Below are 44,832 nucleotides of genomic sequence, written 5' to 3' on the forward strand. Positions count from 1 at the left end.
AGCCGACCCCCGCCGCCGCCCCGATCTCCGCCGCCCCTGCCCGTGCGCCCGAGCCGGCGCGCCCCGCCGCGCGCTCGTCCAGCCTGTCCACCCTGTCGGCCGGCGTGAAGTACGAAGGCAACATCTCTGGAGCGGGCGAGCTTCAGGTCGACGGCTCGCTGAAGGGCGATATCCGCGTCGTGCGCGTGGTGATCGGCGAAGGCGGCGCGGTCGAGGGCACGGTCCACGCCGACATTCTTGAGGTGCGCGGCCGCGTCTCGGGCGCCATCGTCGCCAAGCAGGTCAAGCTGTTCGCCACCTCGCGCGTCGAGGGCGACATCACTCAGGAACAACTGTCGATCGAGCAAGGCGCCTGGTTCCAGGGCCGCTGCACCCAGGCCAAGCGCGACACGCCCGGCGCCAACATGCTGGAATCCCCTCCCCCGGCCGAAAAGCCCGCACCCGCAAAGACGGACGCCAAGGTCGAGGCCAAGCCCGCCGCCTGATCGGCGCCGGCAGCCATAACGAGAAAGGGCGGCCCGCGAAGGCCGCCCTTTTTTATGCGTCGATCCGGCGGGCCGTTCAGCCCTCGCGGGTCTCGCCCACGCGGGCCGCGAGGGCAGCCCCCATGAACGGATCCAGATCGCCGTCCAGAACGCCCTGGGTGTCCGAGGTCTCTACCTCCGTCCGCAAGTCCTTCACCATCTGATACGGCTGCAGGACATAGGAGCGGATCTGGTGGCCCCAGCCGATATCGGTCTTGGCGTCGGCCAAAGCCTGAGCCGCAGCCTCACGCTTCTGAAGCTCGAGCTCGTACAGACGCGCGCGCAGCATCTTCCAGGCCTGTTCGCGGTTCTGGTGTTGCGAACGTCCCGCCTGACAGGCGACCACGGTGTTGGTGGGAACGTGAGTCAGACGCACCGCCGAGTCGGTCTTGTTAATGTGCTGACCGCCGGCGCCCGAAGCGCGATAGGTGTCGGTGCGCACATCGGCCGGGTTGATGTCGATCTCGATCGTATCGTCCACGACCGGCGACACCCCGATGGAGGCGAAGCTGGTGTGGCGCTTGGCCGCCGCATCATAAGGGCTGATACGGACCAGGCGGTGAACGCCCGATTCCGACTTCAACCAGCCATAGGCGTTCGGCCCAGCGATCTGCAGGGTCGCGGACTTGATGCCCGCCTGTTCGCCCTGCTCTTCGGCCTCGATCGTGACCTCATAACCGTGGGCGCGGGCCCAGCGGCTGTACATCCGCATCAGCATCCCGGCCCAGTCGTTGGACTCAGTGCCGCCGGCGCCGGAGTTGATTTCCAGATAGGCGTCGTTGCCGTCGGCCTCGCCGGACAGCAGGGCTTCGAGTTCAGCGCGGGCGGCGCGTTCCTTGATGGCCTTCAACTGCTCGCGCGCGTCCTCGAGGGTGGCTTCGTCGCCCTCCTCGTCGGCCATGTCGGCCAGCATGATCCCGTCTTCGAGACCCTGCTCCATTTCCTTGACGGCGCTGACCTGGGCTTCCAGGCGCGAGCGTTCGCGGCTGACGGCCTGGGCCTGCTCGGGATTGTCCCACAGCGTCGGATCCTCGACCCGCGCGTTCAGCTCATCGAGCTTTCTTAGAGCGACATCCCAGTCAAAGTCGCCTCCTGAGCAGAGCGACGCTCTGCTCGATGTCGGCCTTCATGGCCTCGACATCCGGTCTCATCGCAATCTCCGCGACATAGGGTGAAACGGCGCGCCTGGTGACAGGCGCGCCGGGTGGTGGGCTTACCTAGAGCGTCAGTAGAGGTCGCTCAAGTCCTCAGCAGGCTGCTTCTTGGGCGGCGGCGGCGCGACCGGCGGCGGCGCGACCGGCGCCGGAAGCTGCGACTTGGCTTCCTGCTCGCGACGAATGACGTCGTAGTAGTTCTGCGGTCCTTCCGGCGCAGCCGGACGCGGCGCCTCTTCACGCAACTGGCGCTCGGTGCCGGGACGGAAAGCTTCCTCAATGCCGTTCACGGTGCGGAAGATGGCGTTCTTCGGCTTCACGAACGGACGCGCCGGGCGTTCCTTCAAGGCGTCTTCCATGAAGTCGATGAAGATCGGCACGGCGGTCGAAGCCCCCGCCTCGCCCCCGCCCAGGGAGCGGTTGTCGTCGAAGCCCACGAAGACGCCGACGACGATGTCGGCCGAAAAGCCGACGAACCAGGCCGAACGGTATTCATTGGTCGTGCCCGTCTTGCCCCCGACCCAGCGGCCCAGGCTTCGGGCGCGGGCGCCCGTGCCGCGCTGGATGACGCCCTCCAGCATGGAGCTCATCTGATAGGCGGTGATCGGGTCGATCACCTGGGTTCCGCGGTCTTGGAGGCGCGGCGATTCCTGGCCGCTGAAACCACGGCTGCAGTCGCGGCACTGGCGACGGTCGGCGCGATGGATGGTCTGACCGTTCCGATCCTGAGCCAGTTCGATCAGATAGGGATCGACCCGGCGCCCGCCGTTGACGAAGGCGGCGTAGGCGGCCGTGATGCGATACGGCGTCGTTTCACCAGCGCCCAGCGACATGGCCAGGTTCGGCGACATGTCGTCCACCACGCCCATCTTTTTGGACAGGTCGACGACATTCTTCATGCCGACCGCCTGGGCCAGACGCACGGTCATGACGTTGCGCGACAATTCCAGGCCGCGACGCAGGCTTTGCGGGCCGTAGAACTGGCGGCTGTAGTTCTGGGGCGTCCAGGCGCGACCGCCAGGGCCGCCGGGGAAGCTGATCGGCGCATCCAGAACGATCGAGGCCGGGGTGAAGTCGCCTTCCAGCGCCGCCGCATAGACGAAGGGCTTGTAGGCCGAACCGGGCTGGCGGCGGGCCTGGGTCGCGCGGTTGAAGCTGGACAGGGCGTAGGAATAGCCGCCGACCATCGCCAGGACGCGGCCCGATTGCGGCTCGATGGCGACCAGGGCGCCGTTGACGGCCGGCACCTGCTTCAAGGCGAATTGGCCGGCCTGGCGCTCGACGAAGATCAGGTCGCCGCGCTTCAACGGACGGCGCCCCGCGTTGGACCAGGTCACGTCGGCCGCGCGCAGCGTGCCCGTCTGATCGTCCTTGGCCGTGCGGACCCGGATGGTGCTTCCGCTGACGTTCTCGACTGCGGCCGCCTGCCATGAACGGCGCTCAGGCGGGGTCGTGCGCTTCTGAGCTTCGGCCTGCCAGCCTTCGGCGAAGTCCGTCGTGCCCCAGGCGCCGCGCCAGCCGTGACGACGGTCGTAGTCCTCAAGCCCGCGCATCAGGGCGTCGCGCGCCGCCGATTGCAGCTGCGGATCCAGGGTGGTGCGCAGGTAATAGCCGCCGCGGTTGACCTCTTCTTGACCGAACAGGGCGATGGCGCGGCGGCGCGCTTCTTCGACGAAGAAGTCGGCGTCGGCGTATTCCGCGCGGCGCGGCGCCGAACGGGTGTTCAACGGACGGGCCAGGGCCGTCTGCAACTGCTCGTCCGACAGCCACTTGTTGTCGGCCATTTCGCCCAGCACCCAGTTCCGGCGTCCCAGCGCGGCCTCAGGGTAGCGTTTGGGGTGATAGTTGGTCGGTCCCTTGGGCAGGGCCGCCAGGAAGGCCGCTTCGTCCGGCGTCAGCTGATCCAGCGACTTGCCGAAATAGTTATAGGCCGCCGAGGCCACGCCATAGGAGCGATAGCCCAGGTAGATCTCGTTCAGGTACAGCTCAAGGATTTGTTCCTTGCTCAGCGTCGCTTCCAGGCGGCTGGACAGCACCGCTTCCTTGAGCTTGCGGTTCAGACTGGTCTCGCTGGTCAGCAGGACGTTCTTGGCCACCTGCTGTGTGATGGTCGAGCCGCCTTCAAGACGACGGCCGGACAGCACGTTGAAGACGTTCTTGAACATGGCCCGGCCGATGCCGGACACGTCGATGCCGCCGTGGCTGAAGAAGTTCTGGTCCTCGGCCGCCAGGAAGGCGTGAACAACCGTCTGCGGCACCTGATCATAGGTGACGTAGATTCGGCGCTGATCCGAGAACTCGCCGATCAGGGTGCCGTCCTCGGCATAGACGCGCGTCGCCGTCGCCGGGCGATAGTCCGCCAGCTCGGAGGCGTCCGGCATGTCGTGCAAGACCCAGGCGGCGTAGATCGCCACCACCACACCGGCCACGGCGATGGCGCCCAGCAGGGCCACGCCCGCCATGACGAACCAGCGTTCGGCTATCTTCACCATGAACTCCGCAAGACGCGCCCCATGATCCGTCGTTTATCGCGCGTCGCGCGGCGCGCAAAGCGGAACTGCACTTATCCCTTGTCGCGCAGCAGGCGCGCCTTGTCGCGCTGCCAGTCGCGCTCAGCCGAGGCTTCGCGCTTGTCATGCAGCTTCTTGCCCTTGGCCAGGGCGATTTCCAGCTTCGCCTTGCCCGCCTCGTTCAGATACAGCCGCACCGGCACGATGGTGCGGCCATCACGCTGAACGGCGCCGATCAGCTTGTCGATCTGCTTGCGGTGCAGCAGCAGCTTCCGATGGCGGCGCGGCTCGTGATTGAAGCGGTTCGCCATCCTGTAGGGCGGGATGTCAGCGTTGATCAGCACCATCTCGCGTCCTTCAGGCGAGACGTAGCTTTCGGCGATATTGGCCCGACCATCGCGCAACGCCTTGATCTCGGTGCCCAGCAGTTGGATGCCGGCCTCGATGTGGTCCTCAAGGAAATAGTCGAAGCGCGCGCGTCGGTTCTCGGCGATCGTCTTCTGCTTGGGCGAGTCTGCGGCCATCAGGCGACCCCGGCCTCGGCCAGCGCCTTGTCGATGGCGGGCTTCACGGGATCGGCCGTCAGCGACAGCGGCAGGCGGACCTCTTCCGCGCACAGGCCCAGCTTGGCCAGGGCGTATTTGGTCGGCGACGGCGAATTGTCGAGGAACAGCGCCTTGTGCAGGCCGATCAGGCGCTCCTGCCACGAGCGCGCGGCGGCGAAGTCGCCGGCCTGGATGGCGTCATACAGGGCGACCATGGCCTCGGGCGCGACGTTCGAGGTCACGGAGATGACGCCCACGCCGCCGTGAGCGGCATAACCCAGATAGCTGGAGTCATCGCCCGAGATCAGGTCGAAAGCGCCGTCGATGTTGGCGCGCATCCAGCTGGCCCGCGCCACGTCGCCGCTTGCGTCCTTGATGCCGACGATATTCGGGTGCGCCGCCAGGGCCGCTGTCGTCTCGTTCGCCAAGTCCACGCCCGTGCGGCCCGGCACATTGTACAGAAGGATCGGCAGCTGCACGGCGTCGGCCACGGCTTCAAAATGCGCCTGCATCCCGGCCTGCGACGGGCGATTGTAATAGGGGGTGACGACCAGGGCCCCGTCCGCGCCGACCGTCTTGGCGAAGCGGGTCAGCTCGATCGCCTTGTCCGTCGCGGACGAACCCGCGCCGGCGATGACGCGGATTCGGCCGGCGGCGATCTCGACACACTGCTCGACCACGCGCTTATGCTCGTCCAGGTGCAGGGTGGCGCTCTCGCCCGTGGTGCCCATCGGCACGACGCCGTGAACTCCAGCGGCGATCTGACGTTCCACCAGGCGCTTGAAAGCGGCCTCGTCCACGTTTCCGTCACGAAGAGGTGTGATCAGGGCGGTGATCACGCCCTTGAACAAGGGGGCGGTCATGGGAACAACATACCTGCGCGGAGAAATGGGCGGCGTTCCGCCCGTCACTAATCGGCAAAGGGTAGGTTGCCCGCCGCTTGGCCGCAACCAAAGATGAATGAGGATCAGATATCTGATGATCGCGACGACCGTGGCCGCCGCCCTGGCGATACTGACTCCACCGGCTCAGGACGTGCTGAACAGCACGCCGACGCCCTATTCCGCCAGTCAGGGCGGGATCATCAGCAGCCAGGACGCCGCCCTGGTGCAGCAAGGGCTGACGGCCGCGCGGGCGCGCGACGTCGTGGGCACGCAGTCCATCATGGCGCGCATTTCCGATCCGACCGCGCGCAAGCTGGTCGAGTGGGCGCTGGTCGACACCTCGGACAAGCAGATGTCCTACAGCGATCTGGCGCTGGCCCAGACCGACCTGGCCAACTGGCCGCGCGGCGATTCGCGTCGGGCGGCGGGCGAGCGCGCGCTGGACATGGCGGGTCAATCGCCGGACGCCGTCCTGGCCTTCTTCAGCGGAACCGCACCGACCACGGCTCAGGGCGCCATCGCCCTGGCCGGCGCGCTGGAGCAGACGGGTCGCCGTCAGGAGGCCCAGGCCCTGATTCGCAACTGGTGGCGCACCCAGAGTTTTGAAGAAGCTCAGCAAAGCCGAATCTATTCGCGCTGGAGCGGCTGGCTGACCAGCGACGACCATGTGACGCGGTTGAACATGCTGCTGCTGGGGCCGCACGGCCCGGCGACGCGCGCCATGGTCGCCCTGGTCCCGGCCGATCGCCAGGCTGTCGCCAACACCGTGATGGCGCTGCGCACCGCCTACGCTCCCGATGTGATCGTCAGCGGCCTGTCTCAGAGCCAGGCCAATGATCCGGCCGTGGTGCTGGAGCGGGTGCGCCTGTTGCGCTCGGCTGGACGTCAGTCCGAGGCCTTCCCTCTGTTGTCCGCCCTACCCGCTGCGCCGTCGCACGCCGACGGCCAGAACACCCTGTGGAGCGAGCGCCGCAACTACTTCCTGGACGCCCTGCAACAAGGGAACCCCCGCGCCGCCTACGCCGCCATGAACGGCCACGGCTTCCCTTCAGGCGAGCGCAAGGTCGACGCCGAATTCTTCGCCGGTTGGGTCGCCCTTACCAAGCTGAACGACCCGGCGACGGCGGCGCAGCATTTCGAAGTCCTGCGCAACGCCTCCTCGACCCCGATCACCCAGGGCCGCGCCCTGTACTGGCTGGGCCGCGCAGCCGAGGCGCGCGGCGACCGACAAGACGCCCAGCGTTGGTATCAGGCGGGCGCCGAGCACTGGCAGACCTTCTACGGTCAGCTCGCGGCGGAAAAGGCGGGCGCGACGACCCTGACTCTGCCTGGCGAGCCGTCGCCGTCGGCGGAAGACGTGAACCGCTTCGAGGGCAATGAGGTGGTGCGCGCCACCCGCATCCTGGGTCAGATCGGCGAGAAGACCCTGATGCGGGTCTTCGCCTATCATCTGGATGATACGCTGCCGTCGCCCTACGACCTGTCGCAGTTGTTCGACCTGATGCAGGGCTACGGCGACCAGTTCGGCTCGATGATGGTCGGTCGCGCGGCTAGCCAGCGCGGCTTCGTCATGCCCGAGCGCATGTATCCGATCCGTCTGCCGCAGCAGGTTCCGGGCATGGCGCCGAACGAGTTCGCCCTGGCCATCACCCGTCAGGAATCCAGCTTCGATCCTCTGGTCCGCTCGCACGCCGATGCGCGGGGCATGATGCAGCTTCTGCCCGCGACGGCGCAGGGCGTAGCGCGCCGTATGGGCCGTTCATTCAGCTCCGAACAGCTGTGGGATCCGGAGGTCAACATGACCTTGGGCAGCTACCACCTGGGCGAACTGATGAACAACTTCGGCGGCTCTCCGCTGCTGGCCTCCGTCGGCTACAACGCCGGCCCGGCGCGCCCGCCGCAATGGACCGCTCGCTGCGGCGACCCGCGTCAGGCGCAGGTTGATCCCATCGACTTCATCGAATGCGCCCCCTTCACCGAGACGCGCAACTACATGATGCGGGTGATGGAGAACATGCAGGTCTATCGCGCCCGCCTGAACGGCGGCTCGGCGCCTCTGACGCCCTCGGCGGACCTGGCGCGCGGCACGCCGCCCAACACCGGCCCGCGTCCCTATCAACCCTGATCCGCTACTGGGACGACAGACGGCGAGCCGCCAGCAGCGGCCCGTCCAAGGCCTCCAGCCAAACGGCGTCGAGGTTGAAGACGGTCTTCAGCACGCGCGGCGACAGGGCCTCGGTCGGCGCGCCGTCGGCCGCCGTCCGCCCTTGATCCAGCACCACGACCCGATCGGCGAAGCGCGCGGCCAGCGTCAGGTCATGCAAGCTGACCAGGACGCCATGCCCGGCGCCTGCGCGCGCCCGCAGCCGTTCAAGCACCAGAAGCTGAGCGTCAGGGTCTAGACCGGCGATCGGCTCGTCCGCGACCAGCAAGGGAGCGGAAACCGTCAGGGCGCGGGCCAGCAGAACGCGCGCCCGCTCGCCGCCCGACATCTCGGCCACGCCGCGATCCGCCAGATGACCGACACCCACCTCGTTCAGCGCGGCGCGCGCACGGTCCAGCGCGGCGGCGCCCGCCAGGAAGGGCGCGCCCAGCGCCGCCAACTCGACCGCCGGTAGGTTCCAGGCGATGGAGCGGTCCTGCGGCAGATAGGCTGCGCGCTCGCCGCGCTGACGCTCGGACAGACGCCGCGCCTCATCGTCGCCCAAGCGCGCGGCGCCTTGCGTCAGCGACGTCAGCCCCAGGGCGGTGCGCACCGCCGTCGACTTGCCCGCCCCGTTCGGCCCGCACAGGGCGACCACCTCGCCCGGCCGCACCGACAGGGACGCGCCTTTCAGCACATCAACCCCGCCGACGCGGACGTGTGCGTTCTCTAGCTCCAGCAGAAAGCTCACAGTCGCCACTCCCGCGCCGCGCGCCAGGCGATCAGGGCGAACAAAGGCGCGCCGACCAGGGCGGTGAAGACGCCCAGCTTCAACTCCTGATCCGTCGGCAGCATACGCGCCGCCAGATCAGCGGCGACCAACATCAAACCGCCAGCGAGGGCTGACGGCAGAAGCAGTCGCCCCGGATCGCCGCGCACCGCCGCCCGCACCAGATGCGGCGCCGCCAGACCGACGAAGCCGATGACGCCCGCCACAGCCACCGCCGCGCCCGCCGCCACGGCGGCAGCCGCCAGCGCCAGCACGCGCATTCGCCCCATCGACAGGCCGGACGCCCGCGCCGCCTCCTCGCCCAGGGTCAGCATCCGCAGGCCCGGCGACGCGCCTCGCGCCAGCAAGGCGGCGATCAGGACGGCGGGGGCCACCCAGGCGACATCAATCCAACTGCGGTTCTCGACCGAGCCCAGCAGCCAATTCATCACCTCCGCCGAGGCGATCGGCGACGGCGACAGGTTGAAGATCAAGGCGGTCAACGCGCCCGCGAAACTGGACAGAGCCACGCCGAACAGGATCAGCGCCTCGGGCGTCCGCACCCGTGCGGCCAGGGCGATTAACAGCCCGCCGCCGACCGTCGCGCCGAACAGAGCCGAAACTTCCACCGCGCCGGGGATCGCCGCTAGACCCAGCACGATGGCCGTCGCGGCGGCCAGGGCCGCAGTCGCGGACACGCCCAGCACGCCCGGTTCGGCCAGCGGGTTGCGCAACAGCCCCTGCATCACCGCCCCCGCCAGCCCCAGAGCTGCGCCGACGAACAGGGCGCAGACCGCTCGGGGGGCGCGCACGAGCCAGAGCACCTCGCCAGGTCCGGAGCCCGGAGCGCCCAAGGCCATCATATAATCGGCGGTGTTGAAACGGGTCTCGCCCAGCGTCACCGCCAGTGCGATCGCCAACGTGATCGCCGTCGCCAGGCCGATATTCAGCGTCGAAGTCTTGCTCATGACGCCTGCTCGGCCAGTTGCGCGGCGGCGTCTGCGGCGAACCAGGCCGGACATGTCAGCGTCGCACCGGGCAGTTCAGCCGCCGTCCGCCCTCGCATGGCGCGTTGCATCACCGGATGCCGTCCCGCCCCTCGCCAATCCGAACGCACCAGGTCGAAGAAGCCCTTCACGTACAGGGCGGGCGGCGTCAGCAGCACCCTTTCCAGACCCAGAGGTTGATAACCCGGCCGTTCGACTGCATTGCGAAACCCAGCCGCGCGCAGGACAGCGTCCATCAATGAGCCAGGCCCGGAAGTGAAGCCGCTAGCTGTGACGTAAACGGCCTTGCGCTCTCGGCCTGCGCCTTCGGCCTTGGCCAACTGCGCCTCCATGCGCTGCACCAAAGCCTCGCCACGCTCAGGGCGGCCCAGAGCCTGAGCTACGGCATGAATGTTGGCGCGAACCCCATCCATGTCCGTGGCGTCGGATATCGTAACCGTGGGGACGCCATCGCGCTCCAAAGCGGCCAGAAGGCGGGCGTCGCCGCCCCAGTAGCGCACCGCCACATCGGGTCGAAAGCCGACAGCGGCCTCCAACGTCGGCCGCACTCGCCGATGGCCCTGGACGTCAGCGCGCAGCCAGGAATCGGGATCATCCGCTCTCGGAGACAGACCCAGCTCAGCGTCAGGGGCAAGGGCGAGGACAAACTGATCGGCGCACTGATCCAGCGCCATGACCCGCAAGGGCTCGGCCGCCGCGACGCTGCTCCAACACGCCATCACCGAAACGACGGCCGCGATCGCGACCTTCACGAGGCGGTCAATCCCGCGAACAAGGCGTCCATCTGGGTCCGGACCAAGGTCTCACGATCCGCCCAATCGAAATAAGGCTTGGTCGTCATGATCGAGACCAGCCCATGGGCGCTGGCCCAGATGACCTGCGCCAGCGTGCGCGGATCGCCTCGCAGCGCGCCCTGATCGACCGCCTCCTCGACCACGCTGACAAAGGCGCGGAACAGGTCGGCCCCGCTCTGTTGCGCCACGGTCTCGGCGCCGTGGCGCGTATGGACCTGCGGAGTCAGATAGGCCAGGCGATAGGCGTTGGGATTGGCGAAGCCGAACGCCATATAGTTCTCGACGATCCGCCGCAGCCGCGCCAAGGGAGGCGCATCCTCCGCCAAGGTCCGTCGGTGTTGCTCGGCCAGGGTGTCGAAGGCGTTGCGACAGATCTCGTTGAGGATCTCGCCTTTGTCCGCGAAGTGCATATAGAGGGCGGTCGACGACAGGCCCACCTCATCCGCGATCTTGCGAATGGTGGCCCCTTCATAGCCCCGCTCGACGAAGATACCTTCCGCCGCCGCCAGGATTTCTGCACGGCGCTCGTGCCCTTCACCCTTGGGTTTTCGTGTCGAACGCGACGATGCGGCAGATGCGAGCGACACTCGAATGCTCCCCAAGCTGAACTCCCAGTGTGTGTGGCCAGTGATAACCGCAAAAGTCGGCTCCGGCCAAATATATTGCTTTACAGAAATGTCAGTATAACGTCGGTCTCTGGACGGGAGGGCGACGATGCGAAGGGGAACGGCCGCCCGGGCGGACGACGATGCTCTGAAGTCTGCGCGGACCACGCTGACAACCCGTCAGACGCTGGGCCTCACCCTCATTCTCACCGGCGTTTTGGGCGCCACGGCCATGGCCCCGCTGTCAGGGGCGGTCGTACTTCTGAGCTTGCAGATCGGCTTCATGAGCTTGGCCGCATGGAGGGTGTTCCTGCTCTGGAACAGCCGTGTCCAGCCCTTGTCTGACACGCCGCAAATTTGCGCGGACCCGTCATGTCCATGGCCTCGCTATACGGTTGTGGCGGCCCTGTATCAGGAGACGGCCGTCCTGCCGCAACTGATCGAACGGCTGACCGGCATCGACTATCCGAGCGATCGTCTCGAAGGCTTTCTTGCGCTTGAGGCGGATGACGTCGCGACGATCAAGGCTGCGTTGGACCTGCCCAGGCCTGACTGGCTTCAGGTGTTGATCGTGCCGCCCGGCGCGCCCAAGACCAAGCCCCGCGCCCTGAACTACGCCCTGGCGCGCTGTAGCGGCGACCTGATCACCATCTATGATGCAGAAGACGATCCCGACCCGCTGCAACTGCGCGAGGCGGCGACGCGCTTCATCCATGAAGGCGACAGCCTGGCCTGCCTTCAGGCGCCGTTACGCATCCGCTGCAGGAACAAGGCCAGCGCCAGCCCCTTTCTCGACCGACAGTTCGCGGCCGAATACGCCGCCCTGTTTGAGGTCACCCTACCGGCCATGAGTCGTCTGGCCCTGCCCTTTCCTCTCGGCGGAACCAGCAACCACTTCCGCGTGCCCGTCTTGCGGGCGCTGGGAGGCTGGGACGCCTGGAACGTCACCGAGGACGCCGATCTGGGCTTTCGCATCTGGCGCGCCGGCTATCGGCTCGGCGTCATCCAGAGGCCGACCTACGAACCGCCGCCCGGCCCCTTGCCGCTGTGGCTGCCCCAACGCACACGCTGGCTGAAAGGGTATCTGCAAACCCTGGCGGTCCATACGCGTTACAGTGAGGGGATGGGCTGGCGAGGTTGGACGGCGCTGGCCGCCACCGTCGGCGCCGGAGTGGCGTCAGCCGCTATTCACGCCGTCTGCGCCGCCTGGATGTTCAGTCTGGCCCTAACCTCTATCGTCGCCGGGCGCCTTCCTCACTTTTCGCCGCTGGGCAGCGTCGTTCTGGTCTCCGGCGTCATCGCCGCCTGGCTGCTGAAGCACCGGGGCGTCCGACAGGCAGGCGGTTCCTATGGCCTGGGCGACATGCTGGCGTCCCTAGCCTACTGGTGCCTGCTCAGCCTGGCGTTCGCCCATGCCGTGATCCGACTGATCTTTGAACCGCATCACTGGGACAAAACCCCGCATCAGGCTGAACCCGAACCTGATATCGCCATGATCGACGGTGCTGACGCTGGACGAGCGGCTGCTTGAGCGCCTATCAGCGCGCATGGCTCCGGTTCTCTCCTCCTCGCCCGAAACCCTCGTCACGCGCGGGTGGTCGGACTACGCCCTTCTGGACAGCGGCGACGGCCGCAAGCTGGAGCGTTACGGCCGCTATACCGTCGTGCGGCCCGAGCCCCAGTGCTTCTGGAAGGCGCATAACGAGAGCGCCTTCGATCGCGCCAACGCCATGTTCGATCCGCAGCAGGAGGAAGAAGATTCCGGCCGCTGGCGCTTCGACGCCCACGGCCCGATCGACGCCTTCCCTCTGCAATGGCGCGACGTGCGTTTCATGGGACGGTTCACCCCGTTCCGCCATCTGGCCTTCTTCCCCGAGCAGGCGGCCAACTGGGAATGGCTGGACGCCCGCGTCCGCACCCTGCAGCAACCCAAGATCCTGAACCTGTTCGGCTACACCGGCGTGGCTAGTCTGGCGTGCTCGACGGCGGGCGCCCACGTCACCCACGTCGACGCCTCCAAGAAGTCGGTCGCCTACGCCCGCGAGAACGCCGAACTGTCAGGCCTATCTGACCGCCCGATCCGCTGGATCGTCGAGGACGCCCGCAAATTCGTGGCGCGTGAAGTCCGTCGCGGCAGCAAGTATGACGGCATCATCCTGGACCCGCCGAAATACGGCCGCGGCGCCAACGGCGAGGTCTGGCGCCTGTTCGAGGACATGCCGGGGCTGCTGAAAGACTGCGCCGCCCTGCTGTCAGACGACGCCTCCTTCCTGTTGCTGAACGCCTATGCCGCGCGGATTTCCGGCCTGTCGCTGGCGCACATGATGGCCGAGGCGACCCATGATCGCGGCGGCCGTATCGGCTGGGGCGAGTTGGCCCTGTCCGAAGACGGCAAGAACGCCCGCGCCATCGGCCTCAGCTTCTTCGCCCGATGGAGCAACGACGGGGGTCGCGCCTGATGACCGAACGCCTCATCACCTCTCTGACCAATGACACGATCAAGGCCGTACGCGCCCTGCACATGCGCAAGGAGCGCGAGGCGACCGGCCGCTTCCTGGCCGAAGGGCTGAAGTTCATCGGTGAAGCGCTGGATCAGGGCCGCGCGCCGGTCATGCTGCTGGTCGGCCAGGACGCCCGCCCGCATCCGTTGCTGGACCGCGCCAAGGCCGAAACGCTGAAGGCCGGCGGCCAGATCATCGTCGTCACCCACGCCATCCTCGAAAAGATCAGCCGTCGTGACAATCCGCAGACGGTGCTGGGCGTGTTCGAACAGGTCTATACCCCGCTGGACGCCATCCAGCCTGACGCCAAGCCCTGCTGGGTGGCGCTGGAGCAGGTGCGCGATCCGGGCAATCTGGGCACCATCATCCGCACCGCGGACTCGGCCGGGTGCGGCGGGGTCATCCTGATCGGCGACTGCGTCGATCCCTTCTCGGTCGAGGCGGTGCGCGCGACCATGGGCTCGGTCTTCGCCGTGACCATCAGCAAGGCCTCGCGCGAAGAGTTCCTGGCCTGGCGCGCCCAATGGCCGGGCAGCGTGATCGGCACCCGCCTGGACGCGACGCACGGCTATCGCGACAGCCCTGTGCGCCATCCCGCCATCATCATGATGGGCAATGAACAGGCGGGTCTGACTGATGAACTGGCCGCCGCCTGCGACTTGAACGTCAAGATTCCCATGCGCGGCCGCGCCGACAGCCTGAACCTGGCCGTCGCGACGGGTGTCATGGTCTATGCCGTGACGGACGCGGCCTACGGCTCCAGCCTCTAGGCCTCGCCTTCGGTCTTGATGCGACCCATGCCGATCAGGGCCAGAACCGTCAGCACGGCCGCCACCGTCAGATAGGCGCCGACGGCGTGAAGGCCGTAGTGACCCGCCAACCAGGTCGCGGCAAAGGGCGCCAGCGAGGCGCCGAGGATGCCCGCCAGATTGAAGGTCATGGACGCGCCCGTATAGCGCACGCTCGTCGGGAACGGCCGCGCCAGAGCCGCGCCCAACGGGCCGTAGGTGCAGCCCATCAGGCTGAAGCCGATGATGAAGAAGGCGACAACGCCTACTATGCCCCCGCCGCCGAACAAGGGCGCCAGGATCAGACCGAACAGGGCGATAGCGACGGTGGTCACGAGCAGGGTCCGCCCCTGCCCCCATTTGTCCGCCGCCAAGGCCGCCAACGGAATGAACAGGCCGAAGAAGCAGACGCCCAGCAACTGGATCGGCAGGAACTGCTCGCGCGTATAGCCCATGCTGGTCGTACCCCAGCCCAAGGCGAAGACCGTCATCAGATAGAACAGGACGAAGGTCGCCAGCCCCGCCAAGGTTCCGGTCAGCAGGGCGAACTTGTGGTGCGTCACAAGCGTCAGTGCGGGCGCCTGGACCCGTTCGGCGCGGTCGATGGCGCGTTTGAACTCGGGCGTTTCGGTGATCTTCAGCCGCATCCACAGCCCGACGACGACCAGCAGGGCGCTGGCGATGAAGGGAACGCGCCACCCCCAGGCCATAAACTGGCTCTCGCTCATCACCTGGCTGAGGATGATGAAGGACAGGGTCGACAGGATGAAGCCGATCGGCGCGCCCAGCTGCGGGAACATGCCGAACCAGGCCTTCTTGCCCGGCGGGGCGTTCTCGGTCGCCAACAGCACCGCTCCGCCCCACTCGCCGCCCAGCCCCAGCCCCTGGCCGAACCGGAAAAGGGCCAGCAACAGAGGCGCGATCACTCCGACTGAATGCCAGGTCGGCAGCAAGCCAATGGCGATGGTCGACAGGCCCATGGTCATCAGCGCCGCCACCAGGGTCGCCTTACGACCCACTCGGTCGCCGAAGTGGCCGAAGACGACCGCTCCGATCGGCCGCGCGAAAAAGGCGATCGAGAAGGTCGCGAACGAGGCCAGCATGGCCGTCATCCGATCCCCGCCAGGGAAGAACAGGTCTGGAAAAACCAGCACCGCCGCCGTGGCGTAGATGTAGAAGTCGTAGAACTCGATCGTCGTGCCGATCAGGCTGGCGAACAGAACGCGCCGCTTGGAGGCGGAAGGCGGTGAAACGGCGGCGTCGGTCACGCGAAATCCTTACGGTTGACGCACGATCTTTGCGGCGCGCCGCTGTCAGGCGTCAAGCGGACAGGATCAGGTTCCGCGCGGCTTGGCCCGATTGGTCGGCGCCGCATTGGCCGGGTCTTCCGGCCAGGGGTGGCGCGGATAGCGGCCCCGCATCTCGCTGCGGACCGCAGCCCATGAACCAGACCAGAATCCCGGCAAGTCCTTCGTCACCTGCACCGGCCTTCGTGCGGGCGACAGCAGGCTAAGCGTCAGAGGGATGCGGCCGCCGCCCACCGTCGGGTGGGTCTTCACCCCGAACAGTTCCTGCACGCGGATTTCGACGCGCGGCCCGCCCTCGGCGGCATAGTCGACGCCCGCGCTGCCGAGCGGCGTGGTTAGGCGCGTCGGCGCCAGCTCGTCCAACCTGCGCTGCAAGTCCCAAGGGATCAGGCCGCGCAAGGCCTCGGCCAGCCTGCCGTCGCCGATGTCGGCCAGCGACCGCGCCCCATCCAGCAACGGCCACAGCCAGTCCTCTCGCGCCGCCAGCAAGCCTTCATCCGACACGTCGGGCCAAGCCTCGTCCAGCCCACGCAGGAAGGCCAGGCGCGCCCGAAGCGCCCCTGCCTGCTCGCCCCATTTCAGCGCGCCCAGGCCCCCGGCCTCGATCTCCGATTTCAGCGCCGCCGTCATGGCCGCTCGGTCCGGCGCGCCGACGACCTTTTCATCCAACACAAGGGCGCCGATGCGACGGATACGGCGGATCACCGGCTTGCCCGAAGGCTCGCGCGCCAGCCTGTCCTCGACCTCGATCAGATGCGCCAGATCGCTTTCGAGCGTCGAGGCGTCCAGCCCCGCCGCCAGACGGATGCGGTCGCGGGCGTCGCCGCCTCCCAGCTCAGCCACGGCCAGCCAAGGTTCGCGGGCCAGATGGTCCGTCGGCTCGATGAAGGCGCCGCGCCCCGAGGCCAGCAGCACCTCGCCCGGCTTGCCCTTGGCGCGCGCGATGCGTTCAGGGAAGGCTTCGGCCAGCAGCAGACCTGCATCCGCCTCTCCGTCTCGACCGCCGCCTGCCGCCCGCGCCCAGCGTTCGGCCAGCTTCATCGCATCGCGGCCGCGCGGCGAGCGATCTCGCTCAAACCCCTTCAGGCGATCGTGCAGATCGACGCCGTTCCCGCCCAGCCCCGGTTCGCTGAGCACGGCTGCGATCTTCCCCCCGCCTAGAGCGTCGCCCTGATCCGAGGCGACCGCGACCATATGCGCCAGCCGCGGCGCCAGCGGAATGCGGGTCAACCGCCGTCCGTGCGGCGTCAGATCGCCCTTGCCGTCCAACGCGCCCAGCCGGGCCAGCACCTTGCGCGCCTCGGCCATGGCCCCGGCAGGCGGCGGGTCCAGCAGGGCCAGCCCTTCGACCGACTTCGCACCCCACCGCGCCAGATCGAGGGCGAAGGCGGTGAGGTCCGCCTCTTGGATCTCGGGCCGCTGGTGGGCGACCAGGCCGCGCGTCTGCTCCTGGTCCCACAGGCGATAGCAAACGCCGGGTTCGACCCGGCCCGCGCGGCCCCGGCGCTGCTCAGCCGAGGACTTGCTGACCTTGACCGTAGCCAGCCGCGTCAGGCCGCTGGACGGATCGAATCGCGGCACGCGCGACAGACCCCCGTCGATGACCACGCGCACGCCCTCAATGGTCAAACTCGTCTCGGCCACCGAGGTCGCCAGCACCACCTTGCGGCGGCCGGGCGCCGCAGGCTCGATGGCGCGGTCCTGCTCGCCCTTGTCCAGTGCCCCATAGAGGGCGACGACATCGACGGTCGGATCGCGCAGACGATCATTCAACCGTTGAACGACCCGGTGGATTTCGCCCTGCCCCGGCAGGAACGCCAGGATGGAGCCGGTCTCATCGTGCAAGGCCTGGATCACGGCCTTGGCCATGGCGTCCTCGAGCCGCTCGACCGGGTTTCGGCCCAGGTAGCGGGTCTCGACCGGGAACATCCGCCCTTCGGCCTCGATGACGGGCGCGTCTTCCAGCAGGCGCGACACGCCCACGATGTCCAGCGTGGCCGACATGACCAGCAGGCGCAGGTCGTCGCGCAACACCGACTGGCTCTCGCGCGCCAGGGCGAGGCCCAGGTCGGCATCCAGGCTGCGTTCGTGGAATTCGTCGAACAGAACGGCGTCCACGCCTTCCAGCGCAGGGTCGTCGAGAATCATCCGCGTGAAGACGCCCTCGGTGACCACCTCGATTCGGGTTTCCGAGCCGATCCGACTCTGCAGGCGGGTGCGATATCCGACGGTTTCGCCGGCCTTCTGACCCAGAGAGGCGGCCATGCGATCGGCTGCGGCGCGCGCGGCCAGTCGTCGCGGCTCCAGCACCAAGACCTTGCCTTCTCCTAGCCACGGCTGATCCAGCAAGGCCAAGGGCACGACCGTGGTCTTGCCCGCGCCCGGCGGGGCGGCCAGGACGACGGCGTGGGTCTGGGCCAGGGCCGCCTTCAGCGGCTCAAGAACGGCGTGAATCGGCAACATCACCGGCCTGTAGCGCCTTCGACGGGGTTCACGAAAGCGTCGTCGACGCGTCATCCTTCGTAAACCGCGTTGCGCCTGAGCGTTCAGATGGCTAGCGTCCCCGCCCAAGAAGGCGACCCGGGAGGGGTCGTCGCATAAGTTGGGGGCGCACCTGCATGTCTGCAGACGGCGTAAAGCCTGCCGGAAACCGGCTATTTCTTAAAAAATCCATCGCCCAGATTCAGAAGGAAGCCGCCAAGAGCGAGCTGAAGCGGACTCTCGGCCCGCTGAATCTGATGAGTCTGGGCATCGGCGCCATCATCGGCGCCGGCATCTTCGTTCTGACGGGTCAGGTGGCCTCGGCGCACGCCGGTCCGGCCATCATGTTCTCCTTCGTCATCGCCGGCATCGCCTGCGCCCTGGCGGGGCTGTGCTACGCCGAACTGGCGTCGACCATGCCGGTGTCGGGTTCGGCCTACACCTACGCCTACGGCACCCTGGGCGAAGTTTTCGCCTGGGTCATGGGCTGGCTGCTAGTGCTGGAATACGGCGTCGCGGCCTCGACCGTGGCGGTGGGCTGGTCCGGCTATGTGGTGTCTATCCTGAACGACTTCGGCCTAAGCGCTAGTCTGTTCCCGACAATAACCTATCCCGGCGGCGAAGGGCCTCAGTGGGCCACCCCTCTGATCCAGTACGTCGCCTCGGGCGACAATGCAGGCTTCCCGCTGACGGGCACCTTCAATCTGGTCGCGGCCGTCGGCATCGCCGCCGTCTGCGGCCTGCTGGTGCTGGGCGTGTCGGAATCGGCGAACATCAACAACGCCATCGTCGTCATCAAGATCATCGTCCTGCTGACCTTCATCGCCGTGGGTCTGCAGTACATCAACCCGGCCAACTGGGATCCCTTCATCCCGCCGCAGGGCGAGAGCTGGGACCAGTTCGGCGTCGGCGGCATCTTCCGCGGCGCCTCGATCATCTTCTTCGCCTACGTCGGCTTTGAAGCGGTTTCGACCGCCGCCGCCGAAGCCAAGAACCCGTCGAAGGACGTGCCGATCGGCATCCTGGGCGCCCTGTTCGTCTGCACCCTGATCTACATGGTCGTGGCCGCCGTCATGACCGGCGTCGTCCCCTACCTGGAGCTGGCCTCGCCGGCGCCGATCGCCGTCGCCATCGACCGCATGGGCCTGGAATGGGCCAATGTGCCGCTGGCCGGCGCGCCGAGCGGGCAACTGAACCTGATCGCCTTCCTGATCAAGATCGGCGCCATCACCGGCCTATCCTCGGTCATGCTGGTGCTGTGCTACGGCCAGACGCGCATCTTCTACACCATGGCGCGCGACGGCTTGCTGCCCAAGGCGTTCGCCCTGGTGCACCCGAAGTTCCGCACCCCGTGGATCGGGACCATCCTGCTGGGCATCGTCATCGCCATCGCGGCGTCCTTCCTGCCCATCTCGATCCTGGGCGACCTGGTGTCGCTGGGCACGGCCACGGCCTTCGCCATCGTCTGCCTGTCGGTCATCGTCCTGCGTATCAAGCACCCGGAGATGGAGCGTCCGTTCAAGGTGCCGGGCGGCATGGTCACGGCCGTTCTGGGCATCCTGGCCTGTCTGACCCTGGCGTCGTTCAACTTCATCCCGATGGTGACGCACGCCCTGAACGACAACCCGCTGCCGCTGACCATCCTGGGCGTCTACGCCCTGGTCGGCGCCCTAATCTACGGCCTGTACGGCTTCGCCCACTCGAAGCTGGCTAAGGGCATCGACATCACCGAGGACACGACCCTGGAATCGGCGGTCGAGGCCATGGGCCACGGCGTCGACAACAAGAAGGACTGATCACGGTCAGTCCTTCGGCCTGAAGCAGCGCGAAGCGCGGCAGGCCCGACAATGAGAAGGCTCCGGATCGCTCCGGAGCCTTTTTCATATCCAGCGGGATTGCCCAAATCACCGCCCTCGCCTACAGCCTCAAGCGAACCTATGCGGATGTGGCGGAACTGGTAGACGCACCAGATTTAGGTTCTGGCGCCGCGAGGCGTGGAGGTTCGAGTCCTCTCATCCGCACCATGGTCCTCTCCTGAAAAACGACGTCTCACTCTACCGGCTGAGGCAGAAGAAGACGCACCGCCGCCTGGACGCGCGGCAGGCGCATCAGAAATCCTGTCGTCAGCCCGGCGACGGCGAACGCGCCGCCGAAAACGCCCGAATGCCAATTCGAAAACGCAAAGGCCGCCATGGCCGCAGCTAACGGCGACACGATGACCAGGGCGATCAGCCCTAGCGCCTTGAGCTTTGAAGACCGCCGTTTTTGCATACCGACGTCATGCAGGCGGTGCTGGCTATTGTCCAGCTAGAACGCGCGCTCCGACCCCTGTCGCTCAGATTTCAGCCAATCCGCGCAGGACGACCGGGATCAAGTCGGGCAAGTCCTCGGAGATCAACCCAGGCCCGAAACGCCGCGCCGCATCGCCATGCATCCACGCCGCCGCGCAGGCGGCGTCGAAGCTATCCATATGCTGGGCGACAAGGGCGCCGATCAGGCCTGCCAAAACATCGCCGCTGCCCGCCGTCGCCAACCAGGGGGAGCCATGCGTGCTGACCGTGCAGCGCCCGTCATGGGCCGCAATGACGGTTGCGGCCCCTTTCAGCACCACGACGGCCCCCGCGCGACGCGCGGCCTCCATCGCCGCCGCCTCACGTCCCGCCGCGGCCAAAAGCCCCGGGAACAGACGTTCAAACTCTCCCTCATGCGGGGTCAGGACGTCGTCGCGATCCAGCAGGGCGAACAGCTCCTGAGGTCGGTCCTGAAACAGGGTCAGGGCGTCCGCATCCACGATCAGGGCCGCCCCCGTCCGCGCCAGAGCCATCAGGTTGTGCGCCGTGGCGTCGGTCAATCCCGCCGCAGGCCCCATGACAACGGCGTCCATCGGCTCCGCCAGGGCCTGAAGCTGCTCCGCCCCGGTGAAGGCGGCCAGCATCACAGCCTCCAGGCTGGGCGCCAGAACCACGGCGGCGTCCGGCGGGCAGAAGACCTTCACCAGCCCAGCGCCGCCTCGCAGCCCGGCCCGCGCCGCCAGCCGCGCCGCGCCGGTCGACAGCGCGCCGCCCGACACCACGCCCAGACGGCCGCGCATGTGCTTGTGGGTCTCAGTGGCAGGCCAAGGCAGGCGATCACGCCATTCGCCCGGGTCGTTATGCGACTTCATGTGGATTTCCGTTCACGGATGGCCTCAACGGACGAAAATCGCTTGCCATATTGTGCAATGCAATGTCCCTTTACCACCCGAGCGTCGGACCAACAAAGGAGCCGGCTCGGGATCCGCCATGAAGAAGATTGAAGCCGTCATCAAGCCGTTCAAGCTGGATGAAGTGAAAGACGCTCTCCAGGACATCGGAGTGCAGGGCATGACCGTGCTGGAGGCCAAGGGATATGGCCGCCAGAAGGGCCATTCGGAACTCTATCGCGGCGCCGAGTACGTCATCGACTTCCTGCCCAAGATCAAGATCGAGGTCGTGGTGGCGGATGACCTGGCCCCTGCCGTGGTCGAGACGATTCAGAACGCCGCCCGCACCGGCAAGATCGGGGACGGCAAGATCTTCATCACCACCCTCGAAGACGTCATCCGCATCCGCACGGGCGAAACCGGCGCCCAAGCCATCTAGTCTGACGGCCGCCTCTCGGGGCGGCCGATTTCAATTCCCCAGCTACAGGACCTCCCCCCATGAGCGCCGCCAACAAGATCCTGCAAGAGATCAAGGACAAGGACGTCCAGTACGTCGACCTTCGCTTCACCGACACGCGCGGCCGCGTCCACCACGTGACCTTCGACATCGGCATGGTGGACGAGGACTTTCTGGAAGAAGGCACCATGTTCGACGGCTCGTCGATCGCGGGCTGGAAAGCCATCAATGAGTCCGACATGCTGCTGAAGCCGGACCTGTCGAGCGCCTATATCGACCCGTTCTATCAGCAGACGACCCTGTTCCTGTTCTGCGACGTGCTGAACCCGGACACGGCCGAGCCTTACAACCGCGACAGCCGCTCCATGGCCAAGAAGGCCCTGGCCTATGTCCAGTCGTCGGGCGTGGGCGACACCGTCTTCTTCGGCCCGGAAGCCGAGTTCTTCGTCTTCGACGACGTGCGCTGGAACACCGCGCCGCACGACACCCGCTACAGCTTCGACTCCAGCGAGCTGCCGGCCAACACGGGCGCCGAATACGCCGAGGGCAACCTGGGCCACCGTCCGTCGACCAAGGGCGGCTACTTCCCGGTCAACCCGGTCGATTCCGGCCAGGATCTGCGCGGCGAGATGCTGGCGGTCATGCGGGATCTCGGCCTTGACCCCGAGAAGCACCACCACGAAGTCGCCCCGGCTCAGCACGAGCTGGGCCTGAAGTTCAGCGACCTGCTGACCATGGCCGACCGGATGCAGCTGTATAAGTACGTGATCCACAACGTCGCCCACGCCTATGGCAAGTCGGCGACCTTCATGGCCAAGCCGATGTTCGGCGACAACGGCTCGGGCATGCACGTCCACATGTCGATCTGGAAGGACGGCAAGCCCCAGTTCGCCGGCGACCAGTACGCCGGCCTGTCGCAGGAATGCCTGTGGTACATCGGCGGCGTCATCAAGCACGCCAAGGCCATCAACGCCTTCGCCAACTCGACCACCAACTCCTACAAGCGGCTAGTGCCGGGCTATGAGGCGCCGGTGAAGCTGGCCTACTCGGCTAGCAACCGCTCGGCCTCGATCCGCATCCCGCACGTCACCTCGCCCAAGGCCAAGCGCCTGGAAGCCCGCTTCCCCGACCCGATGGGCAATCCCTATCTGACTTTCGTGGCCCTGCTGATGGCGGGCCTGGACGGCATCGAGAACCGCATCGATCCGGGCGCGGCCGCCGACAAGAACCTGTACGACCTGCCGCCGGAAGAGCGTCATTCGATCCCGGAAGTCGCCGGTTCGCTGAAGGAAGCCCTTGAGGCGCTCGACGCCGACCGCGCCTTCCTCAAGAAGGGCGGCGTCATGGATGACGACTTCATCGACGCCTACATCACGCTGAAGCAGGAAGAGGTCGCCCGGCTGCAACTGCACCCGCACCCGGTCGAGTTCGACATGTACTACAGCTGCTGATCCCCGGATCAGTCCGAAACAAGAAGCCCCGGACGGTTCGCCGTCCGGGGCTTTTTTCGTGTCGCCTTGTCGATCAGAAAGAGCCGCCCAGGAGCGCTGCTCCGAAACCGTCAGGCCGCCAGCCCGTCAGCGGCATCAGCCTTCTTGCGGCGCAGTTCGATGATGCGGACGCACCAGATGGAGACCTCGTAGAGCAGGACCATCGGCACAGCCAACATCAGCTGGCTGATCGGATCGGGCGGCGTGACCACAGCGGCGACCACGACCACGGCGACAATGGCGTAGCGACGCCCCTTAGCCATCATCTGACTGTTGATCAGGCCCGCCAGCCCCAGCAGGGTCATCACGACCGGCAACTGGAAGCACAGGCCGAAGGCCAGGATCAACGCCGTGACCAGGTTCAGATAGTCCGACACCTTAGGCAGAAGTTCGGCCGCCACGCCCTCGCCGATGATCTGCTGGCTCAGCGAGAACCACATCACGAACGGCAGCATGACGTAATAGACCAGCGCCGCGCCCAGCAGGAACAGCACCGGCGCGGCGATCAGGAAGGGCAGGAAGGCGCCCTTCTCGTTGCGATACAGGCCCGGCGCGACGAAGCGGTACAGCTGCCAAGCCAGCACCGGAAAGGCCACAATGACGGCGCCCAGCCCCGCCAGCTTCATCTTGGTGAACAGGATCTCCAGCGGCGCGGTGTAGATCAGCTTTACGCTGTTGTGATCCACATCCGGCACGGGGATCAACCCGGCCGTGCCCAGGATCAGACTGAACGGCGACACATGGCCGTGAGCCCCTACCGTCTGGTGGAAGGCGGCCGAGACCACATAGGGCTTCACCAGGAACAGATAGAGGGTCTCGGAAAAGGCGAAACAGCCGATGAAAGCGATGACAAAGGCGACCACGCAGATCATCAGCCGCGAACGCAACTCGATCAGGTGATCCATCAGGGGCGCGCGGGAAGCCTCGATCTCGGCTTCGTCGTGTTCAGCGCGACTCATAGATCAACCTTCTTGGTGCGCGTGACCTTGGGACGAGCGGCGTCAGCTTTCAGCCCAGGCTTGGCGGCCGGCTTGCGCGCCTTGGTCTTGGCGCCGTCGGCAGGGGCGGCGGCCGCCTTCTTGGCGCGCGGCTTGGCGACGGGTTTGGGCGCAGGTTCAGGCGCAACGGCGTCCGAAGCAGTATCCGGCCATTCATCGACGCCCGTGGCCACTGGCTGAGGGGCCTCGTCCGCGACCGGCACGGCGGGCGCAGGGACGGCCGGCGCTTCGATTGGCGCCTCCAGCTCCTTGCGAATGTCCTTGAAGGCTTCGTCCGCCTCGGCGCCCAGGGCGTACATCCCCTGCCCCGACCGCAACGCCTCGACCTCCTTGCGAAGGTCGTCCAGCTCGGACTGGCGCGCCATTTCGTCGAAGCTGGCGCGAAACTCATTGGCCATGCCGCGCGCCTTGCCGACGAACTGGCCGACCCGGCGCATGAGCATGGGCAAGTCCTTAGGCCCCACGACAAGCAGGGCCACCAGACCGATGACAAGGATTTCGAACCCGCCGATTCCGGGGCCAAGACCACCCATGATTCAGCGTCTTCCGGCGAGGATCAGCGGTTCAGTTCTTCTTTTTCGGCGTCCGTGCGCGGCAAGGCGCCCGGAGCTTCCTTGTCCTTGGCGCCCGTGTCGTCCTTCAGACCATCCTTGAAGGCGCGAATGCCCTTGGCGGCGTCGCCCATGATGCCCGACAGCTTGCCGCGACCGCCGAACAGGACCAGCACGACGACGACGACGATGGCCCAATGCCAGATGCTCATGGAGCCCATGGCGATACCTCCTCAAGGGGACTCACCGAGACGCGGCCCCACCGACTGATTGTTGTGCGTCATATAGGCTGAGTGATGGCGACGCGCCAAGGGACGCTGTACGCATCGCGGCCATGAGTCTCAACGATCACGTCATCATCCACACCGACGGCGCCTGCAAGGGCAATCCCGGCCCCGGCGGCTGGGGGGCGATCCTGCAAACCGGCGGAGGTCACGAGAAAGAACTCTGGGGCGGCGAGTCCCTGACGACCAACAACCGCATGGAGTTGATGGCCGCGATCATGGCGTTGGAGGCGTTGAAGCGTCCCTGCCGCGTCGATCTGCACACCGACAGCAAATACGTCATGCAGGGCGTGACCGAATGGATTCGCGGCTGGAAAGCGCGCGGTTGGAAGACCGCCGACAAGAAGCCGGTCAAGAATGAAGACCTGTGGCGGCGCCTGGACGAGGCCCGCAACCGCCACGAGGTCAAATGGCACTGGGTGAAAGGCCACGCCGGCCACGCCCTGAACGAACGCGCCGACGGCCTGGCCAATCGCGGCGTGGCGGAAATGCGCGGACGCTAGAGCGCCCGCACCTTCAGCAGAGGCCCCGACACCGATTCGATGATGACGCTCTCGCCCGCCAGGGGCGAAGCGCCTTCGATCTCGGCCGGCCATTCCGATCCCGATACGAAGACCCGGCCGCGCCCGCCGACAAAGGCCTCGACCACCCGAGCGCGCTCGCCGACCAGACGGATGTCGCGATCATTGATGTCGGGCTGATCCTTGGGGTTCACCCGCTTGATCAGACGACGCGACAGGACGGTTGAGGCCACCGTCAGCGCCGCGAAGACGCCGATCTCGACCGGCAGACCCAGCTGCGGTGCCAGGGCGGACAGCAGGGCCGTCAGCCCCGCCGACACCGCCGGCCACAACAGCCACTCGGTCGAAGCCGCCGCCTCTATGCCCAACAGGACGACGCCGATCGCCAGCCACAACCAGAACGGCTGCGAGGCGTAGAGGGAGACGAACCAGTCCATGCCCTACTCCGTCGTCGGCACGGCGCCGCTCGAACGACGCGGCGCGGCGCGCGGCGCGGCCTGACGCGCGTCCGTGCGGACCTGCTGCTGTTCCTTGGCCAAGCCGACCAGTTCGCCGACGCCCGCAATAGTGCCGACCAGGGCACCCATTTCCGACGGCACGATGACCGTCTTCTGCTGCGGGCTACGGGCCAGCTCGGCGAAGGCCTCCACATACTTCTGGGCCACGAAGTAGTTGATGGCGTTGACGTCGCCGCGGGCGATCGCCTCCGACACCATGGCGGTGGCCTTGGCTTCAGCCTCGGCTTCACGTTCGCGGGCCTCGGCGTCGCGGAAGGCTGCTTCCTTGCGGCCTTCGGCTTCCAGAATCGCCGCCTGCTTGGCGCCCTCGGCGCGGGCGATGGCGGCCTGCTTCTCGCCGTCCGCCTCGGTGATGACGGCGCGGCGCTCGCGCTCGGCCTTCATCTGACGGGCCATGGCGTTGGTGATGTCCACCGGCGGCGTCAGATCCTTGATCTCGATGCGGTTGGCCTTGATGCCCCACGGCTCGGTCGCGGCGTCGATAACGTGCAGCAGGCGGGTGTTGATGCTGTCGCGCTGGCTCAGCACCTCGTCCAGCTCCATTGAGCCGACCACGGTCCGCAGATTGGTCATGCACAGTTGGGCGATGGCGTAGGTCAAGTCGTCGACGCGATAGGCCGCCTTGGCCGCGTCCATCACCTGAATGAAGACGATGCCGTCGACCTTCACCATGGCGTTGTCGCGGGTGATGACCTCCTGGGTCGGCACGTCCAACACCTGCTCCATCATGTTCATGCGGCGGCCGATGCGCTCGACGAACGGGGTCAGGATATGGATGCCTGGCGTCAGGGTCTTGGTGTATTTACCGAACCGTTCCACCGTGAATTCACGGCCTTGCGGCACGATCTTGATCACGCTGAACAGGAAGATGATCGCAAAGACTGCGAACATCACAAAGAAAATCAGCGAAAAATTCATTAGGCCCTCCGGTTGGAGAAAGAGCTTAGCCGCCCAGGGTGCGTCACGCCACAGAATCCGGTTCCGTCAACATGACATCCGCGTCAGCCATTCGCCGCGCCATACGAATGATGCGTCGCGTCTCTTCCCAGTCGACCATGGTCAGGGCCGTCTCGAGCGGGAAAAAGCCTGCATCGGCGGCGTCATCGCCCGCAACGACCACGCCCGACGTCCAACGCGCGGCGTAGTCGATCAGGACATAATGTCGCCCCGCCTCTGGAAACAGCCCATCCACAACATCGATCAGGCCGATCAGATCCGCCTCGACGCCGGTTTCCTCTCGCAGTTCGCGAAGAGCGGCGGCGGCCAGGCGCTCGCCTGGCTCCAAGCGGCCGCCGGGCAGGCTCCATTCGCCCACGCGCGGCGGCGTGCCGCGACGGATCAGCAGCACTTCGTCGCCTTTGAGGCACACCACGCCCACGGCCGGTGTCGGAATCATGTTTTGCCCCCAAATTGACCGCCAGAAGGCATGGTTTTGCGCTTCCACCACGGGCCGCCTTTTGCCACAAGGCCGATATGACCCTCCCGACGCCAGAATCCCTCGCTGAACTCAAGGCCGCCCTGCCCGGCGCCTGGACGCAAGACGCCGCCGAGATGGCGCCGTGGCTGACTGAGTGGCGCGGCCGCTGGACCGGCGAGACGCCGCTGCTGCTGCAACCGCGCACGACCCAAGAAGTCGCCCGCGCCGTCGAGATCTGCGCCCGTCACGGCACAGCCATAGTGACGCAAGGCGGCGGCACGGGCCTGGTCGGCGGCCAGATCCCTTACGGCGAGGTGCTGCTGTCCACGCGCAAGCTGCGGACCGTGCGCGACGTGACGCCGCTGGACGACGCCATGACGGTCGAGGCGGGCGTGACCCTGCTGGAGGCGCAGGAACTGGCCAAGGAGAAGGGCCGCTTCTTCCCCCTCAGCCTCGCGGCCGAGGGGTCGGCCACCATCGGCGGCGTCATCTCGACCAATGCGGGGGGCACCGCCGTCCTGCGCTACGGCATGATGCGCGATCTGGTGCTGGGCATCGAAGCGGTCATGCCCGATGGTCAGGTGTTCAACGGCCTGAAGCGGCTGCGCAAGGACAACACTGGCTATGACCTGAAGCAGATGTTCATCGGCGCCGAAGGCACGCTGGGCGTCGTCACGGCCGCGACGCTGAAGCTGTTTCCCATCATGCGCAGCCGCGCCACGGCCATCGTCGGGCTGGAGAGCCACCACGACGCGGTCGTGCTGCTGGCCCGCGCCAAGGCCGAGACCGGCGGCGGGGTCGAGGCCTTCGAGTTGATGAAGCGGCTTGGCATGAGTCTGGTGCTGAAGAACATCCCCGACACGCGCGAACCGCTGGAAACCACGCCGCCCTGGTATGTGCTGATCGAGCTGGCCTCGGGCGAGCCGGACGGCGCCGAGGCGGCGATGGAGCGCCTGCTGACCGCCGCCTTCGAGGAAGGCCTGATCGTCGACGCCGCCATCGCCCAGAACGATGCCCAGAAGGCTGAATTCTGGCGTCTGCGCGAAGAGCATTCGGCCGCCCTCAAGCCCGAAGGCGGCGGATGGAAACACGACATCTCGGTTCCCGTCTCGCGAATCGCGGACTTCATCGACGAGGCGACGGCGGCGGTTGAAAAATTCCATCCCGGCTGCCGGGTGTCGGTCTTCGGCCACGTCGGCGACGGCAATCTTCACTATGATGTGATCCCCGGCGTGGGTGAGGACGTGGCCGCCTTCATCGCGCGCTGGATGGAAGGGTCCGAGGTCATCCACGATGTGGTCGCTCGCTATGACGGCTCGATTTCGGCTGAACACGGGCTGGGGCGGCTGAAAACCGACGAGGCCCGTCGCTATAAATCACCGCTTGAGGTCGCCACGATGCAGGCGATCCGTCGGGCCATCGATCCGCAGCGGATCATGAATCCAGCGGTTCTTTTTTGAGGGCTTGCGACCGTATGTGACGTTTCTCGCGGTTCAAAACCTCGTGGAAGCGGCCTATGAGGCCCGCTCTTGAGACGCATACGGAGTCGATCGTCTTGTTGATCGTCCTGTCCCCGGCCAAAAAGCTGGACTTCAATCCGCCCGCCATCGACGCCCCCGTAACGCCGAGGCGATGCGCCGATGAGACCGCCGAACTGGCCAAGGTGACGCGCGAACTCAGCCGTGCGGACCTACGCCGCTTGATGTCCATTTCCGACGCCCTGGCCGAGTTGAACTATCAGCGCTTTCAGGCCTTCGACAACGATGCGTCGGAAGGCGCGCTCCAGGCCGTCTTCGCCTTCGCCGGCGATGTCTATGACGGCTTGTCGGCGCGCACACTGTCGGTCGACGACCTGAACTGGGCGCAGGATCACCTGCGCATCCTGTCTGGCTTCTATGGTCTGCTGCGGCCGCTGGATGCGATTCAGCCCTATCGGCTGGAAATGGGCATCCGCCTGAAGACCAAGCGCGGCTCCACCCTGTACGACTTCTGGGGCGAGCGGATTTCGCTGCGCCTGAACGAAGACGCCGGAAAACTGGCCGAGCAGACGTTGGTGAACCTGGCCAGCCACGAATATTTCGGCGCGGTCGATGCGCGGGCGTTGAAGCTGCCGGTCGTGACCCCCCACTTCAAGGAGAAGAAGGACGGCGAGGCCCGCATCATCTCCTTCTACGCCAAGAAGGCCCGCGGCGGCATGGCCCGCTTCGCCATCGAGAATAGGCTAGAGAAGGTCGAGGATCTGAAAGCCTTCGATCGTGACGGCTATCGCTTCGACAAGAGTCTTTCGACGGACACGGACTGGATATTCATCAGGGAAGGAAATTCCTGATCGCCAGATTGAACGACTGCGGTTAGGTTGCGTTGCAGCAACATCTTCCACGGGTTCTTTCTGTCATGTTCGCGATGAACGATCTCAAGGGCCGCGTCGCGGTCGTCACCGGCTCGACCTCGGGTATCGGTCTGGCGTTTGCGCGGGCCGTGGCCCTATGCGGCGGCGACGTGATGCTGAACGGCCTGGGCGACGCCGAGGCCATCGAGACGACGCGCGCGAACCTGGCTGCCGAAACCGGCGTGCGCGTCCTTTATCACCCCGCGGACATGACCCAGCCGGATCAGATCGAGGACATGATCGCCACGGCGCAGCGCGAGCTGGGCCGCCTCGACATCCTGGTCAACAACGCCGGCATCCAGCACGTCGAAGCGGTCGAGAACTTCCCCGCCGATGCGTGGGAAAAGATCATCGCCATCAACCTGTCCTCGACTTTCTACGCGACCAAGGCGGCTATCCCGATCATGAAGGCCCAGGGGCGCGGCCGGATCATCAACGTCGCCTCGGCGCACGGCCTGGTCGCCAGCCCGTTCAAGTCCGCCTATGTCGCCGCCAAGCACGGCGTGATCGGCTTCACCAAGACGGTGGCGCTGGAACTGGCGCAGGAGAACATCACCTGCAACGCCATCTGCCCCGGCTTCGTCGAGACGCCGATCGTCGCCAAGCAGATTCAGGATCAGGCCCGCACCCGCAACATGAGTGAGGAAGACGTGATGAAGAACGTCATTCTCGGCTCCCAGCCGACCAAGCGCTTCGTCACGACCGACGAACTGGCGGGCATCTTCCTCTATCTGGCGTCGGATCTCGGCGCCTCGGCCAACGGCGCCCACTTCTCCGTCGACGGCGGCTGGACCGCGCAATAGCCTCGATGGCGCCCGCGCGGGCCGAAAGACGGAGAGGCTGATGGCGAAACGCAAACCTGTCTGTCTGGCCCTGCAGGGCGGCGGAGCGCACGGCGCCTTTCAATGGGGCGTGCTGGACCGGCTGCTTGAGGCCGATGTGTTGGACGTGCGCGCGGCCACAGCCGCCTCGGCCGGAGCGATGAACGCCGCCGCCCTGATCACCGGACTGGAACGCGGTGGAGCCGAAGGCGGGCGCGAGGCGCTGGACACCCTGTGGCGCGAGGTGAACCAGTCCGGCGGGCGCAACGTCTTCGGCGATAGCGCCGTCTGGTCCCGCGCCCTGACGCCCGACTGGTTGAAGGGCACGCCGATGTGGCAGGCGGGGCAGACGCTGGCCCTGTCGATGAGCCCCTATTCCTTCAACCCGTTCAACCTGAACCCGCTGCGCCGGGTGCTGGAGACGGCAGTGGATTTCGAGGCCCTGCGCGCCTCATCCATCCAGATGTTCGTCTCGACGACGGCGGTGCGTGCGGGCCGTTCGCGCATCTTCAAGTCCGAGGAAATGGCGCCTGAGGTGCTGCTGGCCTCAGCCTGCCTGCCCCAACTGTTTCAGGCGGTCGAGATCGAGGGCGAACCCTATTGGGATGGCGGCTATCTGGCCAACCCCGCGTTATGGCCGCTGTTCTATACGGACACGCCGGACGACATCCTGCTGCTGCCGCTCAACCCGTTCCAGCGTGACGAGACCCCGCGCGAGGTGGGCGACATCAACGACCGGCTGAACGAGATCGTCTTCAACGCCCCGCTGGTCGCCGAACTGAGGGCCGTCGCCTTCGTTCAGGACCTGATCGCCGAGGGCAAGCTGAAGCCCGGCGAAGACCGTCGACGCGGCATCCGCATCCACGTCATCGAGGCCGACGAATGGCTGGGAGGCCAGTCGCTTCACTCCAAATTCGACACGGAGTGGAGCTATCTGAACGAGTTGAAACAGCACGGCCGGACAGCGGCCGACACCTGGCTTGAGACCTGCCTGCCCAAGGTCGGCAAGGCGTCAAGCGTGGATGTAAAGGCGCGGTTCCTCTAGCCGACGAAGCCCGCCGCGCGACGCAGGCGGTCGTTGATCGCCTCGCCCAGCCCCTTGGCCGGAATGGGCGACACCGCGATCCCCGAAGGCTTTGAGCGATCCGCCTCACGCAGCAAGCGGAACAGATTGGCCGCCGCCTCACGCAGGTCGCCGCTCGGGCTGAGGCTCCAGCGCGGATCGCCGACGCCCGCGCCGAAACCCAGCAGGATTTCGCCGTCCCTCGCCCCGTCCGCCTCGATCCGGACCGGAGCGTCGGGCGCATAATGCAGGGCCAGACGGCCAGGCGAACGGTGCCCCTGCCCGCTTTCGGCCAGCGGCCCGGCGACCGCCTCGATCTCTTCGCGCGTGACGGAACCGGGACGCAGCAGGGCGACCTGACCGTCCAGCACCGAGACGACGGTGCTTTCCACCCCCACAGCGCAGGGGCCGCCATCGACGGCGGCGCCCACGGCATGACCCGTCTCTTCCATAGCGTCGGTGAAGGTCGTCGGGCTGGGCCGCCCCGAACGGTTGGCCGACGGCGCGACAACCGGCCCGCCAAAGGCCCCGATGACCGCCCGCGCGCGCGGATGGCCCGGCACGCGCACGGCCACGCTGTCCAGCCCCGCCCGCGCCAGATCACACACCCGCTCGCGATCGCGCACCGGGGCCACAATGGTCAACGGCCCCGGCCAGAAGGCCTCGGCCAGCGCGCGCGCCTGGGCGTCGAACACGGCGATCGCCTCGGCGTCCACGGCGTTGGCGACATGAGCGATCAGGGGATTGAAGCGCGGCCGACCCTTGGCCTCGAAGATTCGCGCCACCGCTTGCGGGTTGGAGGCGTCGGCCGCCAGACCATAGACCGTCTCGGTCGGCAGGATGACCAAACGCCCCGTTTTCAACGCCTCGGCGGCGATTTCGGGGCTGTCGCCTCTAGCGGGTCGGTCGGCGGGCACGGTCGGCCTTTCCTTACGCGGCGTCAGCCGTTCAAACAGGCGCGTACAGTGCGCGGAATCTCGACCAAAGTCCAAGCAGGCTTGCGCCCGGCGACGTGGCGGCCGACAGAAGCGCAACGTCTTTCTGAGGATAACCGATGAGCTACCGCGCCCCCGTCCGTGACATCGCCTTCGCCCTCGACGCCGTGGCCGGGATCGGCCAGGTGGCGGCGACCGGCGCCTTTCCCGATTATGACGCCGACGTCGCCTCGGCCGTGCTGGACGCCGCCGGTCAGTTTTCCGAAGAGGTGCTGGCGCCGCTGAACCGCCCCGGCGATCTGGCGGGCGCCAAATACGCCAACGGCGCCGTGACGGCCGCGCCCGGATTCGCCGACGCCTATCAACAGTTCGCGGCGGGCGGCTGGACCAGCCTGACCGCCTCGGTCGAGGCCGGCGGACAGGCCCTGCCCAAGGCGCTGGAACTGGCGGCCTATGAGACCGTCCACGCCGCCAACATGGCCTTCGGCCTGTGCCCCATGCTGTCGCTGGCCTCCATCGAGGCGCTGGAGCAGGTCGGCAACGAACACCAGAAGGCCACCTATCTGCCCAAGCTGGTCAGCGGCGAATGGACCGGCGCCATGGTGCTGACCGAACCGCACGCGGGGTCCGACCTGGGCGCCCTGACGGCGACGGCGGTTCCCAACGGCGACGGAACCTACGCCCTGACCGGCCAGAAGATCTTCATCACCTGGGGCGACCACGACGCCACGGACAATATCGTCCATCTGGTGCTGGCCCGCCTGCCCGACGCGCCTGCGGGGCCCAAGGGCATCAGCCTGTTCCTGACGCCCAAGTTCGCCGTCAACGCCGACGGTTCGTTGGGCGAACGCAACGCCTTCCGCCCGGTCGGCGTCGAACACAAGCTGGGCATCCACGCCTCGCCCACCTGCGTCATGAGCTATGAGGGCGCCCGCGCCGAACTGGTCGGACAGCCGAACCAGGGCCTGGCCCATATGTTCGTCATGATGAACGCCGCCCGCCTGGCCGTCGGCGTCGAAGGCGTGGGCATCGCCGAACGCGCCTATCAGCACGCCCTGGCCTATGCGCTGGAACGCCGTCAGGGCCGCAGCGTCTGGACCGGCCAGAAGGACGCCCCGATCTTCGACCACCCCGACGTGCGCCGGATGCTGTCGGTGATGAAGGCCAAGGTCGCCGCCGCGCGCGCCATCTGCCTGTCGACCGGCGTCGCCGCCGACCTGGCTCGCCACGCCGCCACCGAGGAAGAGCGCAAGGTCTGGAAGGGCCGCGAAGACCTGTTCACCCCGATCGCCAAGGCCTGGTCCACCGACGTCGGCTGCGAGGTCGCTTCGCTGGGCGTTCAGGTCCACGGCGGCATGGGCTTCATCGAGGAAACCGGCGCGGCCCAATACTATCGCGACGCCCGCATCACCCCGATCTATGAAGGCACAAACGGCATTCAGGCGATGGATCTGGTGGGCCGCAAGCTGTCGATGGACGGCGGCGAGTCGGCCAAGGCCCTGATCGCCGAGATGAAGGCGACGCTGGCCCAGATCGACCGCCTCTATGCCGGCAAGCCTGTCGAGCGTTTCGCCACAGCTATCGAGGCGGTCGAGGACGCCACCCTGTGGCTGCTGGACGCCAAGTCGGACCCGGCCCGCGCCGCCGACGTTCTGGCGGGCGCCGATGCCTATCTGAAACTGATGGGCGACGTGGTCGGCGGCTGGATGCTGGCCAAGGGCGCTCTTGCCGCCAAGGCGAAGCTGGACGCCAATGACGGCGACGCCGTGTGGCTGCAGGGCAAGCTGGATCTCTATGAAGTCTACGCCGCCAACGTTCTGGGCCACGTCTCCAGCCGCTTGGCCGCTGTCGGACAGGGCGGCGACCTGCTGCAACGCATGAGCGCCGAAGCCCTGGCGGGTTGATCGCCGTTCTATGACTTGAGCGTAAAGCGCCTCCTGTGCCACCTAGGCGCGGGAGGCGTTTTCGTATGAATCGAACAGTCGGCGCGGCAGTCCTGGGCACGATCATTGTCGGGTCAGGCGCGACCGCCTTTGCCGAAGACAAAGCCCGACCTAAGCGGCTCCCCGTCGTCGTCGAAAATCCGGCCTGGGTTGTTCCACCCCAAGTCGATGGCGACGACTACCCCATCTTCGCCGCCTATCTGGGCGTGAACGGCTCTGTCAGCCTGGAGTGCATGGTCACTCCCCAAGGCAGCCCCGAAAACTGCCTGGTCAAGGACGAGCGGCCGACAGGGCTGGGTTTCGGCGATGCAGCCAAACGCATCATCCTTCGCCATCGTCTGACGCCGCGCCGCGTAAACGGCGTGGCGACACCGGCCAAGTTCGTGGTTCGCTTGCCTTTCACCGCCGATTTCGAAGAACCAGAAGACGCGGCCCCGCCTCCCACAACGCCCTGGACCGGACCGGAGCCTTCGGCTCCCCAACTCGCCAACGCCCTAGAAGTCATCGAAGCCGTCGGCATCCCGTCTGTCGCCGAGCGTCTGGGGCTGGATGAATTGCCGGAAAGCCGTCGAACGGCCGTCCAGGCATGGGCCACAGAGCTGTTTCCACCCGATGCGGAACTGGCTGAGGCCTTGGCCCTCGGCATGGCTCGACTATGGGCCAAGGAAGCCATGGATCGTTTCGTTCTGGGAACAGAAGCGCCTCAGATCACCGAAGCTGAAGCTCGCGCGGCTTACGGAGAGCCGGACTTCACGGCCATCGACGCCGAAATGAAGCGCCGCTACTGTGCAGCCTATGACTGCGGAGACGCAAGGAAATGATCCTGGCGCTCACTCTGGCGACCATCCTCGGGGCTTCCTCCCAAGCCGAACAACCGCACGATCCCCCTGTCGCCTGGCTCACACGCCCTACGCCGACGCCAGACGACTTTCCGCCGTTCGCCGCCGCCATGAACATCAGCGGCTGGGCCGAAGTGAACTGTCTGGCGACGGCCGAAGGCCTGCCCAGCGCCTGCACCGCCATGCGCGCAAGGCCCGATGGGCTGGGATTCGCCGAGGCGGCCGTTCGCGTGATCCAGCGGGCGCGATTGACGCCGGCCGCGCCCGACATTTCGCCCGAAGAGCGCGTGTTCAAGGCGCGCGTGCCGTTCAATAGCTCGCCATTCAGCGACGCACCGCCGTCACCCTGGTCCGGCCCGACGCCCAACGCCGCACAGTTGGAAAGCGGCCGTCGCTACGCCCGACGCAGCGTCGAACCGGTCGCCCGCCTGCGACGCCACTGGCGGCTGGATCAGATGCCGCCCGAGATGCGCCGGACGACCGAAGGCTGGATCGCCGAGCTGTTCGGAAACCTGGAGACGGAACGTCAGCGACGGGCTCTGGCCGCGGCGCGCGTCTTGGCCGTGCGCGGGCTGGACGCCATGCCGCCCAAACAGCCGGATGACTGGACTGAATCCTGGGTTCCACAGTTGAACGAGGCCAGTCGCGATCTCCATCCTCGCGAACCGATGATCGAACTGCGTCGCCGTTTTTGCGCCCGTTACGATTGCGGGCCGACGGCCGAAACCGTCGCCACCCCTGAATAGTCCGGAGTTCCCCGCATGATTACGCTTCTGGCGACCTTGGCTCTGCTGGTCGAACCTGCACATTGGGAGACTCCGCCGGATGTGAAACGTTCCGACTACCCAGCCCTGGCCAGGGACTTGCGGATCAACGGAAACGTCACGCTCGAGTGCGTCAATAATGAAGACGGCGCCCTGTCCCGGTGCGCGGCCATGTCGGCAAAGCCGGCCGATGCGGGCTTTCAGCAGGCCGCCCTGGCGATCGTGTTCCGAGGGCGCGTCGCCCAGCTTGCGGGCGTCCCTTTCAGCATCGAACTGCCCTTCGACATCCTAGACGAAGACGACGAACCGCTGCGCCAACCGTGGGAGGGCCCCGAACCAGGCCCAGAACATATCCAGGCCGCCCAGGCCTTTACCGACAGCTTCTATGGCGGCAGCCGCTCTGCGGCCGAACGCTCGATCCGGGATTGGAAGGTCAACGAGATGCCGGCCGAAAAGGCGGCGCTTCTGCGCGGCTGGATGGCCGAGCTATATCCCGACCTTGAAGCTGAGAAAGCCTGGCACGCCGCAGGGGTCGCTCGCGTCCTGGCGCTGCACGGCGTGGACTATCTGCCGACCAAAAAACCGATCGGCTGGGACGTCTGGTACGCTCAGGTCACCCGGGCCAGCCCGGAAGACCCGGCCCCGATCAGAAACGAAATGCGCCGCCGCTACTGCGCGGCGTTCGACTGCGTTTCGGGCGTAGCGGTCGACTGATCCAGCAAGGCGATGGTCTCGCGTACATAGTCGGCGTGGGCCACGACGCCCAGGTCAATACCCTGTCCGCCGCTCTGAACCTCCTGCACCAGCACACCGGCGATAAAGGGATGGTCGGGAACCGGCGCTCCCGGCACGCGGCGCGCCGCCGGAGTCCAGAAGACCGGCCCTCCGGAGTTCCCCTGAGCCACCACGAAATCCAGCAGGAAGATCGGGAAGTGCCGAATCGGCGTCAGCGGCCAGGAGCTGATCCGCCCCAGCCGCAGGATGGGAAAGCCCGCCCGGTTGGCCGACAGCCCATGCGGATAGCCCAGCGCCAAAAGTTCATCCCCCGGCCCCATACGCCAGCGATCAAAGGCCTCGGCGTCAGCCAGCCATCCGGCGGGAATCGCCGCCTGGGCGAAGGCGGGCGGCGCCGTGATCTCCATCACCGCCACGTCACGCTCTGGATGCGCGGTCCACAACGGCGCGCCGTCCGCGTCGCGGATCGTCAGGTTTTCCGGCGTGAATTTCCAGGCGCCGTCCGCCTCGGCCGTGCGCCAGCCGATCCGCGCCTCATTGCCCGGCATGACGTCCAGCACGTGCCGCGCCGTCACCAGCACCACCCGCGGCGCGCCGTCGGGCCGAGGCGCGGCGATGAGGAAACCTGTGCCGACCTTCCTCTGGCCGTCGCTGATGGCTTGATCCAATTGCACAGTGGCGTTGATCACGCCGACCGTCAGATCCCATTCGGGCGGCGGAGCGGCGACGACAGCGGGTTGTTCGGGCGGAAGATCCTGAATGATCATGCCGCCATTTGACGCCGAGCGTCGCCGGGCACAAGGTCCAGCTCAAATCATATTCAGGGGGAAGCCCACGCCATGAACCGCCGTGAACTGATCGCCTCGACCGCCGCCGTCGGCGTGGTCGCCGCCTCCCCCGCCCTTGCCCGCCAGAGTACCGGAGCCTCGATGTCAAAACCCACGCCGCCCGTCGCCAAGAAGGTTCCCGTCCGCATTGAACAGTTGGGCCGCGTCCGCGTCGACGACTATCAGTGGATGAAGGACGACAACTGGCAGGCCGTGCTGCGCGACCCCTCGCTGATCAAGGCCGACGTCAAGGAGCATCTGACCGCCGAGAACACCTATCGCGAGGCCATGATGGCCTCCACCCTGCCGCTGCAGGCGCAGATGTTCGAGGAGATGAAGGGCCGTATCAAGGAGGACGACAGCTCCGTCCCCGCCGCCGACGGGCCGTGGCAATACTACGTCCGCTATAACACCGGCGACCAGCATCCGCTCTATTGCCGCCGCCCACGCGGGAAAAAGGATGGCGAGATCATCCTGCTGGACTGCAACAAGCTGGCCGAGGGCAAGGCCTATTCGGAAGTCTCGGCGACCGAACACAGCCCCGACCACGCCCTGTTCGGCTATGCCGAGGACGCCCAGGGGTCCGAAGTCTACAAGATCTATGTGAAGGATCTGGCCACCGGCGAGGTGCTGCCCAACCCGATCGAATCGGCCAGCGCCAACTTCACCTTCTCGCCCGATAGCCAGTGGATCTTCTGGACCAACCGCGACGACAACGGCCGCCCGGACAAGATCTTCCGTCGCCCGGCGCGCGGCGGCGAAACCACGCTGGTCAATGAAGAAACTGACGAAGGCATGTTCCAGGGCGTCGGCCGCACCGCCGACGACGCCTTCATCGTCATCTCCATCGGCAACCAGGAAACGTCGGAAAGCCGCATCATCCCGGCCGCCACCCCCACGGCCGCGCCCGTAGTAGCCGAGCCGCGCCACGTCGGTCGCCTGTATGACCTGGACCACTGGGGCGACCGCTGGGTGATCCGCACCAACGCCGACGACGCTGTCGACTTCAAGGTCATGGAGGCGCCGACCGCCTCGCCGGGCAAGGCAAACTGGAAGGATCTGATCCCGCACACGCCCGGTCGCTTCATCGAGGGCGTAGCCTTGGTGAAGGACTATCTGGGTCGCCAGGAACGCGCCGACGCTAACACCAAGATCGTCATCCGTGATCGCGCCGGCGCCGAGCATGAGATCGCCGTGGACGAGCCCGCCTACGCCCTGTCGCTGGGCGGCGCGTCGGAGTTCGACACCACAGTCATGCGCTATGGCTACAACTCGCCGTCCACGCCGACGTCCACCTATGACTACGATCTGAAAACGCGGGAACGCACCCTGCGCAAGGTTCAGGAAATCCCCTCGGGCCACAATCCGGCGGACTATGTGGTCGAACGGCTGAACGCCCCGGCCTCTGACGGCGAACTGGTGCCAGTGACGGTCCTGCGCCGCAAGGACACGCCGGTCGACGGCTCGGCGCCGCTGCTGCTATACGGCTACGGCTCCTACGGCATCCCGATGGCGGCCAGTTTCGCGACCAACCGGCTGTCGCTGGTCGATCGCGGCTTCATCTACGCCATCGCCCACATCCGCGGCGGCTCGGACAAGGGCTGGAACTGGTTCCTGACCGCCCGGCGCTTCACCAAGAAGAACACCTTCACCGATTTCATCGCGGCCGCTGACCACCTGATCGCGCAAAACTACACCAAGGCCGGAAACATCGTCGCCGAAGGCCGATCCGCGGGCGGCCTCCTGATGGGCGCCGTCACCAATATGCGGCCGGACCTGTGGGCGGGCGTGATCGGCGGCGTGCCCTTCGTCGACGTCATCAACACCATGAGCGACACCAGCCTGCCCCTGACCCCGCCGGAATGGCCTGAATGGGGCAATCCGCTCGAGGATGCAGCCGCCTACGACTACATGCTGAGCTACAGCCCCTACGATCAGATCGAGGTCAAGCCCTACCCGGCCCTGCTGGCGACCGGCGGCCTGTCCGATCCGCGCGTCACCTATTGGGAGCCGGAGAAGTGGGTGGCCAAGCTGCGTCCGGCCTCGACCTCGGGCAAGCCGGTGCTCTTGAAGATCAACATGGAGGCGGGTCACTTCGCCTCGTCGGGCCGCTTCGACTATCTGAAGGACATCGCCCACGACTACGCCTTCGCCGTCTGGGCGGTCGAGAAGGGCTGGGAAAAGGCGTGATCGTCCGGCCGTTCGCGGAAGCCGACCTGGCGGCCGTAACGGACATCTACGCCGACAGCGTGCTGAACGGCACGGGGACGTTCGAACTGGACGTCCCCAGTGCTGATGAAATGCGAGCGCGCTTAGCCGCACCCGCAGCCCTAGGTCTGCCGGTTCTGGTCGCCGAAATCGACGGAGCGGTCGCGGGCTACGCCTATGCTGCGCCTTATCGCCTGCGCGCGGCCTATCGCTTCATGGTCGAGGACTCGATCTACGTCGCCGAAGCGTTTCGCGGACGGGGCGTCGGCAAGACACTGCTGGACGCCCTGCTTAGGGCCTGCGAGGCCCTGGGAATGCGTCAGATGGTGGCGGTGATCGGCGACAGCGCCAACACCGGCTCCATCGCCCTGCACGAAGCGGCGGGCTTCGCCCACGTCGGCGCCTTCCGCGACGCCGGGTGGAAGTTCGACGGCTGGCGCGACGTGGTCTTCATGCAGAAGGCGCTCGGCCTCGGCGGCGCGGCTTCGCCCGACGCCGAAGGCCTGGATTGCGGTCGCTAGAGTCTGAATTCGCAGATTTTTTAGCAAAAGCGCCACAATGCGCTTGACCGAAAGCGCGACGAACCGTATTCGCCCCTCCTCTCCTCCTCGCGGGGGGGAGAAACGCGGGTGTAGCTCAGTTGGTTAGAGTGCCGGCCTGTCACGCCGGAGGTCGCGGGTTCGAGCCCCGTCACTCGCGCCACTCCTTCTCAGAAATGAGGGAGTGGCGCGCCACATTCTCAAAAACGAGTCATTGTCAGGTGAGGATCAGTAGATTCTTGCCCTGCTTACCTGTCTGCTGAAACCGCACGGCACTCGCGTCACTTCCAGGGCGATGCACGTCTAGCCTCGTTTCAGCGCCAACGCTTTGACAAAAAAAGCGGCGGGTCCATGAGACCCGCCGCCCTCAGTATTACGCTGAACGCACCCTAGAAACGGGCGCGAGCACCGACGTAGAAGTAACGACCGATGACGTCGTAGGTCGACGGGTCGGTCTGATACTGGAAACCGCTCGCATAGCGCGGCGGATCCTTATCGAACAGGTTATCAACCCCGCCGAAGAGCTCCAGCGTGTCGTTCACTGCCCAAGATGCGTTCAGGTAGAAGTAGCTGTAGGCGTCGATCTTGCCGATATCGCCCGCAGCCACATCAGCAGCATCATCGACAACGCTGCTGATATACGTCCAGCGCAGCGAAGCCGAGAAGTCTTCATACGCCCACGAGAAGCGCGTGTTGAACTTCCACTCCGGCAGCGTGGTTTCACCCGGCGTGCCGTCACCGATACCGCCAACGAAGCTGTCGCTCATCGGGCTAGCGGCGTCGGACTGGAACTGCTGGTTCTCGTACCAGGTGCCCTGGGTCGAGAAGCCAAGGCGTCCCAGCCAGGACGGCGCACCGTAGTCAGCCGGCGTGATGCTGTAGTTAAGCGCCATGTCGACACCCGAGGCCTTGAACGTGGCCAGGTTGGCGTTGGTGGCGGTGATGAAGCCGTTCAGTCCCGTGTTCGTCAGATAGCCCGTATCGGCATCACGATTCAGGTTCTGGCAGTAGACGTTCGAGTTGCTGAACGTCGGGTTGAAATCGGCGTTAAAGCAACGCGACAGCGATGTCGAGAAACCGATCGAGCTGATAACATCGTCGATCTGGATATCGAAGTAGTCAATCGTAGCCGTTAGACTGGAAGCCCAGCTCGGAACCGAAGACGGCGCGCGGAAGACGACACCGATCGTGGTAGAGTCAGCCGTCTCAGGGTTCAGGTTCTGATTACCACCAGAGAAGGTACGATACTGAGTACCAACGGAGTCCCAGGTCGCCGTGATCTGCGAGGACTGAGTCTGGCAGAGCGCCAGGACCTGAGATGCGTTGGCTCCCGTACGAGCCGCACTATCCTTATCGCAGGGATCGAGGTTGCCAGTGGTAACGCCCGGATAGCCTTCAGCCCGCGTGCTGAACAGTTCGCCTACCGACGGAGCACGCACAGCACGCTGTTGCAAGGCACGGAAACGCATCCAGTCGACAGGGGCCCATTCACCACCGTACTTCCAGGTCTCAGTCGCCTGCCCGATTGAGTAGTCCGACCAGCGGTAACCGCCTTCCAGACCCAGGTAATGGGCGAAGGGCTGTTCAGCCAGGATCGGCACTCGCAACTCGCCGAAGACTTCCCAGACATCATAGCCGCCCTGAACCGGACCAGCCGAGTTGCCGCCCAGCAGAGTGCCCGTCTGCACGCCTTCCGGCGGCAGGTCGTCATAGGCGATGTCACGATACTCGCCGCCGAACGCGAAGCTTACAGGCCCGGCAGGCAGAGTGAACAGATCGCCAGTGATGGAGGCCACGACGTTCTTCTGTTCGATTTCCGTCACGCCCACCTGACCCTTGGCGGCAATATAGTCAGCCTGATCGGGCGTGATGTTGTTGGCGCCGAACGGGTTCAACGGCACACAGGTCGTAGGCGTTCCCAGACGACCAACCGGTCCCGTCGGCGAGCCCGTCGGGCAACCGGCCAGTGCAGCACGAATGCGGTTCGCCTCAGGGAAGCCAACGTATTCTTGCGTGTTCCGATACTTGCCGTACGACGCATAGACATCATAGGCCCACTCCTTGCCGTAGATCGGCGGGAGATTACCGCGGAAGCCGCCCGTCGCCTGATAGGCGGTGGTGTCGTAGTTGTAGGTACGCGGCCCCAGTTCGTTCGTACGACGCGCCAGTGCAAACGTCGTCACGCCTGCGCTGGTCAGAAGCGCCCTGACTTCAGGACTCAAAGTCGTGGTCGTAGCGACCGGGATCGAGAAGCCTGCGGGCGATTCAGCCAGCTGGTTACTGCTGTTGTAGGTGCTGAACAGCGCATCACCGTAGAATTGAATACGATCTGTCAGATCATACTTCATCTGCGTGTAGAAGTTAGTACGCTCATACGGCGACTGCAGCAGGTTCACCGGGTTGAAGTCGTAGAGGAACATCTCATCCGGATTCCAGCCGCCGGTGTTCGGTCCCGTGTAACCGAACGTCCCATCCCCGGTGCCGGCGATAAACAGCGAACCATCCGGGTTAAAGCCCAGACGCTGACCCGCATAGATGAGGTCAGGATCCGTCAGGCCACGCGCCGCGAAATAGCTCTGATACGTAGCCAGTTGTGCGGCGGTCGCGGACGGCGAGATCGAGAAGGTGCCATCACCCGTCGTACCCGAACCGTCGGGAACGCAAGAACCGTCATTATAGCAATATTGAGCCGTGCGAGAGATTTCGCGAGCGGTCTGCGGGATGCCATCACGCGTGTTGTGCGAGGCGGCAAAGGTCAAGTGACCTCGACCGTCGGCGAACGGGCCGCCAAGAACCAGGTTGTACTGGACTTCCTTGCCGTCATTCTCTTGCGAGATGCCGTACTGAGCCGAAACCTGAGCTCCCTCGAAGTCATCCTTCAGCAGGAAGTTGACTACACCCGAAACAGCGTCGGCGCCGTACACGGCCGAAGCGCCGCCGGTGATGATCTCGACACGGTCCATCAAGCCGGATGGTAGAATGGAAATGTCCACGGCGCCGCTCGCGGAACCCGGAACCAAACGACGGCCATTGACGAGGGTCAGGCCACGCGAAGTGCCGAGTTGACGCAGGTCAAGGAACGCCGCGCCGCCCGAAGACGGGTTGTTGTTCGTCTTGGTCAGGCTGGGCGACAACTGCGGCAACGCATTCAGGTAGGTTTCAATCGTCGCAGTGCCGATCTCCTCCAGTTGCTCAGCGCCGACCGTCACGATCGGACTGCTGCCCGTCGTGTCCCGCACACGGATACGCGAACCGGTGACGACAACGTCTGAAACCTGGCTCGCCTGCTCTTCACTGCTCGTATTCTGCGCCGCCGCAGGCGCTGCGAAACCAATCAGCGCCGCACCAGCTATCATCGTGGACGCAAGCAGCCGCTCACGTTTCATCTGGATCTTCAAGATAAATCCTCCTGTGTTGCGCTAGGCCCCCAACGACGCATTCCCGCCATCTGCCCGCGCGGCCGCTTCACTCCTCCCCCCGTTCAGGAGATTCGGAACGAATGACTGGAACTTTCATAACCGCCGCAATGACGCGAATTCTAGAATTATTACCGCTTCACAACAACTCCGCCCTATCAATGTCGCAAAATCGCCACGCCAATTTATCTCACGAACATAAACTTTCGAAAACAGACACATTATTGACCAGAAGGATCATTCGATGAGCTCCCTCACATCGGCAAACTCGGCTCTAAAAATCTGCGGTATGGCTGCAACGTTTATGCTCATTTTTCCAGAGACGGGGCACGGCCGCCCTCAAGAGCAGCTAGATCCCGTCGCTGAAATCACAGCCTGCAGATTGATCGCCGAAAGCACGCTTCGCCTTGCGTGCATGGATCGCGCAGCACACCTCCTAGTTCAAAGTCATGAACGCGGAGAGCTGACCATCATCAATCGCGCACAGGTTCACGAAGCACGCCGCAAACTCTTCGGCTTCAGCGGGGCCTTCCCACCCTTCTTCGGCGGAAACGATCAGGAAGAAGAAATTTCAGCGATTGAATCCACGCTGATACGTCTAACGCGCGACAGTGGCGGACGCTGGGTTTTTCAACTCGCAGATGGAAGCGAATGGAGACAAGTCGACAATGAATCGCCCCACCTTCGCGCTCAAACTGGCGCCCAGGTGCGGATCCGTCGCGCAGCTTTTGGGAGCTATATGCTGAATGTGGGCCACGCCCGCGCCATTAGAGTGAGAAGACAATGACATCACTTTTCAGCACCACGGCAGACATCTGAGTTTCGCCCCAAGCAAAGCTGTATACTGGCGACATAGCGCCGCATTAGGGCTGAGACTGACACTCCACAGTCATCCGGATCACGAAGGCTTGGTTCCACCGGGAC

The 44,832-nt window shown here is 65.9% G+C and carries 40 protein-coding genes and 2 tRNA genes; 22 read left to right on the top strand and 20 right to left on the bottom strand.

Features of this window, described 5'->3' with window-relative positions:
- On the top strand, positions 1–485 hold a 485-nt coding region (locus BJP32_RS14745; protein ID WP_076224651.1), incomplete at its 5' end, for a polymer-forming cytoskeletal protein.
- A gap of 76 nt (positions 486–561) precedes the next feature.
- On the opposite strand, the gene prfB is transcribed toward BJP32_RS14745, so the two are convergent.
- The 4 genes from prfB to dapA all read right to left on the bottom strand — a co-directional run bounded on the left by prfB (position 562) and on the right by dapA (position 5,596).
- Positions 562–1,675, bottom strand: a protein-coding gene (gene prfB, locus BJP32_RS14750) for a peptide chain release factor 2 (protein WP_112999793.1) whose coding sequence is annotated in 2 segments (ribosomal slippage) — positions 562–1,605 and positions 1,607–1,675 — 1,113 coding nt in all. Because the reading frame shifts where the segments join, the coding sequence is not laid out codon by codon here.
- A gap of 74 nt (positions 1,676–1,749) precedes the next feature.
- A complete protein-coding gene (locus BJP32_RS14755; RefSeq protein ID WP_046653952.1) occupies positions 1,750–4,170 on the bottom strand; it encodes a penicillin-binding protein 1A in 2,421 nt (806 codons plus the stop codon).
- Positions 4,171–4,241: 71 nt separating this feature from the next.
- Positions 4,242–4,712 carry an SsrA-binding protein SmpB gene (gene smpB / locus BJP32_RS14760; protein WP_046653950.1) on the bottom strand — a complete coding sequence of 157 codons (471 nt, stop codon included), beginning with the start codon at positions 4,710–4,712 and terminating at the stop codon, positions 4,242–4,244.
- On the bottom strand, positions 4,712–5,596 hold the full coding sequence (gene dapA / locus BJP32_RS14765) for a 4-hydroxy-tetrahydrodipicolinate synthase (RefSeq protein ID WP_046653949.1): 885 nt from the start codon (positions 5,594–5,596) through the stop codon (positions 4,712–4,714). The genes smpB and dapA overlap by 1 nt, the downstream gene beginning before the upstream one ends.
- Before the next feature lie 115 nt (positions 5,597–5,711).
- Here dapA and BJP32_RS14770 point away from each other — a divergent pair, with 115 nt between their 5' ends.
- Positions 5,712–7,742: a lytic transglycosylase domain-containing protein gene (locus BJP32_RS14770; RefSeq protein ID WP_233126857.1), complete on the top strand. Its 2,031-nt coding sequence runs from the start codon at positions 5,712–5,714 to the stop codon at positions 7,740–7,742.
- 4 nt (positions 7,743–7,746) lie between these two features.
- Here BJP32_RS14770 and BJP32_RS14775 read toward each other — a convergent pair whose 3' ends face one another.
- The 4 genes from BJP32_RS14775 to BJP32_RS14790 are packed head-to-tail and all read right to left on the bottom strand — an operon-like array spanning position 7,747 to position 10,917.
- Positions 7,747–8,511, bottom strand: a complete 765-nt coding sequence (locus BJP32_RS14775) for an ABC transporter ATP-binding protein (protein WP_046653945.1) — start codon at positions 8,509–8,511, stop codon at positions 7,747–7,749.
- Positions 8,508–9,497, bottom strand: coding sequence for an iron ABC transporter permease (locus tag BJP32_RS14780; protein WP_095046117.1), 990 nt, complete (start codon positions 9,495–9,497; stop codon positions 8,508–8,510). The genes BJP32_RS14775 and BJP32_RS14780 overlap by 4 nt, the downstream gene beginning before the upstream one ends.
- Positions 9,494–10,288, bottom strand: coding sequence for an ABC transporter substrate-binding protein (locus BJP32_RS14785; protein ID WP_095046116.1), 795 nt, complete (start codon positions 10,286–10,288; stop codon positions 9,494–9,496). The genes BJP32_RS14780 and BJP32_RS14785 overlap by 4 nt, the downstream gene beginning before the upstream one ends.
- Complete coding sequence (locus tag BJP32_RS14790) at positions 10,285–10,917, bottom strand: TetR/AcrR family transcriptional regulator (protein WP_003164826.1); 633 nt, start codon at positions 10,915–10,917, stop codon at positions 10,285–10,287. Before BJP32_RS14790 ends, BJP32_RS14785 begins: the two co-directional genes overlap by 4 nt.
- Positions 10,918–11,044: 127 nt before the next feature.
- Here BJP32_RS14790 and BJP32_RS14795 point away from each other — a divergent pair, with 127 nt between their 5' ends.
- Genes BJP32_RS14795 through BJP32_RS14805 form a run of 3 tightly spaced genes read left to right on the top strand, consistent with a single transcriptional unit; the run spans position 11,045 to position 14,206 of the window.
- Positions 11,045–12,466, top strand: a complete 1,422-nt coding sequence (locus BJP32_RS14795; RefSeq protein WP_046653943.1) for a glycosyltransferase family 2 protein — start codon at positions 11,045–11,047, stop codon at positions 12,464–12,466.
- 16 nt (positions 12,467–12,482) lie between these two features.
- Entirely contained in the window at positions 12,483–13,394 is a 912-nt protein-coding gene (locus tag BJP32_RS14800) for a class I SAM-dependent methyltransferase (RefSeq protein ID WP_046654037.1), read from the top strand.
- Positions 13,394–14,206, top strand: coding sequence for an RNA methyltransferase (locus BJP32_RS14805; RefSeq protein ID WP_046653942.1), 813 nt, complete (start codon positions 13,394–13,396; stop codon positions 14,204–14,206). Before BJP32_RS14800 ends, BJP32_RS14805 begins: the two co-directional genes overlap by 1 nt.
- Here BJP32_RS14805 and BJP32_RS14810 read toward each other — a convergent pair.
- Together BJP32_RS14810 and hrpB are read right to left on the bottom strand one after the other, a co-directional pair.
- Positions 14,203–15,492, bottom strand: a complete 1,290-nt coding sequence (locus BJP32_RS14810; RefSeq protein ID WP_076224653.1) for an MFS transporter — start codon at positions 15,490–15,492, stop codon at positions 14,203–14,205. The two genes, BJP32_RS14805 and BJP32_RS14810, sit on opposite strands and share 4 nt — an antisense overlap.
- A 66-nt stretch (positions 15,493–15,558) precedes the next feature.
- The gene (gene hrpB / locus BJP32_RS14815; protein WP_076224654.1) at positions 15,559–17,994 is read right to left on the bottom strand and encodes an ATP-dependent helicase HrpB; all 2,436 of its coding nucleotides are present in this window, start codon (positions 17,992–17,994) and stop codon (positions 15,559–15,561) included.
- Positions 17,995–18,149: 155 nt separating this feature from the next.
- On the opposite strand from hrpB, the gene BJP32_RS14820 reads away from it, so the two are divergent.
- Positions 18,150–19,808, top strand: a complete 1,659-nt coding sequence (locus BJP32_RS14820; RefSeq protein ID WP_076224656.1) for an amino acid permease — start codon at positions 18,150–18,152, stop codon at positions 19,806–19,808.
- A gap of 143 nt (positions 19,809–19,951) precedes the next feature.
- Positions 19,952–20,036 (top strand) — tRNA-Leu (locus BJP32_RS14825).
- Positions 20,037–20,347: 311 nt separating this feature from the next.
- Here BJP32_RS14825 and BJP32_RS14835 read toward each other — a convergent pair.
- A complete protein-coding gene (locus BJP32_RS14835; protein ID WP_076224659.1) occupies positions 20,348–21,175 on the bottom strand; it encodes an NAD(P)H-hydrate dehydratase in 828 nt (275 codons plus the stop codon).
- Positions 21,176–21,293: 118 nt separating this feature from the next.
- Between BJP32_RS14835 and BJP32_RS14840 the strand changes: the two genes are divergently transcribed.
- A complete protein-coding gene (locus BJP32_RS14840; RefSeq protein WP_046653933.1) occupies positions 21,294–21,632 on the top strand; it encodes a P-II family nitrogen regulator in 339 nt (112 codons plus the stop codon).
- A 59-nt stretch (positions 21,633–21,691) separates the two neighbouring features.
- Positions 21,692–23,101, top strand: coding sequence for a type I glutamate--ammonia ligase (glnA, locus tag BJP32_RS14845; protein WP_003164816.1), 1,410 nt, complete (start codon positions 21,692–21,694; stop codon positions 23,099–23,101).
- 110 nt (positions 23,102–23,211) lie between these two features.
- Here glnA and tatC read toward each other — a convergent pair whose 3' ends face one another.
- Genes tatC through BJP32_RS14860 form a run of 3 tightly spaced genes read right to left on the bottom strand, consistent with a single transcriptional unit; the run spans position 23,212 to position 24,910 of the window.
- The gene (gene tatC / locus BJP32_RS14850) at positions 23,212–24,099 is read right to left on the bottom strand and encodes a twin-arginine translocase subunit TatC (protein WP_003164815.1); all 888 of its coding nucleotides are present in this window, start codon (positions 24,097–24,099) and stop codon (positions 23,212–23,214) included.
- The gene (gene tatB, locus BJP32_RS14855; protein ID WP_046653931.1) at positions 24,096–24,671 is read right to left on the bottom strand and encodes a Sec-independent protein translocase protein TatB; all 576 of its coding nucleotides are present in this window, start codon (positions 24,669–24,671) and stop codon (positions 24,096–24,098) included. Before tatB ends, tatC begins: the two co-directional genes overlap by 4 nt.
- Positions 24,672–24,694: 23 nt before the next feature.
- A complete protein-coding gene (locus tag BJP32_RS14860; protein ID WP_003164813.1) occupies positions 24,695–24,910 on the bottom strand; it encodes a twin-arginine translocase TatA/TatE family subunit in 216 nt (71 codons plus the stop codon).
- Positions 24,911–25,023: 113 nt separating this feature from the next.
- Here BJP32_RS14860 and rnhA point away from each other — a divergent pair, with 113 nt between their 5' ends.
- Positions 25,024–25,476, top strand: a complete 453-nt coding sequence (rnhA, locus tag BJP32_RS14865; RefSeq protein WP_003164812.1) for a ribonuclease HI — start codon at positions 25,024–25,026, stop codon at positions 25,474–25,476.
- Here rnhA and BJP32_RS14870 read toward each other — a convergent pair.
- From BJP32_RS14870 to BJP32_RS14880, 3 genes are all read right to left on the bottom strand, one after another.
- Entirely contained in the window at positions 25,473–25,931 is a 459-nt protein-coding gene (locus BJP32_RS14870) for an NfeD family protein (RefSeq protein ID WP_003164811.1), read from the bottom strand. The two genes, rnhA and BJP32_RS14870, sit on opposite strands and share 4 nt — an antisense overlap.
- A 3-nt stretch (positions 25,932–25,934) precedes the next feature.
- Positions 25,935–26,903: an SPFH domain-containing protein gene (locus BJP32_RS14875; protein WP_369822425.1), complete on the bottom strand. Its 969-nt coding sequence runs from the start codon at positions 26,901–26,903 to the stop codon at positions 25,935–25,937.
- A 70-nt stretch (positions 26,904–26,973) separates the two neighbouring features.
- The gene (locus BJP32_RS14880) at positions 26,974–27,408 is read right to left on the bottom strand and encodes an NUDIX hydrolase (protein ID WP_046653930.1); all 435 of its coding nucleotides are present in this window, start codon (positions 27,406–27,408) and stop codon (positions 26,974–26,976) included.
- Positions 27,409–27,485: 77 nt separating this feature from the next.
- On the opposite strand from BJP32_RS14880, the gene BJP32_RS14885 reads away from it, so the two are divergent.
- The 4 genes from BJP32_RS14885 to BJP32_RS14900 all read left to right on the top strand — a co-directional run bounded on the left by BJP32_RS14885 (position 27,486) and on the right by BJP32_RS14900 (position 31,684).
- Positions 27,486–28,889 carry an FAD-binding oxidoreductase gene (locus BJP32_RS14885; protein WP_046653929.1) on the top strand — a complete coding sequence of 468 codons (1,404 nt, stop codon included), beginning with the start codon at positions 27,486–27,488 and terminating at the stop codon, positions 28,887–28,889.
- A 95-nt stretch (positions 28,890–28,984) separates the two neighbouring features.
- Positions 28,985–29,758 carry a peroxide stress protein YaaA gene (gene yaaA / locus BJP32_RS14890; protein ID WP_046654036.1) on the top strand — a complete coding sequence of 258 codons (774 nt, stop codon included), beginning with the start codon at positions 28,985–28,987 and terminating at the stop codon, positions 29,756–29,758.
- A 65-nt stretch (positions 29,759–29,823) separates the two neighbouring features.
- On the top strand, positions 29,824–30,621 hold the full coding sequence (locus BJP32_RS14895; protein ID WP_046653927.1) for a 3-hydroxybutyrate dehydrogenase: 798 nt from the start codon (positions 29,824–29,826) through the stop codon (positions 30,619–30,621).
- Between the two features lie 40 nt (positions 30,622–30,661).
- Entirely contained in the window at positions 30,662–31,684 is a 1,023-nt protein-coding gene (locus tag BJP32_RS14900) for a patatin-like phospholipase family protein (RefSeq protein WP_046653925.1), read from the top strand.
- Here the strand turns inward: BJP32_RS14900 and BJP32_RS14905 are convergent.
- Positions 31,681–32,619, bottom strand: coding sequence for an L-threonylcarbamoyladenylate synthase (locus BJP32_RS14905; protein ID WP_046653923.1), 939 nt, complete (start codon positions 32,617–32,619; stop codon positions 31,681–31,683). The two genes, BJP32_RS14900 and BJP32_RS14905, sit on opposite strands and share 4 nt — an antisense overlap.
- Before the next feature lie 137 nt (positions 32,620–32,756).
- Between BJP32_RS14905 and BJP32_RS14910 the strand changes: the two genes are divergently transcribed.
- The 4 genes from BJP32_RS14910 to BJP32_RS14925 are packed head-to-tail and all read left to right on the top strand — an operon-like array spanning position 32,757 to position 36,897.
- Positions 32,757–34,541, top strand: coding sequence for an acyl-CoA dehydrogenase (locus BJP32_RS14910; RefSeq protein ID WP_046653922.1), 1,785 nt, complete (start codon positions 32,757–32,759; stop codon positions 34,539–34,541).
- A gap of 35 nt (positions 34,542–34,576) precedes the next feature.
- On the top strand, positions 34,577–35,401 hold the full coding sequence (locus BJP32_RS14915; protein WP_143255487.1) for an energy transducer TonB: 825 nt from the start codon (positions 34,577–34,579) through the stop codon (positions 35,399–35,401).
- Positions 35,398–36,165, top strand: coding sequence for an energy transducer TonB (locus tag BJP32_RS14920; protein ID WP_052748082.1), 768 nt, complete (start codon positions 35,398–35,400; stop codon positions 36,163–36,165). The genes BJP32_RS14915 and BJP32_RS14920 overlap by 4 nt, the downstream gene beginning before the upstream one ends.
- A gap of 15 nt (positions 36,166–36,180) precedes the next feature.
- Entirely contained in the window at positions 36,181–36,897 is a 717-nt protein-coding gene (locus BJP32_RS14925; RefSeq protein ID WP_046653921.1) for an energy transducer TonB, read from the top strand.
- Here the strand turns inward: BJP32_RS14925 and BJP32_RS14930 are convergent.
- On the bottom strand, positions 36,852–37,685 hold the full coding sequence (locus BJP32_RS14930; protein ID WP_003164798.1) for a serine protease: 834 nt from the start codon (positions 37,683–37,685) through the stop codon (positions 36,852–36,854). The genes BJP32_RS14925 and BJP32_RS14930 overlap by 46 nt on opposite strands.
- 72 nt (positions 37,686–37,757) lie before the next feature.
- Between BJP32_RS14930 and BJP32_RS14935 the strand changes: the two genes are divergently transcribed.
- From BJP32_RS14935 to BJP32_RS14945, 3 genes are all read left to right on the top strand, one after another.
- Positions 37,758–39,935 (top strand): S9 family peptidase, encoded by a 2,178-nt coding sequence (locus BJP32_RS14935; protein WP_046653919.1) that lies wholly within the window; start codon positions 37,758–37,760, stop codon positions 39,933–39,935.
- The gene (locus tag BJP32_RS14940; protein WP_046653914.1) at positions 39,932–40,474 is read left to right on the top strand and encodes a GNAT family N-acetyltransferase; all 543 of its coding nucleotides are present in this window, start codon (positions 39,932–39,934) and stop codon (positions 40,472–40,474) included. The genes BJP32_RS14935 and BJP32_RS14940 overlap by 4 nt, the downstream gene beginning before the upstream one ends.
- 104 nt (positions 40,475–40,578) lie before the next feature.
- Positions 40,579–40,655: transfer RNA gene (locus BJP32_RS14945), tRNA-Asp, on the top strand.
- Positions 40,656–40,881: 226 nt separating this feature from the next.
- Here BJP32_RS14945 and BJP32_RS14950 read toward each other — a convergent pair.
- Positions 40,882–43,890, bottom strand: a complete 3,009-nt coding sequence (locus BJP32_RS14950) for a TonB-dependent siderophore receptor (RefSeq protein WP_076224662.1) — start codon at positions 43,888–43,890, stop codon at positions 40,882–40,884.
- Positions 43,891–44,152: 262 nt separating this feature from the next.
- Between BJP32_RS14950 and BJP32_RS17220 the strand changes: the two genes are divergently transcribed.
- The gene (locus BJP32_RS17220) at positions 44,153–44,695 is read left to right on the top strand and encodes a hypothetical protein (RefSeq protein ID WP_143255488.1); all 543 of its coding nucleotides are present in this window, start codon (positions 44,153–44,155) and stop codon (positions 44,693–44,695) included.
- Positions 44,696–44,832: the final 137 nt, after the last annotated feature.

Origin of the sequence: Brevundimonas sp. ZS04 (assembly GCF_001956865.1) — a bacterium.
In the GTDB taxonomy this organism is placed as follows: Bacteria; Pseudomonadota; Alphaproteobacteria; order Caulobacterales; family Caulobacteraceae; genus Brevundimonas; species Brevundimonas diminuta.

Excerpts from the sequence above, each read along its gene's own strand:
- BJP32_RS14755 (WP_046653952.1), bottom strand. The coding sequence starts at position 4,170 with ATGGTGAAGATAGCCGAACGCTGGTTCGTCATGGCGGGCGTGGCCCTG.
- smpB (WP_046653950.1), bottom strand. The coding sequence starts at position 4,712 with ATGGCCGCAGACTCGCCCAAGCAGAAGACGATCGCCGAGAACCGACGC.
- dapA (WP_046653949.1), bottom strand. The coding sequence starts at position 5,596 with ATGACCGCCCCCTTGTTCAAGGGCGTGATCACCGCCCTGATCACACCT.
- BJP32_RS14770 (WP_233126857.1), top strand. The coding sequence starts at position 5,712 with ATGATCGCGACGACCGTGGCCGCCGCCCTGGCGATACTGACTCCACCG.
- BJP32_RS14780 (WP_095046117.1), bottom strand. The coding sequence starts at position 9,497 with ATGAGCAAGACTTCGACGCTGAATATCGGCCTGGCGACGGCGATCACG.
- BJP32_RS14795 (WP_046653943.1), top strand. The coding sequence starts at position 11,045 with ATGCGAAGGGGAACGGCCGCCCGGGCGGACGACGATGCTCTGAAGTCT.
- BJP32_RS14800 (WP_046654037.1), top strand. The coding sequence starts at position 12,483 with ATGGCTCCGGTTCTCTCCTCCTCGCCCGAAACCCTCGTCACGCGCGGG.
- BJP32_RS14805 (WP_046653942.1), top strand. The coding sequence starts at position 13,394 with ATGACCGAACGCCTCATCACCTCTCTGACCAATGACACGATCAAGGCC.
- hrpB (WP_076224654.1), bottom strand. The coding sequence starts at position 17,994 with ATGTTGCCGATTCACGCCGTTCTTGAGCCGCTGAAGGCGGCCCTGGCC.
- BJP32_RS14820 (WP_076224656.1), top strand. The coding sequence starts at position 18,150 with ATGTCTGCAGACGGCGTAAAGCCTGCCGGAAACCGGCTATTTCTTAAA.
- BJP32_RS14835 (WP_076224659.1), bottom strand. The coding sequence starts at position 21,175 with ATGAAGTCGCATAACGACCCGGGCGAATGGCGTGATCGCCTGCCTTGG.
- BJP32_RS14840 (WP_046653933.1), top strand. The coding sequence starts at position 21,294 with ATGAAGAAGATTGAAGCCGTCATCAAGCCGTTCAAGCTGGATGAAGTG.
- glnA (WP_003164816.1), top strand. The coding sequence starts at position 21,692 with ATGAGCGCCGCCAACAAGATCCTGCAAGAGATCAAGGACAAGGACGTC.
- tatC (WP_003164815.1), bottom strand. The coding sequence starts at position 24,099 with ATGAGTCGCGCTGAACACGACGAAGCCGAGATCGAGGCTTCCCGCGCG.
- tatB (WP_046653931.1), bottom strand. The coding sequence starts at position 24,671 with ATGGGTGGTCTTGGCCCCGGAATCGGCGGGTTCGAAATCCTTGTCATC.
- BJP32_RS14860 (WP_003164813.1), bottom strand. The coding sequence starts at position 24,910 with ATGGGCTCCATGAGCATCTGGCATTGGGCCATCGTCGTCGTCGTCGTG.
- rnhA (WP_003164812.1), top strand. The coding sequence starts at position 25,024 with ATGAGTCTCAACGATCACGTCATCATCCACACCGACGGCGCCTGCAAG.
- BJP32_RS14870 (WP_003164811.1), bottom strand. The coding sequence starts at position 25,931 with ATGGACTGGTTCGTCTCCCTCTACGCCTCGCAGCCGTTCTGGTTGTGG.
- BJP32_RS14875 (WP_369822425.1), bottom strand. The coding sequence starts at position 26,903 with ATGTTCGCAGTCTTTGCGATCATCTTCCTGTTCAGCGTGATCAAGATC.
- BJP32_RS14880 (WP_046653930.1), bottom strand. The coding sequence starts at position 27,408 with ATGATTCCGACACCGGCCGTGGGCGTGGTGTGCCTCAAAGGCGACGAA.
- BJP32_RS14885 (WP_046653929.1), top strand. The coding sequence starts at position 27,486 with ATGACCCTCCCGACGCCAGAATCCCTCGCTGAACTCAAGGCCGCCCTG.
- BJP32_RS14895 (WP_046653927.1), top strand. The coding sequence starts at position 29,824 with ATGTTCGCGATGAACGATCTCAAGGGCCGCGTCGCGGTCGTCACCGGC.
- BJP32_RS14900 (WP_046653925.1), top strand. The coding sequence starts at position 30,662 with ATGGCGAAACGCAAACCTGTCTGTCTGGCCCTGCAGGGCGGCGGAGCG.
- BJP32_RS14910 (WP_046653922.1), top strand. The coding sequence starts at position 32,757 with ATGAGCTACCGCGCCCCCGTCCGTGACATCGCCTTCGCCCTCGACGCC.
- BJP32_RS14920 (WP_052748082.1), top strand. The coding sequence starts at position 35,398 with ATGATCCTGGCGCTCACTCTGGCGACCATCCTCGGGGCTTCCTCCCAA.
- BJP32_RS14925 (WP_046653921.1), top strand. The coding sequence starts at position 36,181 with ATGATTACGCTTCTGGCGACCTTGGCTCTGCTGGTCGAACCTGCACAT.
- BJP32_RS14930 (WP_003164798.1), bottom strand. The coding sequence starts at position 37,685 with ATGATCATTCAGGATCTTCCGCCCGAACAACCCGCTGTCGTCGCCGCT.
- BJP32_RS14935 (WP_046653919.1), top strand. The coding sequence starts at position 37,758 with ATGAACCGCCGTGAACTGATCGCCTCGACCGCCGCCGTCGGCGTGGTC.
- BJP32_RS17220 (WP_143255488.1), top strand. The coding sequence starts at position 44,153 with ATGAGCTCCCTCACATCGGCAAACTCGGCTCTAAAAATCTGCGGTATG.